Origin of the sequence: Novosphingobium sp. (assembly GCF_030696665.1) — a bacterium.
In the GTDB taxonomy this organism is placed as follows: domain Bacteria; phylum Pseudomonadota; class Alphaproteobacteria; order Sphingomonadales; family Sphingomonadaceae; genus Novosphingobium.
The window spans coordinates 1-56,295 of the sequence record NZ_JAUYRV010000053.1 but is presented as its reverse complement, the minus strand read 5'-3'; the positions used below and the strand labels follow the sequence as shown (position 1 = coordinate 56,295).

The following is a 56,295-nucleotide window of genomic DNA, read 5'->3' as shown; positions in this document are numbered from 1 at the left end:
ATGCGGAATGCGCGGCTGCCCCAGAATTTCAACCGCCTGGCTGGCCTCGGTCAACCCCAGCACCACCCTGAAAAGCAAGGCTTCGGCCGCGGGCAGGGCTGCGGGATCGAAAGTGTCCAGATAAGTGAACACCTCTTCCAGTCGCGGTGCCAGCGCGGCATGGAACGCTTCGAGTTTGGCCTGCGAAAGATCCTGTCGCTTGCGATAGCGTTCGTCCTGCGTCGCCAGACTCCCCCAATCGTCCACAAACGGCTCAAGAAACGCAAATTGCGGAGGAAGCTGAACGTGGTTCATCGCATAGATGTCCTGCCTTGTGCATTGGGTCTTGTCAGCAGTGTTCAGACCACTGGATCGCCATTTTGTGAGGGAACGGTGCGTAAGGCACGCAAGGTTGGCCGAATACCTCCACTGCCATCGCCGCTTCCGTCAGTCCCAGCGCCGTCCGATAGAGCAAAGCCTCGGCATCGGGCAAAGCATCCATCGGAAACTGTTCGAGGTGGCAGAAGATTTCATCGAGACGCGGTGCAGTCGCGTCATAGAAGTCCCTGATCTGGGTCATCGTGCTTTGCTGACGCTGAAGATAGCGTTCTTCCTGCGTGTGCAACTGGCCCCATACGGCTGCAAACGGCGCAAGGCCTTCAAAACCTTCGGGCAATGACTGCGGGTCGGCCATCCTTCATGCTCCCATTAGTAGACCGGCTGCACCGGTTCGTTGGACAGCCCCGCGTTGTCATTGCGGTCGTGCGGTTTGGCTGCACTGATTGCGCGCTGCTATTCCGCCGCTTCGGCCTCGACGGGTTCCGGGAACCGCGCCATGTCCCATGATTGAACCACCGGCAGCACCTTTTTGCCGAACAGGTCAAGCGAGGCACGCTGTTGATCGGGTGACCCCACGACAAAGGGCAGATCGCAGACGCCAACACCAATATCACGCAGCACCGCAAACTTTTCAATCAGGGTTTGCGGGCTGCCGACGAAATAAGGCTTTGCCACCAGATCCAGCACCGGCGGACCGCCCAGTGTGGCCGATTGCAACTTGCTTGATTCCTCAGCCTGCTGGCCGAAATAGGCGAACATATCGCTTGTCGCCTGCTCATCGGTGGGGGCGCAATAGGCGATGCCCCGGTAGATCACATGGGCTGGCGTCGGCTCCCAGCCTTCCTTTGCACATTCGGCGCGATAGAGTTCGATCCACCCCTTGACCGTTTCGGGTGCGGCAAACGAAAATGCGATGCCGATTCTGCGCTTGGCGGCAAACACCACCGAATCCGCGCTATTGCCCGATCCGAACACCGGCGGGTGCGGCAATTGCGTGATGTGCGGCCAGATCGAAATAGTGTTGAACTGATACTGTTCGCCTTCCCACGCAAACGGCTTTTCGCTGGTCCAGGCCTTGAGGATCAGGTCGATGCCTTCCTGCGTCATCTGCTTGGTCTGGTCGGCCTGGGTGTCATAGGTCTTGTGCTCGTTCGGTGTGCCGCGAAGAAACAGCACTTCCAGCCTGCCGCCACTCAGCGCGTCCAGCATGGCCACTTCTTCCGCCAGCCGGACCGGATTGTTGAGCGGCACCAGCGGCCCGAGAAGCGCCACCCGCACCTTGCTGGTACGCTGGATGATGGCCGATGCCATGATCATCGGGTTCGGCGTCATTTGATAGGGTGCATAGTGATGTTCCGAAACGCTCACCCAGTCAAAGCCCAGCGCTTCGGCGGTTTCAGCCATTTCAAGGTATCTGGCATAGGATCCTGTCGCCACCGCAGGCTTGCAGAATTCGGGCGATGCCGGCCAGATCTCGATGCCCGGAGCAGGGCCGTCGTAACCCGTCATGCAAAGGTAGGACACTTTCATGCTTCCGCTCCTCGATCATGCTTTTCCGGCAGAGTCACTGACCTGCACCAATCCTGAGTATCATGCACGATCACATTATCATGCACAATATGGTCTGAATCAGTGATAGTTGGACGATGCGTCCATCATCGTGCGGCTACCGCAAGGGAGCGGTTCACCCAAAAGCGCCGAAATTGCGGTTCCGCAGCGGGATTGCCTGACGCACCGTCAAGTGTAGTTGAATTCCATGCATGATCCGAGTAGCTTGTACTTCAGGCAGACGAAGCGGGCACAGGCGGGACGCGATATCACCCGTCATACAAGGACGCAGGATGAAGGCACGGTTCCCCAAGTTCGATTTTTCGAACCTGCGCGCGCATTGGGCACCCAATCTGGAATTCGCCCAGCGCGCCAACGCGGCCTCGCTGATCCCGGCCTATATCGAACCCTACCTGCTCAAAGTGATGATGCAGGCCAAAAAGCAGATCGACCCTGCGAAGACCGAACTGCATCGCGATCTCGACATTTTCATCAAGCAGGAAATGCAGCATTGCCGCCAGCACATCGCATTCAACCGGCGAATGCACGATCTGGGCTATGAACTGCTCAAACCTATCGAGCAGGAGTTCGAGGCGACATTTGCCCGGTTCCTCGCAAAGAAATCACTGCGCTTCAACCTTGCCTACAGCGAAGGGTTCGAATCGCTGAGTGCCACGGCCTGCGTGCTTTATTTCGAAGACTACAACGAACTGCTCGAACAGGCTGACCCGGAGCCGACCAACATGTGGCGCTGGCATCTCGCCGAAGAATTCGAGCATCGCACGGTCTGCTCTGACGTCTATCACGAGCTGAGCGGTCTAAATCCGGTTTTCGCCTATTTCTATCGGCTTTATGGCTATTTCTACGCAATTGCCCATTTGGGGCGTTTCCAGTTGATGGTTTCGCGCAAACTGCTCGAACATGATCGCGCTGCAATGACGGCAGCAGAAGTGCAGCAATCGCTCGCACGCGACAAAATCGCCCGTAAAATCATGGGGCGTCACTTCATCAGCAATTTCCTGAAGATTTGTTCGCCATTCTACAATCCGCTCAACCGCCGCGAACCAAGGGGCTATCGTGCCTACCTGGCCGAATTCGAAGCGCGTTATGATCGCGGACCGGTGGCTGATATCGCGGCCTGAACCTACAGGCTGAAGCCGCCGTCCACGATCAGCGTCTGCCCGGTGATATACCGCGCCCGGTCTGAAGCCAGAAACGCGGCAGCATCGGCAATTTCGTCTGCCGATCCGAAGCGGCGCAGCGCAATCCGCTGGCGCTGCACATTCCATACCTCCGGCGAATAGAGGTCGGCCAGAAACTGCGCGCCCAGCCCTGCATCGATGATGCCCGGTGCCACCGCATTTGCGCGGATCCCGGACCGGCCCTCTTCCTTGGCCACCGCGCGGCACAGCGATTCAATCGCCGCCTTCGGCACTGATGACAGTGCATCGCCCGGTGGATAGCTGTAATTGGCTACCGACGAGATCGCCGTGAACGAACCTCCGCCATTGGCGCGCAGCACAGGGATTGCTGCGGAAACAACGCGGGTGAAGCCGATCAGTTCGACGTCGATCACCTGCCGCCACTGTGCCTCGGCAATCTTGCTGACGAACGGCTGCTCAATCGCCACGCCGCCTGCAAACACAACCGAGCCCAGAGGCAGATCCACCGCATTCGCAGCTTCAATGGCCGAAGTGACGCTGGCCGCATCGCTCAGATCACAGTGAACTGCGATGCTTTGGCCACCCAACTCGGCCGCGAGGCTTTGTGCCGCGTCCAGCCCGGAGCGATAGCCAACCGCGACGCGGCCCCATTCGGGCGCCAGAGCGCGGCAGATGGCAGCGCCAAGTCCGCCCGAACCGCCAACCACCAGCGCGGTGCGCGATGACGCCGGGCCGCTCATGCCACAGGACTGCAATGCGCGAGGCAATCGAGCAGGGTTTCCGCAAACGCATCGTTGCGGTCCCCCGTCACCATATGGCCCACCCCTTTGGCAAGGACTACGTCCAACTGCGGTGTCAATTTGCGGAACAATGCCTCGCCCTCGTCGGTCACGATTGTCGAATGTTCGGCACGCACCAGCACCACCGGGTCCGTGATCCGGGCGGCAGCCCGCTCCAAAGCGAGGCCTTCGGATGGTGGATTGAGGAATTCGGGCGACACGGTCAGCGGATCCCATTGCCAGTACAGGCGCCCATCATCACCGTGCCGCATGGTCTTTGCAAGGCCCGAAACGTCACTTCTGCGGGGCAATCCAAGGTGGGCTGCAAGGACATCGGCCGCTTCGTCTATCGTGGCAAAACCTGCGCTGCTTGCGGCGAAGAAATCGCGAAAGTCATCTACGCCGGCATCACGCAGCAGCGGAGCGACATCGGCAAGCATCACCAGCGCGGCCTTGCCCGGGCGGCGTGATGCCCCAACCAGCGCTGATTGGCCGCCGCGCGATGCGCCGACCAGCGCGACCGGCCGGTCAAAGGAATCGAGCAGCGCCTCGACATCACGCCCGAACGCATCAAGCAGGTAATCGCCGTCTGCTGCCCAATCGCTTGCGCCGTGCCCGCGAAGATCAACAGAATAGGCACGGTAGCCCGCCGCAGCGATGTTGCGCGCAGCGCCGCTCCATGCCCGGCGGCTTTGCCCGCCGCCATGAAAGAACAGCACCGGCGGTCCATCGGGCGGACCATATGCGTCCGCCCGCAGCGTCAGGCCGTCGCCGGGAAGTTCGACTGCGGCCTGCGCCGGTGCGTTCATCGCAAGTGTCGCGTGCTTATTCGGCAGCGGTGGCAAGCGGCGGGGCGATCTCGTTGAAGATCGGATGTTCACCCGCACCGTTGTATGCGAACTTCTGCGGGGCATGGTGCCACTTGCCGTCGTTGCGGCTTTCGTAGGGGCTGGCAACTTCGATCAGGCAGCCATGCGTGCTCTTCGCGCCGACCCAGCTCCACTTCTGCCAGGTCATGTCGGGGTCGTTGTAGGTCACACCTTCACCGGGCAGATCAAGCCCTTCGGCGCGCAGCTTTTCCATCGCGCCGGGAACGTCATCGGTGGCAAAGCACAAGTGGTGGACATGCTCGCCCACCTTGTCGAGGCGGCGGCCCATCGGCGTGCCGGGTGCAGGCTGGATGAACTGGATTTCAGTGCCGTGATCGTTGACGAACGTCGCCCACTTCATGCCGGCATCGTCACCGCTCGAAAATTCGTCATACTTGACGATGCGCTGGTCAAGCTGCGCCGGGTCAAGCACGCGCAGGATCTTGGTCCAGTCCACGATGGCCTTGTCCAGATCGCGCACGACCATGCAAACATGGGCAAAAGGTCCGCTGGGCATTGTCTTCTCTCCTGTTAAGCGTTGAGTCTGATCGTCGCAGTCCCGGCATTCACGGTGCCGCGACCTTCGATATCCAGGCTGAATTCACATTCCACGCGGTTGCCATCAACCGCCGTGATCTTGCCGCTGGCAACGGCCTTGTCACCGCCATAAACGTTATCGAGAAAGCGGGAATCCATCGCCTCGATCGTGCCGTCCGGGAACGCTGCCATCAGCATGTTCATCATATAGGCCACGTTGATTGGGCCCTGATTGATCACCCGGTCGCCCAGCCCTTTGGCTTTCACCACTTCTACATCGAGGTGAATCGGGTTGGGATCGGCCAGGAACACGGCCCAATCCTTCATCGCATCCTCACTCACGGCGTTGATCGTGAACGGCGCGATCACATCGCCAACGGCGTAGCTCATGCCAGTTCCTTTCGCGGCAAAACCCAGACGTTGTCGGTTTCCAGAATGGCATCGCCGCCGTCAGCCGGATGCAGGCGCAAACGATAGGTCAGCACGTCCATCACGCCAAGCTTGCGGCTTTTCTTGCGCACAAGGCTGAGGATTTCGCCGCCAACCTTGTAGGGCTGACCGACCATGATCGGCCCGGAAAAGCGCACGCCGGATGATCCCATCATCGGGCCGTCCTCGACGTCGAATTCGCAGGTTTCGCACACGCCCGCCACGGTTTTGCCCATCGCCACCTGCGTGGCGACATAATACCACACCGGATGGGCTGTGCCATCGGCAGCGGGCGCAACGCCGACCGAGCGGCACAGGCGCGCGTTTTCCTCGGCCGAAACGGTGAAGATCCTGGTCCCGTCGAGCGACGTTCCGGCGACTTGCGGCGCGGGTGGAAATTCGGCTTCGTCACTCATCAGTACGACCTCGGCAGGCCGAAGCTTTCGGCGATGGAGTTGCGCACCATCTCATTGGAGATCGGCGTCATGCGCAGGATGCGGTGATCGCGCCAGTAGCGCTGCATGTCGGTTTCTGCCGAATAGCCCATGCCGCCAAGGATCTGGATGCCAAGGTCAGCCGCTTTCACCGCGTTTTCGGTGGCGACCATCTTGAGCATGTTGGCCTCGATGCCGCAGGGCTTGCCCTCTGACTGAAGCTGCGCAACATAATACAGCAGCAGTTCTGTGGTCTTCTGCCATGTGGCAATGTCGGCGATGTAGTGCTGCAGGATCTGGAAGCGTCCGATGATCCCGCCAAATGCCGTGCGCTGCTTCATGTAGACCAGCGCATCTTCCAGCACGCCGTCAATCGCGCCAAGACACTGCGCGCCAACCATGATGCGTTCGTTGTTTAGCGTGGGCAGCATCGCATACCAGGCCTGCCCCGGCGTGCCGAGCACATCCTCATCGGGCACGAACACGTCTTCGTAATGGACTTCGCACGATCCCATTGCGCGCATGCCAAGTTTGGGCAGCAGCGAAGAGGTGATGCCGGGCGTCTTGGCATCGACGAAGAACATGGTCAGGCCGTGGTGCTTCTTTTCCACGTTGGCGTCGGTCCGCGCCAGCACCAGCAGACGATCTGCTGCTTTGGCGGCAGTGGTCCACATCTTTGCGCCGTTCAGCTTCCACCCGCCGTCGACCTTTTCAGCGCGCGTCTTCATCGCGCCCAAGACGTCGGTGCCGCCGTCAGGTTCGGTCATGGACAGCGAAACACGCAAATCGCCTGCCGCCATCTTGGGCAACCAGCGCTGCTTCTGTTCATCGGTGCCGACCGCGCTGATCGTCTTTGCGCCGCCAAACGAGGTCAGCCCCCAGGTCCACAGCAAGCCGCCAGCGGTGCGGGCAAATTCGCGCGCGAAGATCATCTGCATGACCACATCGCCACCAAGGCCGCCCCATTCCTCGGGAATGCCGATGCCGAAAAAGCCCTGCTCCTTCAGCTTGTCCCACAAGGCATAAGGATAGTTTTCCTCGTCTGCCTCAAGCTTGCGCATCCAGTCTTTCGGGCACTCAGCCTCGACCCAACGATGCACGATGTCTTTGAACGCCTGCTGCTCTTCGGAAAGGGAAAAATCCATAGCCCTGCTTCTACTCCTGCTTGGTCTTCGCTGTACGCCCGGCAGGTAGGGTGCAACCTATCGTATGGCAGGGCGAGGAATCCCTTCAGGACGCCCTTCAGGACAGGGTGCACCCTTCTCCAACGCCTCAGCCGGCAGGCGTCCACACCAGCGGCAAAGCCACCGGTTGGATCATGCCCATGTGGCAGGTGACAGTATGGCCCGGCTCAAGCGTGAAAGCCGGAACCCGCGCAAGGAACTCCTCCATCGCGATCCGCAGTTCGCGCCGCGCAAGGTGCATGCCGACACATGTATGAATTCCGAAACCGAAGCCGACGTGGCGCGGGCGTCGGCTGAAATCGACCGTGCCGGGATTGTCGAACTCGGCAGGATCGCGGCCCGCCAGCGTGGTGGACATTGCCACCTTGTCGCCGGGCTTGATCGTCACGCCGCGGATCGTGGTTTCCTTCTTGCAGGTGCGGAACGTGGTGACCGCACCATAGGCACGCATCAATTCATCGATGGCGTGAGGGATTTCCGCAGGGTTGGCGCGAAGCGCCGCCTGATCTTCAGGGTGCGTCGCCAGATGCCAGAATTGCAGGCCCATGTTCGTCGAAACCGTATCCAGCCCCCCGATGAACAGGTTGAACATGAACCCGACCAGTTCGTCCTGCGTCAGCGGGCGGCCCTCGATCTGCCCAGCCACGCCAAAGCTGATCAGGTCATTGCGGGGATTGGCACGGCGGTCTTCAATCTCCGCGCTGAGATAGTCCACCACCTTGCGCGTGGCATCCGCGATCTTGGACAGATCGTGGTTGTGGAGCAGGTTCATTTCCCACTCCATGAATTCGGCCACGCGATCGTGCGGCAGGCCCATAAGTTCCATGAACACCTTGATCGGGAATTCAAACGCGAAGTCGCCCATGAATTCACACGATCCGCGCGCAGCGAAACCGTCGATATAGCCCACCGCATATTCGCGGATCTTGCCTTCCAGCGCGGCCATCGCCTTGGGCGTGAACGCGGGGTTGACCATCTGGCGGAACGGACCGTGCGCCGGGGGATCAAGCTCGACCGGCGAATTGATCCACGTGCCGCCCGTAAGCTTTGAAAACGGCGAAAAATCGTGCGTGGTGAAGTGGTCGGTATCCAGATAGATCGCGCGCATGTCCTCCATGCGGCGCGGAATCCACGCAGGCGAGCCGCCGGGATAGGCATGGGGCGCATAGATCAGTTAAGGCCCTTCATGCACCGATGCCGCCAGCACGTTGAACGGGTCCTGGTCCGTGGTCATGCCGAACACGAACGGAAACGGACGCACAAGATCGGCAGGAACGTGATCGGGGATTACCGCCTCCGGAAACGCAAATGCCATCTCGAATTCTCCCAATTTGCGCCAAAGGTGCAGAAGCTTTTCTGCGCGATTTCAATATGGTGTGAAGCGAACTTCACTTTGTTGCTGCAATGGATACGATGACGTTATAAGACCGGTTCTGCTGCGGATCGGCAGCAATGCGCGCCGCCAGGCATGCGGTCACCGCGTCCAGCACCAAGCTGTGGTCCCGCCCGGCATCCAGCGCGGCAGCAAAGCTCGGGCCATTTGCCGCGCGCATCATGTTCGCCCACATCTGCCCCAGTTGCGCCGCGTCGCCGTTTTGCAGGTATGCCTCCCAATAGGGGTCGGGCGTCGGCACTACGGCCACGTCGACCAGTTTCAGCCCGGCCACCCGGCCGTCGCGGAACGGAGCTTCGATCTGCTTGACAGAACGCCCCGCCGATGGCGCGCTGATCCGCGCGAGTTCGGCGTGGGTTACAAGGCCAGCATTGGCCACATCGACCCAGCTTTGCCAGAACGCGCCGGCCATCCATTCAAAGCCGTGGCTTTCCTCGCCGCGCCCCATGAACTGGCAGATCAGCCGTCCACCGGGCCGCATTTCGTGCGACCGCGCAATCAGAAAGTTCGCCCAGTCTGTGTCAAGCTGAGTGTCGACAGCATCGCGGACGGCGGCATCGGCGCTGAACACGCCCCAGCCATGATCAGGCACGGCGCAAGGATTGCGGCTCATCCAATGCAGCGCATTGGAACTCCACCCCAGATCTACACTGCCGCGCGGCAGCACCTGCCCGTAATGCGACCGGCCAATGGCCACGGGATAGACTTCGGCCCGCCCGGCAAGATAGCTGGACTGGTCTTCGTCAAGCAGCGTGAACAGCGATGCAAAATCGTTGGACGGCAGATCGATATGACTGACCACGATCGGGCGATCAGGCCCGATCCGTGGCCGCAAAGCATCAATCGCAGCGGCCATCGGCACCATCGAATTGCGCCCCTGCGACGCGCCATAATCCGCAATGCCAATCGTCGCTGCATCCACCGCGATGTCAGCCGCTGCCGCCGCCAGCAACGGCAGCGCCGAGCCAAGATTGGCCGCCTGCAAGCCCGAATTGCGGTTGTAGAACCCGCCGCCTTGCATCGCAGCGGTGGCAACAGGCGCTACACTGCTCAAGCGCTGGCACCCATCGGTCCGAACGCGCGCTCGGTCTCGTGCAGGTCGAGGTATTCGCGCACACCCACTACGCGGTCATCGCGCACGGTGAACAGGTGGTGGTAGTGGTTGCGATAAGTGCGACCATCTTCAAATTCAAAGTTGCCGCGCGATTCCACCGCCACCCGCTCGCCTTCGGCTGTGGTTGCAAGGATTGTGGTTTGCGCCACTTTCGCCACGCCCAGCATCGCCTGCATTTGCGCAAGCAGCGTTTCCAGATCGAGCGTGCCGACACCGGACACATACCAGTCCACATCGGGTGCCATGATCGACCGGATAGCGTCGAGATCGCACTTGTCGAGCGCACCCATCAGGCGGACGACAAGCGCACGGTTGCGATCAGCAAGAGCCTGTGCGTCAAAAGTTTCGGCGGTGGTGCTCACGGCAGTCTCTCCTGCTTACTTGGTGAGATACGTCGCGGTTGCTGCGGACAGCGCGGGAATATCAGCACCCGCCGTTTGGCCCGCATCGATCGCTGCGGCCACATCCTTGACCATGTAGCGGCGCGTGGTCTCAAGCATCGCGCTCCAGTCGTCGCCTGCGAACCAGGGCAGCACATCGCTTGCGCCGCTGCACTGAATCAATGCGGTCGCGGTGGACGCGCGCTCAAGCCCCAAGCTTTCAGCCAGTTTCATCGCATCGGAAGCCAGCTGCAGATGGCCTGCAAACAGGATGTTGTTGACCAGCTTGATCGCGCGGCCAGCACCACTTTCGCCAACGTGGAAGATCGCGCGTGCAAATGTATCGAACACCGGTCGCCCGCGTTCGATCGCGTCGGCATCACCGCCAACCAGCAAGGTCAGCTTGCCGGACGCCATTTCCGACTGCTTGCGGCTGAAGCAGGTGTCGAGAATGGCAATGCCTGCGGGCACGCTGGCAGCGATACCCTGGATCGATTCGATGCTGCCGGTGGTGAACACAGCCACAATCGCGCCGGGCTTCAACAGATCGATCACGCCTTCGGGACCGGTCAGAACATCGGCCACCTGATCGTCGGAAAACACGGCAAGGCACACCACATCGGCATCTTGCGCAGCTTCACGCGGGGAGCCGACCAGCGTGAGGCCCTGCGCGTTCTCGGCAGCGGGAGCCTGCACATCGAATGCGCGAACCTGATGGCCGCCAGCCGCAACCGCCTTCGCCGTCGGCAGGCCCATCTGGCCCAGCCCAATCCATGCAACCTTCATCATCGATCCTCTCACGCAGCCACTACAGCCCTTTGAATCGTGGATTGCGGCACCGTGCCGCGCACGGCCCCTATCGAACGTCAGGGTCCGGTGCGGACAGGTCGCTCAGGCAAATTCCGCCAGCCGGTCCAGCTCGCGCACCGGGTCGGTCACGCCGTCCCACGCCAGATGCGCGCGGTGCATGCGCGAAAGCGATTCCTCCATCGCGGGGGATATTTCCATCAGTTCGATAAATGCGCCATCGGAGCTTTGCGTATCGAACAGGCAGAACCGCTCGCCCGATGGCATTTGCCCGCTGAACGCCACGGCATGGCCTTTGGCTGAAAGCCGGGCGAAATTGGCATCGTAAGGCCCGCGCAGCATCACGTGATGATAGCCTTGACCCCCTGTCTCCAGCATTTCCCGGAACACCGAAGCGCCAGCGTTGGTTTGCTGCAAAAGTTCGATCAACAGCCCGCCCGAAAACCCGAACGCCACTTTCATCGACACTTCGGTGGGCGCGCCGCGATAGACCTGACCGGGCAGCACCGGCACATCGAACACGAAAAACGGCCCCGCACCAATGGTCCCGGTCCAGTGCACAAGCGCGGGTTCCAGATCGGCCACCACCTGACAGAGTTCGAGAACGGAGCCTGTAGGTTGCATCGGTTTAGATCCTTCTCACGGCAACCAGTCAGGCGCGCGCGTGCGGGTGCCGTGATCGCGTGCGCGCTTGATCAGCTGCGCGCGTCGCCCGGCAATATCGATGCGCGGCACAGCAGCGGGTACCACCGCGTCCACATCGGCAAGATCGAACTCCTGCACCGTGCGGATGAACGTCGCCGGGTCCGCCGTCGGCGGAACGCCCTGCCAGCGGATCATGACCCAGCCCTCGGCCAGATTGGTGGTATCAATCCAGTTGGCAATGCCGGGATCAACCGCGCTCAGCACATAGCTTTGCGTGCCGTCAGGGCTGGGGGTAACCTGCGTGCTGTTGAGGCTGACCAGACGCACCATCGGATCGGGCGAGATCGTCCAAGGATCGGCGATCTGAAAGCCGGAGTAATAACTGCCCGCTGGATCGATCGTCACCAGCAGCGCCCGGCCTTCGCCAAGGCGGAAGCGCCCGCCCGCCAGATAGCCCCAACCACCGTCCCGCCCATTGGGACCGACCAGCGTGTGCGGCTCGGGTAACCCAAGGAAATCATCCTTGAAATGGCTCCAGAAATGGACCCACGCAGGCATGTCGACGATAACTTTGGCGGCAATTTCATCTTCTGTGCGCGGGCGATGCCCGGCGGGCGGATCGATCCGGCGCACGGTCACTTCTGCGGGCAACTGGTTCCAGTCGCGCTGGCTATCGCGGGTGTAGACCTGATGCATCTTGCCCGGTTCGGTCCGCAAATGATGGCGGCCACCCTCGCCCGGCCCCACTGTCACCACCACCGGAGCGGTCGGCGCTGCCGGATCACGCAAGTCCTGCAACGTGAACGCGCCCAGATTGCGGCCAAGCCCCGCGTGATGTTCCGGTTCCACTTCCAGCACGATGCTCAACTGCGGCGGGTCTTCCGAAAACCGTATGGTGATTTCGTAGTTGCCGTCGCCGTGGATCGGGATTTCGCGGTTGAAGTTGTCGGGATTGTCAATCGCGACCGCGGCACCCTGATAGACATGGCCGAACCAGTCTCGCGGTGCGTTGCTGATGTTCCATACCACTTTGGGGTCTGCCGGATCGCCATTGGCCTCGCGCATGGCAAGGCCCAGCACCCATTGGTCGAGCGCCCGGTCCAGCCCGGCAATCCCGTCGACCGTCGCGGCCAGCGGGTGCGCGCGCATCGCAATGCGCTGCGCTTCACGCGCGGCGCGCACATCGGCCCGTTCAATCAGCCGCAGCGAAAGGCGCTCGGCCTCGGCCTGATCCTGTGTCCACAGGGGGTTCGCGCTCACGAGATCGTCCCCACGCGCCCGCCTTCGGTAAAGATCGTGCTGCCAGTGGTGTAGCTCGATGCATCGCTTGCCAGCAGTATTGCCGCGCCCACTGCCTCGTCAGCCGCGCCAAAGCGCTTGATCGCGTTGCGTTCGGCCAGCGCAAGCCCGCGATGGATTTCCGCCTCCTGCCCATCGGGACTCATCGATCCCACGCACAGGCAATTGATGCGCGTATGCGGGGCCTGCGTCTTGGCCAGTTCGCGCACCAGAAACAGCAGTGCGGCCTTGCTCACGCCATAGGCAACGGCAGGCGGGATCGGGGTAAATCCGCCGCAACTCTGCACCGAAATGACGCTGCCCTTGCAGTGGGCCTTCATATCGGCCTCGGTCATTTCCACCAATCGCCATGTCGCCATGACGTTCACGTCCATCGCGGTCTGCCACACTTCGTCGGTGTTTGCCCACAGCCCGCCCTGGGCGGCATAGACCACGCCGGCGGCGGCGTTGTTGAATACAATATGGATCGGTCCGAACGCATCGTGCGCCGTATCAACCAGCTTTTGCAGGTCTGCCTTGTTCGCCGCGTCCACGGCCACCGCACGCGCCCTGCCGCCGCCAAGTGCGTTGATTTCACTGGCAATACGATCAAGCCGGTCCTGGCTGCGCGCGGAAATCACCACGTTTGCGCCAAGTTCGGCATAAGCCTTGGCCACGTGTTCGCCCACGCCGGGCCCAACGCCGGTCAGGATTGCGGTGCGGCCATCAAGCCGGAAACGGTCGAGTACGCTCATCGGTAATTACCCTGCGTTCTTGGGAAGCGGTGCCAACAGGTGCCCGAACCGCGCGTAGTAAGGGGCAAGCCGTTCGCGCACTTCATCCGGATCGATGCCGAACTGCTGCGCGCTATGCTTGTGCTTCCCAAGCCGCTTGGCCGCCGAATTCTCCGTCAGAAACTGCGTAATGCGCGTTTCGTGCTCGGGCGTGAACGGCAGGCCGAAGCGGTCATAGATGCGGCGGATCGATCCCATCGGGTCGGCCACCACTTCGCTATGCCCAAGGTCGATGATGCGTTCGGCAATGTCGGGGCGTGCATCGCGCGCCTTGAGGCCGCGCTCCAGCCCTTCGCTCCACGTTTCGAACACGCTGCGGCCCACGGCCTTCATATCCTTGTCCGCGCCCACAGCGGCAAGGAACGCAGCGATCATGCTCGACAGCGACGAGAACGTCAGCACCGGATCGCGGTGCGTCCATACCAGCATCGCGTCGGGATAGGCCTCGACCAATCCCGGCAGATCGAACAGGTGCTGCGGCGATTTCAGCGTCCAGCGCCCTTGCGGTCCCTTCCACTGAAACTGCTGGAGCAGGCGCTTGTGCGTGGCATATTGCCCCTCGGCCACCGTGCTAAGCAACCACTTGGCAAAATCGGGCACGCCCAGTTCGGCGGGGAAGTTGGTGCTGGCAAAATGCATCATCATGCCGTGGTTGCATTCGCCCGGCTGCGTGCAGTCCATCCGCTGAATATCGGCAAGCTGCGGCGCATGCGCCAGCCAGTTTTCATAGATCGCCTGCACCTGCCCGATGCGCGGGTCTGTATCGAACGTAGCCTTTTCCGGCGCGGGCCACGGGATATACCATTCCCATTCGGTCGGCGCGCGGGCCGCTGGATCAAGACACAGCAGGTCATACGTGATTGTCGTGCCGGTGCGCGGCAATCCGCACACGATCAGCGGCGATCCCACGTCCTGCGCGGCAATTTCGGGATGGTTGCGGTCATCTTCGGCCATGCGAAGGCGCATCGACAGGATCTTGGTGATGTTGGCTTTGGCCGTGGCGCGCAATTGCGGCGGCGGGTCCATTGCCTCGACTGCTTTCACCAGTTCGCGAAAGCCGGTCATGAAGCTGAGGTCGGGTCCGAAATCGGTGTAGCCCGTCTGTGCCTGTGCATCGGCAATCAGCGCGTCTGCGTCCAACGGGGCGATTGCTTCGGATGCTTCGGCCAGCGCCATGCGTCATTCCCTATCCCGGGCACCGGTCCGCTGTCGGGACCGTGTGCCTATCAAAGCTGGTCCCGACAGGCCGCACCGCAACCTGCCGGGGGAAAGGGTGGGGTCAGAAGCCCTTGGCGGCCAGCGCGCGCTTCAGTTCGGTGGTCAGCGGCCCCATGTCCTTTGGCCCGGCACCGTGCAGCAGGATTTCGTCCGCGCCTGCATCAAGGTAGGCCATCAACTGGTCGGCGCACTGCGCTGCCGTGCCCACGGCCGCGCCTTCATCGATCCACTGCTGCGGCAGCAGTTCGCCCACATCGACCAGTTCCTGCCGGGTATAGGCCTGATCGGCGGGCTTGCCGTTCAGGCAGGCGATTTTGGGATGGGCGCGGATCTGGTCGAGCACCGACTTGTCCCATTCATTGATCTCGACGATCAGGTCGCCAAAGCCGGGCAATTCGAAATATGTGATCGCGCGGCCACGCACAACCGCGTCTTCCTCGTCCTTGGGCAGATCGGGGGCAACGATGATGTTGTGATAGATGCGCACGGACATCGGATCGCGCCCGGCCTTTTCGGCAGAATCCCGCACAATCTTCACGCTGTTGCGCACGCCCTGCGGCGATACGAACGGGTGCAGCAGCACGCCGTCGCAATGTGATCCTGCAAATTCGAGCGACTTCGGCCCGATAGCCGTAAAGATGATCGGGGGCAGCGGACCGTCGTACTTGTCGGTCAGCTTCAAATTGGGAAAGTTGCCCATGATCCCGTCATATTTCACCGTCTCACCGGCCCACAGGCTTTTCATGATCGCGATGGTATCGGCCAGCCGGTCCATTGTGATCGGCGCTGCGCCCATCATCTTCATGTAGGCAGGCACGGCGCGGGCAAACATCACGCGGAAACGGTCGCCCGACATCGCCTGCATCAGGTTCGCGGTGCTCGCGGTGACGATGGGGTGGCGCATCGTGGCATAAAAGGTGCCGGTAATGCGGATCTTCGATGTGGCCTGCGATACCGCGCCTGCCAGCACCGCCGGTTCCTTCAACGCAAAGCGTTCGGAAATCCACACGCAACCAAGGCCGATACGCTCGGCCTCAATGGCCTCTTCAATCCCCCGGCGCGGATCGCTGACCCGGCCCGGAAGGATATAGGTGCCGAACTTGTCAAAAAGTGCCTGTGCGCCGGGTTCGATCTGCGTCATTGTCTCTACCTTATTGAATTCATGCTGCCGTGCAGGATGGCTGGTGCAAAACCCCCTACCGCCAGACAGGGTTTGCCAGTCCCTGCCCTTCAAGGCATATCCCCCTGCCCTTCAAGACATATCAAGGTGCCGTGGCCAGCAACGAGGCGATGCGCCAAGCCCCGTCCACTCGGTTCAGGGTGATCGCATAGTCGGAAAACGTCATCGGCTTTCCCTCGTTGCCCCAGTCCGTGACCAGTCCATAGGCGGCCACCATTGCGGTGTCGGCATCGCCGCCTGCATCGACAACGATATTGGTGATCTGGTGCCGCCATTTGCCGCCGCCATGCTCTGCCACCACACCCGGCATCGCGCCGACCTGCTCATGCCCTTCAAGCCGCATCACACCGGCCACTTCGAACGTGCCGCCGGGTGTGAACAGGTCAAGCCAGCCCTGCCTGTCATCATGATCGACGCTGTGGCAGTAACGTGCAAACAGTTCGGCTATCGCGATCCGGTCGTCGCCGGTGATCGTGCCCATCGTCGCTCTCCGTTTTTGTGCAGTTCAAAACGGATCATCACCACCCTGCAATCGCCGCCGCCTTCCTTGCGGTAGGTCATAGCTGATAATCCGCCGATAGCGTGCAGGGCGATTGAGCAGGCCTGCCACGGCCTGCCTGCAAGGCCAGTGGCCTGCCGGGAGGGAATGTATGAGCAACGAGTGGGACGCGATCGTCATAGGATCTGGCGCAGCCGGCCTTACCGCAGCAGTCACCGCTGCGCGCAAGGGCCTGAGGGTTCTGGTCGTGGAAAAGACAGACGTGTTCGGCGGCACCACTGCAATTTCGGGCGGAGGCATATGGATTCCGGGCAACCACCACCAGATCGCGGCAGGCATCCCCGAACCGGCAGGTGCCGCGCGCAAATACATCGGCACGCTGGTTGGCGAAAAGCTGAACGCCCCGGCACTCGACGCTTATCTGCAGGCCGGCCCTGAAATGGTGCGCTTTCTGGAAGATCAGACCGAAGTCGTCTTTGCGCTCGCCGATCATTCGCCCGATTGGCACCCCGAAATCGAAGGCGCCAGCAAGGACGGTCGCCTGCTGCGCCCGCTTGAATACCGCACGCAGAAGCTGAATGGCTATGCCGATCAGTTGCGCCTGCCGCGCAGCGAATTCAATGCGCCAGTCGGGTTCATGGTCGATCTGCCCGATCTGCCGCACCTTGACGCGATGAAGTCTTCGCCCAAATCGATGTTCTACATGATGAAGATTGTCGGCCAGTACGCGCTGGACAAGATGATGGGGCGCAAGCGGGGATCACGCATCACGATGGGCAATGCGCTGGCCGCCCGTCTGCTGCGCTCGGCGCATGATGCCGGTGTCACGCTGTGGCGCAATACTGGCGTAACCGGTCTGATCGGCGGACCCGACGGTATCACCGGAATTCGGGTGGAACGCGATGGAAAGGCGCTGAACCTCAGCGCGAAAAAGGGCGTCATTCTGGCCACAGGCGGCTTTTCGGCCAACGAACAGCTGCGCCGCGCGTACATGCCCTTTCCCGATCAGCACATCTCGATCATGGCAGGGTGCAATACTGGCGACGGCATGAACATGGGCCTTGAAGCAGGCGGCACCATTGATGGTGAAAACGTCGCCAACGGAGTGTGGTCGGTCGTTTCCACCATGATCAAGCCCGATGGCACCAAGGCGATCTACGCCCACCTGATCGATATGGCCAAGCCCGGCTGCATCGCGGTCGACAAATCGGGCAAGCGCTTCGGCAACGAGGCGTCGAACACTTTTGTCGAATACATGCACAAGGCAGGCGCGGTGCCTGCATGGCTTGTCGCCGATGCCTCCTTCGTCAAGAAGTACGGCCTGGGCCTGTCGCTTCCCGGCGGCGGCGGGATCAAGAAGCTGGTGGCGGCGGGCTATCTTGTCGAAGGTGCAACACTGGCCGAACTCGCCGGAAAGATCGGCGTCGATGCCTCAGCTCTCGTAAAGACGGCATCGGCCATGAACACATATGGCAAGACCGGCGTGGACCCTGAATTCCAGAAGGGCGCCTCCGCCCTCGACCGGGATCTGGGCGATCCGCGCCACATGCCCAACGCCTGCCTCGGCCCGATCGAGACAGCGCCGTTCTATGCGGTGAAGATTTTCCCCGGAGATGGCTCCACCACGGTTGGCCTGCGCATCGATGGGCAGGCACGCGTTCTCGATGCCGCGGGCAAAGTCATTCCCGGCCTGCACGCGGCGGGTTTGGACGCCAACTCGCTCTGGCGCGGCCACGCTCCTGCGCATGGCTGCAATGTCGGCCCGGCGATGACGCTGGGCTATATCGCGGCGCGCAGCCTTGCCAGCTGACGCCCGATGAACACGCAGGCGATCAACGCCCGTGTCCTGCTGGTCAACCGGCCAGCGGGGGTCGCGCAAGCAAGCGACTTTGCAATCGTCGATGCACCGGTCCCGGACCCTGCGCCGGGTGAGATACTGGTGCGCAACCACTACCTGTCGGTCGACCCCGCCATGCGTGGCTGGATCGCCGATGTGGGCAACTATGCCGCGCCCGTCGCCATCGGCGATGTCATGCGCAGCCTGTGCTCGGGTAAAATCGTCGCCTCACGCAACCCCGATTACGCGGTCGGCGAATATGTCACAGGCTGGTTCGGCTGGCAGGACTACGCCGCCGTTGGCGCTGACCGCATCGTCCAGCGCACATCGCCGGCCGAAGCGAAAATGGCGCTCGGCATCCTCGGCCTGAATGGCATGACCGCGCTGCTGGCGCTGACCACCATTGGCGAACCCAAACCCGGCCAGACGGTAGTCGTCTCGACCGCCGCAGGTGCAGTCGGCTCGGCGGTTGGCCAGATTGCGCGCATCCACGGCTGCCGCACCATCGGGATTACGGGCGGACCCGCCAAAGTGCGCGATTGCGTGGAACTGTTCGGCTATGATGCCGCCATCGATTACCGCGCAGAGGATGTCGGCGCGCGCCTTGCCGCGCTATGCCCTGCAGGCATCGACATCTATTTCGACAACACCGCAGGCGCCATCTCCGACGCCGTGATGCCCCATCTGGCGCAAAAGGCGCGCGTCGTTGTCTGCGGCACCGCATCGTATGATCGCTGGGAGCCGTGGCCCGAAGGGCCGCGCGTGGAACGGCACCTGCTGGTCAAGCGCGCACGGATGGAAGGCTTCGTCCTGTTCGATCACATGGACCGGCTGGACGAGACCGTGGCCACCCTGCGCAGCTGGATCGCCGAAGGTCGCCTGACCTATCAGGAAGATGTGCTTTCGGGGATCGAGGCCTGCCCCGATGCTCTGGCCGGACTTTACCGGGGAGAGAACCGGGGCAAGCGCATCGTTCAACTGGTCTAGCCAGCGGCCTCCATGAACGCCTTGAGATCGGCATAGTGTGGCTGATGGATCAGCCCGCCACCCGAAATCGAGATGTTCTCACCCGTGATGTAGCGCGATTCATCCGACGCCAGAAACGCCACCAGCGCTGCAATATCATCCGGCGTGCCAAATTCCGGCGTCAGGATGTGGCGCTTGATGATGTCCTTCAGGCCGGGCACCGTCTTGTCCAGCGCTTCAGTCAGCACCACGCCCGGCGCAATGCTGTTGCAGCGGATATTCTGCGTGCCATGTTGCGTGGCAACATACTTGGTCAGCGTAATGATCGCGCCCTTGGTCGATCCATAGGCGATGCGCGCCAGATCGCCCGCCGTGCCCGAATTGGACGCGGTATTGACGATCGACCCGCCGCCGTTGGCAATCATGTGCGGGATCGCATAACGGCACCCCAGCAGATAGCCGGTCAGGTTGACGTCAAGGATTTCCTGCCAGATTTCCATAGGGATATCGATGGCGGTGGTGTCCTGCGCCGATTTGACCGGATCGGTCATCGCGGCATTGTTGTGCAGGATATCCAGCTTGCCGAAATGGCTGACCGTCTGTTCCACCAGCGCCTTGACCGAATCCGCACTGGCAGCGTCAAATGCCACCGCAATCGCCGCATCGCCCAGAGAATGCGCGACGCGCTCGGCCGATTCTGCAAAAATATCGGCAACGGCAACGCGTGCGCCTTCGGACACCAGCCGCCGCGCAACGGCTGAACCGATGCCGCCACCGCCGCCGGTGACAATTGCCACTTTACCTTCAAGCCTGCTCATATCATCTTGTTCCTGATACCAAAAATGGGTTCGGGGTGCGTTGCCTACTGCAACATCCCCGGGCGCAGCTTGTAATCGCGCGGGGTCATGCCGGTCGCAGCGCGGAACGCCGCCGAAAACGCTGAAGAGCTGCGGAAACCACACCGCCAGCTTATTTCCTTGATGCGGAAGTTGTCCGATTCCAGCAGTTCCTTGGCCAGATCGATCCGGCACCGTGCGATGAAATCGCCGATGCTGCCGCCGGTCGCCTGCTTGAACACGCGCGCCACGTTGCGCGTGCTCATCCCGCAGGCGCGGCCTATGTCCGAAATGCTCAACGCGCTGGACAGGTTGCCCCGGATAAATTCTTCAATCCGTTTGGCCTGATGTGGCAGGACAAAGCCGCCACCCGGATCGGACACCAGTTGAGACCAGCGCGCCAGTTCGACCGTGGCGCCAACCGCCAGCGATTCCAGCAAGGTGCCCGCAGCAAAGCCCGGCGCAGACAGTTCACTCGCCATTGCCAGCAGATAGCGGCGCAACGCCACGTTCTGAATGTCAGCATGGGGGATGGCCGCAGTCAGCGGATTCTCGCCATCGAAGACATTGGCCAGGAACGCATCGCCGAACGACAGGCACAGCAGGTTGCGCTTTTCCAGTGCAGGCTGGCCCCAATATCGCACGTTGGGCGGCAGGTAGAGCACACCGCCCGAATACTGCGGCTCCGTCCAGCGTTCTGATTGTAGCAGGCTGCGGCGCAAACTGCCGTCCAGCGAAATGTCGAGGTAGTGCTTCTGTGGCATCAAATGCCCGGCAGACGGCCTGACCCATTCGTACTGCCGAATATCCATCGTCAGATCATGTGATGCAAACCGGGCGACGATTTCAAAATCATGCACGAACTCACGGTTCTGCAGCGACCAGTCGCTTTCCGGCCGGATCAGTTTGGCGTTGGATTCCGACAATGCCAAATGCTGCATCATTATCCGCCATCAGCCGATTTGGCCGCCTGAACCTTGGCTTTTGCCGCTTCAATCCCCCGAAACAGCGCCGAGGCATTGCCTGCGCCTGCATAGAACAGCAGGAAATGCGGGATGAATTCGAGCTGCTCGTCGGTGAACTCGTCGTTCAGCAGCCCGCCTGTGATCTGCGTTTCGATCAGGTCTGGCCGCCCCAGCATGGTGGTAAGCCCCAGCACCATCAACCGCTTTTCGCGGATGGTCAGCGCCGGGTCGGCCCACAGGTTGCCGAACTGGTTGTTCACGATCTCCTGATTGAAGCGATGCTCCTTGTACGGCTGCATCATGTCGGAATAGCCCGGGCCATACACGGCATCGACCGTTTCACAGCCCTGCTTCCAGGCGTCCTGATTGGTGCTCAAGCTGGTTTCTCCTGCAAGGTCGGCTGGATCAGGCCGCAATCTGCGTATCCATCAACTGGCGCATATCTTCGCCGGAAATGCCGATCTGGCCGGCAATATCCAGCATATCCCAGTACTCCCGCCAGAACACGATCTTGTCGTCATCATTGACCGTGAATATGCCTGCCACATTCGTGATGACATCCCGGTCGCCTTCGATCAGGCGGACGCGATCAACCCGTTCGGTAAAAACGGTGTCCCCCGCACTGGCGATGTTCAGCAGTTCACAGTCGCAATCCTTGTAGATGCGGTACTGGCGCTCTGCTTCTGCACAGATGGCATCAGCGCCATAGACTACGTTCGCCAGCGGCACGACGGCCTGCCAGCGGGCGTCCGGCGCCAGCGCAGCGCGGATGCTCGGCAGGTCAAGTTTGGCTGTGTGAAACAGCTTGAGAAATTCCTTCACCGCCGTTTCCTTGCTGTTCGACATCGCTCACTCCATCCATCAACCGGTCTGCTCGCCGATGAACGGATTTGCCCAGCGCGGGCGGCACTCCACACCTTCCTATTGGCAGGGTGCAATTGCAGCGGCGCGTTCAGAAGTCACTGCAGACAGGCAGGGCTTCAGGCGTTCATCAGAAATGCCGGCCCGCCCCCCACCATTCCTGAGTTTTTGCGACCTTTGAGAGAGGAACCCGATATATGACGCAAGAATCTGTAAAAGAGCGGCGGATAGTGGACCAGAATCCCGTCCCCCGCCCCTACCCTGCCCGCACCGAACTGCTCCCGACCGGTCGCTTCACGCCCGATGCGCAGTGGCTTGGCACGATCATGTCCTACAAGTACCCCGGCGTCGTCGCGGAAAAGCTGGAAGTGGTGCAGTTGTTCGACAGCCACACCACCAAGCTGCGAGTCGTGGTTGACTGGAACGCCGCTGGTATTGCTGCAGGCCTGCCGCGCAACTTGTGCATCAAATCCAACTGGTCGGGCATGTTCGACGATGTCGATATCCACGCCCTCGAAGCACGGTTCTATTACTTCCTCACCGACAAGCTCACCTGCCAGACAGCCACATGCTACTATGCCGATTGGGACGATGATGGTTCGGGGCGCGGCGTGGTCGTGTTGGAAGACCTGATCGACCGGGGTGGGAAATTCGGCCACAGCACGCAGCACAGCGGCATCGATGTGATCGCCAGCAATCTTGCCGATCTTGCCAAACTTCACGGTGGGTTGTGGAACAGCCCCCTGATCACGCCCGAAGCCGCGCCGTGGCTGCCTACGTCCATGCAGGTTCCGGTCGACTACGATCAGGTCCGCATCATGTGGCACTGGATCGGGGAAAACCTGAAAGACCCCAATTTCCGCGCTATCGCCCCGCAGCATTATCTCGATGATCCCGAGCGGGTGATGCGGGCTTACGACAAGCTCACCGAATACGAACGCGCGTTCGATGCTCCCTATTGCGTGATTCTGGGCGATTGCCACCAGGGCAACACCTACATCATGCCTTCGGGTGAACGGATGTGGCTCGATTGGCAGCTTGGCCGCCGTGGTCGCCCGTGGCGCGATCTGACGTATTTCACCGTTGGGTCGCTCACGGTCGACGAACGCCGCCACCACCACAAGGATCTGGTTGCGCACTATCGCGATTGCCTGATCAAGGAAGGCGCAACCGACGTGATCGACCTTGAAACGATCTGGACCGAACAGATCCCGCGCTGGGTCATGTATGGCATTCAGGCGTGGGTGGCCAACATGGATTATTGGGGCCAGAACGGCCTGCCAATGAACGAGCGCTTCTTTGCCGCAGGTGAAGACCTCAATACGTGGAAGATCCTGTTAGGCGAATGATCGAACGGGCGCCATGCCCGCCCCACTGCGACTAACGCCTCCGTCGGAGACGTAAGTCTCGCTCCCGTCCCGCTTGCGGGAGGGGTTGGGGTGGGGCTTTTACGCCGCCCAAGCTACCTGCCGCACACCAAAAAGGGCGCGCTCCCCCCGGAACGCGCCCTTCTTGCTGCGCAGCAATCGCTGCAGCAAAAGCCCTACTTGTAAGGATCGACCGGCTGCGGCACTTCGATGACTTCAAGATCCTTGAGCATCGTCAGCACGTCCGAGATCGAATAGATGTGGTCGATCTTGTCGCCACGGAAGCGCAGCCACGAGAACCACAGCACGTTCAGGTCGTTGCCGGTTGGCTGGACGCCCATGTAGGGTCCGCCGGTATGCTTGCCGTGGTGATGGCAAAGCACGCAGATCTCGTCTTCGCCGCGACCCCAGGCCTTCAGCGTGCGATAGATGCTGGGCGGGAAAGTCTTGTAAAGGCCCTGCGGCGATGTCTTCCACACGAAGTACGTGCCCAGATCAGGACGGTTGGGGTTGTCATACGTCATGGTATCGGTGTTGAAGTATTCATCCATGCCGTCCCAATCGCCGCGATTGATAACTTCGTGGAGGTTCATCCAATGTTCGGTCATGAACTTCTGGCGTGGGGTCAGGCCCTCGGTGATTTCGTCACGCTTGTCCTGCGACAGGACGAAATCGGCTTCGGTAAAAGGGGCAAGGCCCATGTCATTCTCCTAAGGTAATCCGCGCGCAGCGGGGGTGTGTTCGGGCATGGCCGGAACAACATCCCGGCAGGCGACCCTTTCTTTGGCGAGCGTACCGCGCCCTTCAACCTACCTTTGGAGAGGCGGTTATACGTCCGCGCGCATGCCACCCTCAAAATGCAAAAAAATGCAGATCGAGGGAGAGCGGGATGGCATTGAGTGTCCAGGAGATGTCCGACAGGTTCGAAATTCAGGATCTGCTGGTCGGCTATTGCTATGCAGTGGATGCGCGCGATTTCGACAAGCTGGACGACTATTTCACCGCCGATGCCTTTATCGATTATTCCGAAATGGCGCTGTTCAAAGGCACGCTGGCCGAAACCAAGGCGTTCCTGACAGCCAGCTTCCAGCAGGTTCTGGCCGCACAGCATGTTGTTTCCACCACGCGGTACGAATTTGCTGCAGACCGGCAGAGCGCAAAGACCAAGACCGTATGCTACAATCCGATGACCGTCACCAACGGCGCGGACACTGATACGATGATCTGCGGCTTGTGGTACATCCACGATCTGGTGCGCACCCCCGATGGCTGGCGGATTGCCAAACTCTATGAAGAGAAAAGCTACCTGATCGGCGTGCCGGAATGGCTGAAAGACCAGATGGGCTGACCCGGCCACCCTTTCGTCCTGATTCAAAGCCAGACCGGAAAACCGATGCAGCGCCTCCTTAACACCCTGTTTCTCATCATCATGCTGGCAACAGGTGCGGCGCTGACTGCACTGGGCGCACAGCTCGCCATGCTTGGCGGTTCGCCGTGGTATGTGGTGAGCGGCTTGGTCATGCTGGTCACTGCCGTTCTCGGCTTCCGTCGCAACGCGCTGTCGATCCGCCTCTTCTGGGCATTCCTTGCCGCCAACCTCGTTTGGGCGCTGTGGGAATCAGGGCTGGATGGCTGGGCGTTGGCACCGCGCCTTGCCATGCCGCTGTGCCTGGGGCTGTGGATGCTGTCGCGCTCCTACCGCAATCACGTTGGGATCACCGCAGCCCTCCCCGCCGCGCGCGTGTTGTGGCGCGGGCTTGGCCTTGGCGCCATCGGTTCGGTCGCTGCGTTGTTCTGGATCGACGCCACACCATCTGCCACCGCCGACGCCTATGGCCCCGCGCCCACCTCGGTTCAGGAAGGCGAATGGACGGCCTATGGCAACGATCGCGGCGGTTCGCGCTTCTCTCCGCTGGCGCAAATCACGCCCGCCAACGTCGGCAATCTTGAACGCGTGTGGAGCTTCCACACTGGCCCGGCACCTGCGGGCAGCAAATCTTCGTTTCAGGCCAACCCGCTGAAAATCGGCGACAAGGTCTATATCTGCACAGGTGCCAACGATGTGATCGCGCTTGATGCTGAATCGGGCAAGCAGGTCTGGCGCAACCGCACCCGTACCGATCCGCACGGCGTTTATGGTCTTACCTGTCGCGGCGTGACGTATTACCAGGTGCCCGGCGCCACCGGCCATTGTGCGCAGCGCATCTACACCGCCACAATCGACGCACGCCTGCTGGCGATGGACGCCGGGGACGGGCGCAGTTGTGCCGGGTTCGGACAAGGCGGCGCGGTCAGCCTGCTGGAAGGCATGACTCCGGTTGAAAAGGGCTACTATTTCGTCACCTCGCCGCCTGCCATTGCACGCGGCAAGCTGGTGCTCGGGGGCTGGGTAACCGATGGCCAGCACACCGGCGAGCCTTCGGGCGTGGTCCGCGCGTTCGATGCCGTCACTGGAAAATTCGCTTGGGCGTTCGATGCAGGCAAGCCCGATTTCCACGGCATGCCACCCGCAGGCCAAAGCTTCACGCGCGGCACGCCCAACAGCTGGGCACCGATGAGTTCGGACGATGCGCTGGGCATGGTCTATGTTCCTACCGGCAACGCCACGCCCGATTACTTCGGCGGCCACCGTACCGCGAACGACGACAGGTTCTCCAGTTCGGTCGTCGCGCTCGATGCAGAAACCGGTGCGGTGCGCTGGTCATTCCAGACCACGCACCACGATCTGTGGGACTATGACGTGCCCGCGCAGCCGACGCTGGTTGATCTGCCCGGCGGGATCAAGGGCCTGCTGCAGCCTACCAAGCGCGGCCAGATATTCTTCCTTGATCGCGCCACCGGCAAGCCGATCCTGCCGGTGCAGGAAAAACCGGTGCCGACAGATGGCGTGCCGGGGGAGCGTGTTTCCCCCACCCAACCATATTCGGTGAACATCCCTGCATTCGGAGGCCCGCGCCCGACTGAAAAGGGTATGTGGGGCCTGACGCCGATCGATCAGGCGATGTGCCGCGTGCGCTTTCGGCAGGCGCGGTTCGCCGGTGACATGACTCCGCTTTCAACCAAGCAGCCGACGCTGACATGGCCCGGCTATCTCGGCGGGGTGGATTGGGGCGGCGTTTCGGTCGATCCGGTGCGTCAACTGATGATCGTCAACAACAATCAGGTCGCCAACTACAACCGCCTGATCCCGCGCGCCGAAGCGGACCGGCAGGGCGTAAAGCCGATGACCGCCGCGCATATGACGGACGTGGGCGGGCCGGTGGCGCAAAAGGGCGTGCCCTATGCCGCGCACATCACCCCGTTCCTGTCCCCGCTGGCAATCCCCTGTCAGCAGCCGCCCTATGGCCGCATCAACGCGGTCGATCTGCGCACCGGCAAGATGGTGTGGACCCGCCTCTTCGGAACGTCGCGCGACAGCGGGCCGCTGACCCTGCCGACATTCCTGCCCATCCCGATGGGTGTGCCCAACATCGGCGGTTCCGTCACCACGCGCAGCGGGCTGGTGTTCATCGGTGCAACGCAGGAACACGCCTTCCGCGCCTATGATGCCACCTCGGGCCGCGAATTGTGGCGCGCGCGCCTGCCCGCTGGCGGCAACGCATCGCCATCTACCTACTGGTCAGCCAAAAGCGGGCGGCAGTTCGTGGTGATCGCGGCGGGCGGTCATGGGGGAATGCTTTCTGGCGAAAGCGACGAGATCATCGCCTATGCCCTGCCACAAAGGCAGTCGCGATAACCGATCTGGAATGTTTCCCCGGGGAAACATTCCAACACGGCTTTAGCTAAATGCCAGTTCAAGGCCCGCAACGTCCCAATCGAGCAATGCAACCCGGCCGGTGCTGCCCATTGTCACATAGGCGGTGCGTCGGTCGGGTCCGCCGAATGCAATGTTCGTCGTCAGAAAATCGGGAATCGCCATCGCTTCAGGCGCGCCGCCCGTGGGCGGGAACACCAGCACCGCGCCGGTCCCGGGCGAAGCGCAGCAGATCCGCCCTGTGCTGTCCACGGCAAGGCTGTCGAGATACATTCCCGGCCCTGCACGCCCCACGATGGTGCTGCCGTTGGGCATGGGCGACGCTGCGGTATCGATCACTCCCGGCGCACCAAGGCGAAAGCTGATCAGGTGCCCCTCAAACGTCAAGGCGACATACAAGGTGGTGCCATCGGGCGAGAGGCCGACGCCATTGGGACCATCAAGCGCGGTCACCACCTCACGGATCTCCGACCCATCGGCCTTTGCATAGTACAGCCCGCCGCGCATTCGCACGCGGCCCCGGTCGCGCCCGAAGTCGGTAAACCAGAACCCGCCCGCACTATCGAAAACAATGTCGTTCGGCCCCCAGAACGGCGTTGCTTCGCAGTGCGCATACAGCGTTTCGAACGCACCGGTCTTCAGATCAACCACCTGAATCGACCCCGGCGGCGTATCGAGCGGCGCTTCGATTGGCAGCAATCCGCCATCGGGCAGGGTCATATGCGAAAAGCCGCCATTGTTGCACACGTAACACCGCCCGTCCGGGCCGATCGCCGCGCCGTTCGGCCCACCGCCCAGTTCAGCAATCGTGGATTTCGTGCCATCCGGGGCAATGCGCGTCAGCCTGCCACCCAGCACTTCGACCACGACCAGACTGCCATCGGGCATCGCGATCGGGCCTTCTGGCAACATCAGGCCGTCCGTTAGATAGCCCCTGATCCGTGTGCTCATGCCGCTCTCCGTGTGGATTTCAGCAACACTAACCATCGGTTGCCCAAATGCACCCCGCCGCACGGCAGGTGAGCGCGCGGCCATTGCCCGGCTTCGTTCACACAACGCCCCCCAGATTCCAAGCGTCACGAGGACACCATGACCGAAGCTCTTTCGAAGCTCAATTTTCGCGATATTGGTGGCTTGCCCACATCCGGTGGCGGCATTGTGCGCCCCGGAATCATCTACCGTTCGGAAGGTCCAGCCAGCTTCGAGCCGATCCACCGCGAGGAATTGGGCGCGCTGAACATCAAGCTGGTCTGCGATTTGCGATCCGAAGGGGAACGCGACAAGGATCCCAACGACTGGGCCGCTGCCGCACGCCTGCTCAACCTGGATGTGACCGCCGATTTGCGGGTCAAGACCAACAATGGTTGGGAAGCCCTGCGCGAAGACCAGTCACCCGAGACCGTGCGCCGCGCGCTGACCGACAATTATGCGTCGATCCCGGGCGCGCTGCTCCCGCATCTGGCGCATCTGGTGGAATCAATCGTCGGCGGTGAAACGCCGATGCTGGTTCACTGCACCGCGGGCAAGGATCGCACTGGTGTGATGGTCGCGCTGCTGCTGCGCGCTGTTGGCGTGCCGGATGATGTGGTGATCGCTGATTACAAGCGCTCGGACGTGTTCGCCAAGAACCTGCGCCTGCGCGGCGGGATCGAGGAGCAGTTCATGGAGGCGTTCGGGTTTGTCCCCACACAAGGGCTGATCGACGCGATGATCGGTGTCGATGTGGCATTTCTCGAAGCTGCGTTCGCGGTGATTGCGGCGGAGTACGGCAGTCTCGATGGCTATTTCGCTGCGGCCGGCGTTGACGCTGCGATGCTCGCGCGCTTTGGCGAAACGATGGTCGCCAACGGCTGAACAACCGGGGCAGACCGCGTGGTTGCGTCCTGCCCCGGTCTATCAGGTCCAGCGGCCCAAGGCAGTTTCGATGGCCAGCGTTTCAGGCGCGCCGATTTCGCCCGGCGTTGCGGAAAAACGCGGTGCCGGTGCGGGCTGGCTGATGCCGGCGTGCCCAACAAAGCTGCCCCGCGTCACATTGTGCGGATGGAGCGGGGCTTCGGCCATCGACAGGACTGGCGTTACGCAGGCGTCCGTCTGCGCGAACAGCGCTGCCCATTCGTCGCGCGGGCGGGCGGCAAAACAGGCGCGGAAATCGGCTTCCATGCGTGGCCAGTCCGCCCGATCGTTCTGGTTGTAACCGCGATCTTCCAGTCCTAGCCCCTTGATCATCTGGGCAAAGAACTGCGGTTCAAGGCACCCTACCGCCACATCGCGCCCATCGGCGCAGCGATAGCAGCGATAGAACGGCGCGCCGCCATCAAGCAGGTTCGATGCAGGCGCGTCGGCCCAAAGCCCCTTGGGTTCCCACGCGTAGAACAAGCTCATCAACGAGGGCACGCCATCGGTGATGCAGGCATCCACGACCTGTCCCTTGCCGGTGGTCTTGGCCGAAAGGATCGCTGCCAACAGCCCGGCGATCAGGAACATGGCGCCGCCGCCATAATCACCAACCAGATTGAGCGGCACCGGCGGCGGCCCGGAACCGTCACCCATCGCGTGAAGCGCGCCGGTGATCGACAGGTAGTTGATGTCATGCCCGGCCCGCAGTGCCAGCGGCCCGGTTTGGCCCCAACCGGTCATTCGGCCAAAAACCAGCGCCGGATTGCGCGCAAGGCAGGCGTCAGGCCCAAGGCCAAGCCGTTCCATCACGCCCGGGCGATAGCCCTCGATCAGCGCGTCAGCTTTGCCGATCAACGCGAGCAACTGTTCGCGGTCACCTTCGTCCTTGAGGTTGAGGTAGGTCACCGCGCGGCTGCGATGAAGGATGTCGCCCCCGACATCGTCCCACGCGCCCGCACCGGCACTGGGAGGGCGCGCAACACGCACGATGTCGGCACCCATGTCTGCCAGCAGCATGGCCGCCAGCGGCACCGGGCCGATAGCGTCGATCTCGATAATGCGGATGCCGGTGAGCGGCCCTGTGTTGCCAGCCATCAGATGTTGGTCCGGTCCGCGCCCTTGAGATCGAGGATCGCGCGCGCTTCATCCGGCGTGGCCACTTCAAGGCCCATGCCCTCGATGATCTGGCGGGCGATGGTCACCTGTTCGGCATTGGTCTGCGCCAGCCTGCCTTTGCCCGCCCACAGCGAATCTTCGAGGCCTACGCGCACGTTGCCGCCCATCGACGCTGCCATCGCCACAATGCTCATCTGCCGTGCGCCAGCGCCCAGCACTGACCATTCGTACTGATCGCCAAACAGGCGGTCGGCGGTGCGCTTCATGTGCATCACATCGTCCGGATGGCTGCCGATGCCGCCCAGAATGCCAAAGCAGGTCTGGATGAACAGCGGGGCCTTCACCAGCCCGCGATCAAGGAAATATTTCAGGTTGTAGAGGTGGCTGGTGTCATAGCATTCGAATTCGAACCGCGTGCCCAGCGGGGTGAGGATGCCCAACAGCTTTTCGATATCGGCATAAGTATTCTTGAACACCAGATCGCGCGAAGCCTCAAGCGCGGCGGGTTCCCATTCATGCTTGAACGTCTTGAACCGGTCGAGCATCGGGAACAGGCCAAAGCCCATCGTGCCCATGTTGAGCGAGGCGACTTCGGGCGCGAACTTGCTCGCCGGGCGGATGCGTTCATCCACCGTCATCGACGGGTGCCCGCCGGTCGTCAGGTTCAGCACCGCATCTGAGCGCTGCTTGATCACCTTGAGAAAAGGCTCGAACAGATCGGGGTTCTGGTCGGGCCGACCATCAACCGGGTTGCGCGCGTGCAGATGGATGATCGCTGCGCCAGCTTCGGCAGCGCCAACTGCCGATTCCGCGATTTCGTCTGCCGTAACCGGCAGGAATTCGGACATCGAGGGGGTATGGATTGCGCCCGTGATGGCGCAACTGATGATGACCTTGCCTTTTGCCATGTTATCCTCGTGTAATTGCCGGAGGGGCGATGCCCCGCATCTTCGCCGCCCGACAAACGCGGTGAATGCCCCGCGCGCGCCTATCTTACGTCAGGATGCCAAACTGGCGTGCGCGCAGCACGGCTTGCGGACGGCGGCGCACGCCCAGCTTGTCGTAGATCTGCTGCATGTACCATTTGACGGTGCCTTCCGTCAGGCCAAGCCGTTCGCCAATCTCGCGGTTGCGCAAACCGCCGCTGACCATGACCAGAATGTCGATTTCCCGGCTGGCAAGACGCCCGGTCAGTCCGAAGGCTTTCTCGCTTTCGTCAATGTCCATTTGCGGGCCGTTGTCGACCAGCGAAACCAGCATCGCTGCGAATTTGTCGGCGCGGGTATCAAGTGTCGGGCCATTGGCATAGGCCTCGCTCAACAGTGCCGAAATGACCTCGCCTTCATCAAGGAACACCCGCGTCCAGCCAGCAGGTTCGGCCAGTTCCACCGCAGACCGCACCGCGCGGCGCGCCTTGGACCGGTTGCCCTGCAGGACGAAGATTTCGGCCAGCAGCAGTTCGAACGCCACGGCGGAGCGGATGTCGCCGCTGCGCCGGACGAATTCCAGCCAGCGCGTTGCAACCTTGCAGGCGCGCACCAGCCGATGGCGATGCATCTCAATCCTGATCCACGCGATTGCGAGGCTTTCGCGGCGGCGCGATGGGTTCAGCGTCGGCACGGGTTCTTCGTCGATCTGCTTGCTGACCGCGCGCAGGGCGTCTTCGGCTTCATCGATCCGCCCGGATTTGACCAGAATACGGACCTGTTCGGCTGCAAGGTGGGCGCGCAACCGGTCCAGTCCGCATTCGATCGCCACCAGATGCGCCTCATCCAGCCCCGCCAGAGCTGCGACGCTATCACCCTTGGCAAAGGCAAGGCGTGCGCGAACGAGATAGCCCGAGGCGAGTTGATCGACCAAGCCCCAGTGCCGGATGCCCGGCAGATAGCGTTCGACCAGATCGTTGGCCCGATCAAGTTCGCCCATTTCATACAGCAGTTCGGCGTAAGGCAACGCGGGCAATGCTGCCAGACCGGGGATCTCTTCCTCGCGCGCTTCGGCTGAAGCCAGCGCCTCTTCGCTGAAGCGCCGCGAAATGGCGGTCTTTCCCTGTGTCATCAGCGTGGGCACGATGGAACACTTCAAAGCGATTGACGCAAATTCCGACCCGGGCCGGTCCAGCGCGCGGCGAACCTCGGCTTCGAGCTTGAGCGTGTCATGGAAGTGATAGAATTCGCGCCGGGCCGCGATGACCTGCGCCAGCAGCGTGCAACTGAGGTAGGCGTCATCGTCGCCGATTTCCGCGATCAGCAGCTCGGCATCCCGTTCCACCCGGACCATATCGTCCTGCGCGGCAGCCAGCATGATCTGGCGGTGCCGGATATGATGATCGAGAAACGTTGCGGCATACGTGTCGAGCTTGCCTTCGGCAACAAGCGTATCGCGCAAGGCGCAGGCGGTGTCGATCAACCGGCCTGCCGACGAATAGGACAGCCTGCGAATACGGCGCCACGCCATTGCCAGGACAAGCATGGGCCGTTTGGCGCTGACGGACAGCGGCAATTCGGATGCAATCTGGTCAAGCCGATTGAGATGCCCGGTGGTTGTCAGGTCATTGGCCAGCAGGTCCAGCTGGTCTGCCAGAAATTCCTGATCGCCGCTTGCCGATGCGTGTTCGAGCGCTTTGAGCAGCTCTCCCTGCGCGGCGAAGAACCGGCTGGCGCGGCGGTGCAGTTCGGCAGCGCGGGCAAATGCCCGTTCGTAAAGCCGGCCCAGCGCCATTGCGCGGAACAGCGGGTGGTACGCATAACAGCTGCGTTCTTCGTCGATCGCGTCGATGAACAGGCCTGCGCGATAGGCGTCATCAAGCATGGCACGGGCGTTGTCGTCCCCCGTGACGGCCGCGCACGAAGGCCCGGTCAGTTCATCGAGAATGCAGGTGTTGATCAGGAAATCACGCACTTCCGGGGTCTGGAGAGCGAGCACCTCTTCCGAAAAGTAGCTGGTGAATTCGCGCCGCAGATAATCGGCCAGCGGTTGCCAGACCTTTCCGCGCGCCTGCTCGCGCCGGTACAATTCTCCGCCGATAACCAGACCGGCAGCCCAACCGTGCGCATCGCGGAGGATCTGCTGCATGACCCCGGCATCAACAGGGACACCGGCAGCGCGCGTGATAAGCTCTGTTGCCTCGTCATCGTCGAACGCAAGTTCGGATACGCCCACTTCCACTAGGAAACCAAGCGACCGCGCGCGGGCCACCGGCACGGTCAGCGCCCCGCGTGAGATCAGGATAATGGTCATCGCATCGCGCACGCTGGAAATCGCCTGACTGACGAAATCAAGCACGCCCGAAGTTAGCAACTGCGCATCGTCAATAACCAGAACCGGCGGTTTTTCATGCACTTGTGCGAGTGCCGCAAGCCAAAGCTCTTCCGGACTGTCGCGGTCCAGATAGTCCCAATCCAGCCCTGCTGCGACACCTGCCGCTTTAAGAGCGCCGAAAAACGATGGAAAATCGCGAATGCCGGCCCGGACCGATAGCCACAGGGCCGGACGGCCCTGCTGCTTCATCTGGTTGAGGCAATAGAGCGCAGCCGTGGTCTTTCCGCTACCGGCAGGGGCGCAGAACGTGACCAACCGTGCCCGGCAGATGGCGTCAACGAGGTTCAGCAGTGCCTTGCGCGGCACGATGACGGACGACGTGCGCGGCGGGATGATTGTCGTCGGGACAAGACCCATGATGTTGCTCTCTCCAAGGAAGCGACTCTACTGGTCGCTTTCGCAGGCCTTCGTCCATCATAGTCAGCCGCAATGCAAGGCTGTTCTCCTATCCATCGATAGGGTGGGGTATCAAATCGCCAGCACCGGGACTGGCTTTACGCAGACCGGAATGGCCCCCATCCGGGGCTGGCCGAACACCGGGTCGAAAGCCGCGTTCGCATCGATCAGGCGTGATGTGCACCCACCTTGCCCCAGCGGATCATCCGCCTCATCGGGATTGGTGCCAAAGCAATGTGACATCGACACAGTGCCGGAACGCAGACGTGGGTCAGGCTCGGCCACACCCGTGATCTGGCCGTGGGCCGAACGGATGCTGATGACGTCGCCGGTGGCAATGCCCATGCGTTCAAGGTCGGCAGGGCTGATATACGCAGGGTTGTGCGTGCGCCTTGCAGTAAGCTTCGGATTGTTCCGGCCAATCGAATTCATCATGTCGTTGGCGCGGCGGGGGATCAGAAGGAGCGGAAATTCAGCACTGGGAGCGGTAGTATCGCCCCGCCGCGCGAACACTTCTGCCAGTTCGGCCATCATCGTCGGATCGCCCAGTTGCAGCATCGCCGAACAATCCTCGGCGCGCGGCAGCACTGTCAGGTCCAGTTCGGAAAAGACCTTGCCGTGGACGTGATCCTTTACCTCGGCCAGCGGCACGCGTGAACCGGCGCACATCGCATCGAACATTTCCTCGGTTGTGGGCCGCCTATCAAGCGGCAGGACAAAGGGCACAGGTGGCTTGTCCCAGTGCTGTCCCGTGCCTGCAGCGTTGCCGAAATAGGTAATCTGCTTGCCCAGACGCTTGGCCAGTTCGTAGAAAAACTCCCAGCTTTCGATGGTTTCAGACCCTGCGGGCGGTTCGACCACTGCCGCTGCATATTGGGCATAGGGAACTTCGTATCCGCCGGTCCAGATGCCGTAGTACTTCATGGATTCCGAAAACTGCGAGCAGGCGGGCGTTTCCAGCGCCATCCTGTCCGGAATCACGTAGTCGGCCATGCGCGCCGTATTCGACATTTCGACATCAATGGAAACCAGCAGATCCAGCGAGCCAAGCGCGCGGCCGGCCCGGTTCTGATCGGGCAATGACACCGCAGGATTGCTGCCCGAACAGATCAGCGCCCGCACTTGACCGGGACCGGGTGTCAGGATCTCGTCGGGCAAGGTGCCGGTTGGCGCGCCCACCACGGTTTGTGGCAGGGCGTTGATCCGGCTCGGCTTTGTATAGTCCCACGGCTGATAGGGCGCGTGGGGTTGGGCGCGGATCGCCACTTCGGGAAGGAGCACATGCGGTTGGGCGTGCACCTCGCCTTCACGCACCCATCGCGCGCAGACCGTGTTGAGACACAGCGCGAGATATTCGCACAACGTGCCGTGCAGCGGGAAGTGCGCGCCCGTGGCGGTGACGACACAGCCGCTTTCCGCTGCGGCAAATGTGCGCGCCGCCAGCACTACGTCATCGGCGGAAATACCGGCAACGGACGCGACGTGTTCAGGCGTGAACGGTTCGACCGCGGCCTTTAACGCAGCGATGCCAATGGCATTGGCGGCCACGAAATTGGCGTCATAAAGCCGTTCCGACAGGATCACGCGAAGGATGCCCGCCAGAATGCTGGCATCCTGCCCCGGTTGCGGCGCAATGTGCAGGAAAGCGTGAGTGGCGGACTCTGTGGCGCGCGGATCAATCACGATCAGCTTCATGCCGTCTTTCACCGCCTGCTTCACGGTCTGGCCCGGATTGACCATCACACCCTGCTTGGAAATGACCGGATTGGTCCCGACCATGATCCATGTCTTTGCGGTGCTGAACGGCTGCGGACCGGGAATCCAGCGCCCGTGCAGCGCCTGCGCAATCACCTTGCCGGCCTGATCGATGGTCTGGACGGAAAAGAAGCGATCGGGAAACGTGCCCATCGCCATGATGAACATGGCCCCGATCACGGGATTGATCGGGTTGGTCAGGTTGCCATTGCCGGGATAGACCGCGACGGCTTCAGGCCCGTGTTCGGCCACGATGGCTTCGATGCGCTGGGCGATTTCTTCCACCGCCTGCGCCATCGGGATTTCGGTGTAGCTGCCATCGGGCATCCGTTTGCGAGGATGGAGCACGCGCGTCGGCGAATAGTGCGCATCGGGCATGGCGCGGCCCTTTGGGCAGGTATAGCCGCCATAGATGGGCGATTGCCGATCACCGACGACCTTGGTGGCACGGCCGTTTTCCACCGTCACTTCGACAGGGCAGCCCGCCCAGCAGACCTTGCAGATGCCGAAGCGCGTGTCGCCCGTCTGGATAGGTTCCGCAGCCATGCCGTTAAGACCCCCGATCAAGTGCCTGTTCTGGCCACCTTCATGGCGACCGACATGCGTTGAACGGCGTTGCGATACCGGGCGAACCTGTCACCCGGAAGGGGTGGCGGGCGGATTGGCAAAACGGTCTACCGTGGCCGTCCCGCCATCGATCACCACAACGCCGCGCTCTATGGCAATCGACTGGAAAACGATGCGGTCTGCATCCTGCCAGCTTTGCGTTCGGATCGTGTCCCCAGGCACGACCGGCGCGGTAAATCTGGCGGCAATCGATGACAGCCGCATCGGATCACCACCGCAATGCATGTGGACCAAGGCACGCGCGGCAAGACCAAGCGAAGAAAGCCCGTGCAGGATGGGTTGATCGAAGCCGCCGACCCGCGCTGTTTCGGCCTCCACATGCAAAGGGTTGCGGTCTCCTGACAGCCGATAGATCAGCGCTTGTTGCAGACTGGTTGGCAGATCGACACTGTGCGTTGGCGGTGTTTCGGGAACGATCACCGGCGGGGGGCCAGCCAGCGCTCGTTCTCCGCCAAAACCGCCAGCTTCGCGCAACACCCAAACTTCGGTAATATCCGCCACTTTCGCGCCGGATTCGTCGGTCAGCGTGCGATAAATGCGCAGCAGTGCCGGTTTTCCCGGTCCCTTGTCGGCCAGTTCGCCAACCCGCGTGCTGCCGATGATCTCGCCCTGCGCCTGAAGCGGGCGATAGAGCACAAGCGACTGTTCGCCATGCAGGATGCGCGGCCAGTCGAGACCCACAGCAGGATCCATCGCCCAGAAGCCCGGCGTTCCAAGCACGAAAGCGATGGTTGGCAGAGCCTTCAGGTCACGCTCGAACACGAGGTTGAGTTCATCGACGTGCGGCGCAAGGCCAGCGCCGGTGCCCAGGGCATAGAGGATCGTGTCGCGCGGATCATAGACGTCATGCGCCCCGGGAACCTTGTAGCGCAGCAGGCGCTCGGCATCGAGGACCGGCATCAGAGGGCCAGTGCCCGGCGCAGTGCCGCCCGCTTGTCGGCCAGCGCACGCTGTGAAACCGGCGCATCGGCGGCAATCACATAACCGTGCGGGCACCCCGGATAGATGTGCAGTTCCACCGCCACTCCTGCAGAAATCAATCGCATTGCATAATCCACGTTTTCATCCAGAAACAGGTCGAGTGCGCCGGTGGCGATCAGCGTTGGCGGCAGGCCTTCCAGCTGTGTGGCACGTGCCGCTGCGGCATAGGGCGAGACATCCGGCCCGCCGGGTTCGGCATCGAGCAGGCAGCTCCAGCCGAAATGATTGTCCGCAGGCGCGAAGATGAATTCGCCGGTCACCGGATTGCGCGGGCGCGCGCAAGTGCGATCGTCGATCATCGGCGCATCAAGCAGCTGAAACGCAAGCGGATAATCGCCACGATCACGTGCCAGCAACGCCAATGATGCCGCCAACCCGCCGCCCGCGCTTTCGCCCATCACGGCGATCCGCGATGCGTCTACGCCCAGTGTGGCGGCGCTATCGTGCAAGTACGCCAGCGCCGTGTAGCAGTCCTCGATCCCGGCAGGGAAGGGATGCTCGGGCGCAAGGCGGTAGTCGACCGACAGGATCACGATACCAAGCTGGTGCGCGGTGGCGGTCAGTTCGGGCACGCTCATTTCTGGTACGCCGATAATGTAGGCACCGCCATGAATGTGCAGCAGCGCTGGAACCGCGCCGTCCAGCCCTTCGGGACGCAGCAGTATGGCACGCACCTGATGGCCTTCGGGGGATGGGATATGAATTTCGCTTGTCTCTACCGGCAGATCCGGCACCGGCGCGCCCTTCAGCAAGGGATCCATCGCCGCGCGCATCGCTGGCAAGGTTTCACGCGTCGCGCGCAATGAAGGAAATGCCTCAAGCGCGGGCAGCACTGCAGGATCGACAAGGTGCCGGGTGGTCATGGATTTTCTCTCCGCTTTCGGAAACGCTATAGCGAAAACGCGTTGCGCAGTGCTGCGATATTATCGGCCTGCGCGCGCTGTGCTGGCGCGCTGTCGCGCGCCATGCCGAAGCCGTGCATGCAGCCGGGATAGACGTGCAGTTCGGTCGGCACTCCGGCGCGGATCAGCCGGTGGGCATATTCCAGGCATTCGTCAACGAACAGGTCAAGCGCGCCCACCGCGATGAATGTGCGGGGCAGGCCGGAAAGGTCAGTCGCCCGCGCCGGGGCCGCATAAGGTGAGGTATCATCGCCGCCCGGCTCTTTGCCAAGCTGCGCAATCCAGCAGAAATGGCTGCTTGCGCGCGTCCACACGAATTCGCCGGTATGGGGATTGGGCGTGGGCGATGTCGCTGTTCGGTCATCCAGCCGAGGTTGCTCAAGATGCTGGAAGGCAATCGCATATTCGCCCCGATCGCGCGCCAGCAGGGCCAGCCCGGCAGCAAGCGCGCCGCCTGCGCTTTCACCGCTGACGGCGATATGGGTGCGGTCTATGCCAAGCGCCCCGGCTTCTTCGTGCAACCACTGCAGCGCCGCGTAACAATCCTCGATAGCGCCGGGGAAGCGCGTCTCGGGCGAGAGGCGGTAGTCCACCGACAGGATCAGGCAGCCAAGTGCATCGGCCCAGTGCATCAGCGTTCCGGCGTTCATTTCGGGCATGCCCAGCACATGCCCGCCGCCATGCATATGCAGAATGGCCGGTGCGTTGTCTGCCATCGCATCGGGGCGCAGCATCATGCAGCGCACCATGCGGTCAGCTTCGCCCGAAGGCACCATCACATCCCCGATGGTAACCGGCAGGTCTGGCAACGGAACTGCCTTGACCATAGCAGGCAGCGCTGCACGGATCATTGGCAGGCTGGCATCCGACAAAACCATCGGCGGCATGGCATCGATAAGCGGCAGCAGTGCCGGATCGACCAGATGGCGCGTGCTCATGGCGGTCAGGACATTTTGCGTTCGTCGAGGCCCAGCCCCCGGCCGATGATCTCGCGCATGATTTCCGATGTTCCCGCAAAAATTCGGCTGATGCGCGCGTCGGTATACATGCGGCTGATGCGGTATTCCTCCATGTAGCCTGCGCCACCGTGGAACTGGACGCATTCGTCCATCACCCGGCCTTCAAGTTCCGACGACAGCAGCTTTGCGCCGGAGGCATCCTCTGCGGTAAGTTCGCCCGCGTTGAGCAGCAGTACCAGCTGGTCGATATAGGTCTGCGCGGCATCGAGCTCGGTGCGCATCGATGCCATCTTGAACCGGGTGTTCTGGAACGCGCCGATGGGTTTGCCGAAAGCCTTGCGCTCTTTCACATAGTCGAGTGTGATGTCGAACGCGGTCTGCGCGGTCGCCATGAAGCCGATGGCCGCGACCAGACGTTCCTGCGCCAGAAACCGCGCAAGATAGCGGAAGCCCTGCCCCGGATCGCCGAGCATGTTGGCCTTGGGCACTTTGACGTCGTTGAAGAACAGTTCGGCGGTGTCCTGCGCGTGAAGGCCCATCTTGGCCAGCTTGCGCCCGCGTTCAAAGCCTTCCATCCCGCGTTCGACCACCAGCAGGCTGAGGCCATGGCGGCTTTCCGGATCGGTGCGCGCGGCAACCACGATCAGATCGGACAGGATGCCGTTCGAGATGTAGGTCTTTGCGCCGTTCAGCAGCCAGTGATCGCCCTTGTCCTCGGCGCGGGTCTTCATGCCCGCAAGGTCGGACCCGGTTGAAGGTTCGGTCATCGCCACCGCAAGGATCTTCTCGCCCGAGACGATGCCCGGCATCCAGCGATCCTTCTGCTCGTCATTGCCCAGCTTGGCGATATAGGGCGCGACCAGATCGTTGTGCAGGTTGATGTAGAAGCCGATGTCGCCGTGGCGCATGTTCTCTTCGATGATGATTTGTTCGAAGCGAAAATCGTCGATGCCCGCCCCGCCGTATTTCTCATCGGCCCATGTGCACAGCAGGCCCTGTTCGCCCGCCTTGCGGTACAGTTCGCGCGGGACCATGCCTTCCTCGCGCCACTTTTCGGCGTGAGGGCCAACTTCGGCCTGCATGAACTTGATCACGCTGTCGCGGAACTGTTCGTGTTCCGATTCGAAGATCACGCGCTTCATGCTGAGGTCAACTCCTTGGCAGCGGGCTGGTTGGCGGCGGGATAGAAACCTTCACCCTTTGCCGCCTTGGCGCGCAACCATGCAGATGGGGCAAAGCGCGGGCCATACAGTTGTGCGAGCCGGTCCGACTCTGCCACGAATGCGGCAATACCGACCGTGTCGATGTAGCTCAGCGTGCCGCCGGTCCAGGCCGGGAAGCCCCAGCCATAGATCGCGCCAAGATCGGCGTCCTCGGGCGTTTCGAGCACGCCTTCTTCGAAGGTCTGCGCGGTTTCGTTGGCCTGCGAATAGAGGAAGCGCTTCTTGAGTTCTTCCTGATCCGGCTGGGTTTCGGACACGGGGAATTCCTGTGCCAGCCCTGCCCACAGATGCTTGCCGCCGGTTGCGGGATATTCGTAGAAACCGCCGCCTGCCTTGCGGCTGCCCCGGCCCAGTTCGATCATCCGGCCGAGCACCTTCATGCCGCGTTCGATGGTGTACTTGTTCTCGGTGTCGGCGGAATCGCGCGCGGCTTCGTCCACGATCTTGACCGGCAATTCCATTGTCACTTCATCAAGCAGCGCGAGCGGCCCGATCGGGAAGCCTGCGGCCTTGGCGGCATTTTCGATACGGGCGGGTTCGACGCCATCCTCCAGCATCGCCACGCCTTCGAAGATGAACATGCGGAACACGCGGCTGGTGTAGAACCCGCGTGAATCGTTGACCACGATCGGCGTCTTGCGCAGTTGTGCGATGAAATCGAGCGACTTGGCCAGGGTTTCCTTCGATGTCTGCTTGCCCACGATCACTTCGACCAGACCCATGCGGTCAACCGGCGAAAAGAAGTGGATGCCGATGAACTGGTCGGGCCGCGACGAAGCCGTGGCCAGCGCCGAGATCGGCAGCGACGAGGTGTTGGATGCGAACACGGCAGTCGTCGGGATCACCGCTTCGGCCTTGCGCGTGGTTTCGGCCTTGATCGCGGTGTCCTCGAACACGGCTTCGACGATCATGTCGCAACCTTCGAGCAGCGCATAATCGTCGGTCGGCGTGATCCGCGCCAGCACTGCGTCGGCCTTGTCTTGGCTAAGCTTGCCCTTCTCGATCAGCTTGGCCTGTGCCTTGGCGGTATAGGCCTTGCCCTTTTCAGCCGACGGCACGTCGCGGTCCAGCAGCACAACTTCGATCCCGGCGGTGGCCGAGACGAAGGCGATGCCGGCGCCCATCATGCCCGCGCCCAACACGCCCAGCTTTTTCACTTCGGACTTGGGCACGCCTGCCGGACGGCGCGCGCCCTTTTCGGCGGCCAGCTTCGAAATGAAGGTGGTGCGGATGATGTTGCGCGCGACAGGATCGGTCAGCAGCTTGGCGAAATACTTGCCTTCCACTGCCAGCGCCTTGTCGAACGGCAGTTGCTGCCCTTCGAACACCGCCGACAGGATCGCCTGCGGTGCGGGCGTGTTGTAACCCTTCTGCGCAATCGCGCCTGCGGCCATCATATAGCCAACGGAATCTTCTGGAACCGTCAGGCCCTTTTTCTGCGGCGGCACCCAACCCTTGACGTCCCACGGACGCACTGGATCGGGTCCGGTGGCAAGCCATGCGCGCGCTGTATCGATCAGCTTGTCTGCGGGCACGACTTCATCGACAATCCCTAGCTTCAAAGCTTCGGCAGGGCCAACGTTGCGGCCCGACAGCAGCAGGTCCAGTGCCTTTTTGTAGCCAACCAGCAGCGCCAGACGCACCGTGCCGCCTGAACCCGGCAGCAGCCCGACGTTGACTTCGGGCAGCCCGACCAGCGCCTTGGGATTATCCACCAGCACGCGGCGATGGCACGCCAGCGCAAGTTCGAAGCCGCCGCCAAGCGCCAGTCCATTGAGCGCGGCCACCCACGGCTTGCCCGATTGCTCGATCGCGCGGTGCATGCGCGTGGCGCGCTGCGAGAAGGCGAAGGCGTCCTGTTTGGTCAGCGTGCCGAAGCCTTGCACCAATTGCGTGAGGTCGGCCCCGGCCATGAACGCGGGCTTGCCCGAGGTCAGGATCACACCCTTGATGCTGTCATCGGCAGCGATCTGGGCGATGGCCGCTTCCATATCGGCAAGGAAGGCGTCGTTGACGACGTTCATGGTCTGCCCGGCGGCATCCAGCGTCAGGATCGCGAAGCCGTCGGCGTTCGTTTCGAGTTTGAGGTTCTGCATGGGTTTTCCGCTTAAAAAGACGTTGAGTGCGCGTCAGACGCGTTCGATGATCGATGCCGTGCCCAGCCCGTTGGCGGCGCACAGCGTGATAAGCCCGGTCTGCAAATCGCGCCGTTCCAATTCATCGAGCACGGTGCCAAGGATCATCGCGCCAGTGGCTCCCAGCGGATGGCCCATCGCAATCGCGCCGCCGTTTACGTTGATCTTGTCATCGGGGATGCCCATTTCGCGCTGATAGCGCATGACGACGCTGGCAAAGGCCTCGTTCAGTTCCCACAGGTCGATGTCGCTGCGGCTCATGCCCGCATTCTTCAGCGCCTTGTCCGAACACGCGCCTGGCGCGGTCAGCATGATCGTGGGTTCGGAACCGATGTTGGCATAGGCCCGGATGCGGCCACGCGGTTTGAGACCAGCGCGTTCGCCGAATTCCTTCGACCCGACCAGCACGATGCCTGCGCCATCGACGATTCCCGAGCTGTTGCCGCCGTGGTGGACGTAGCTGAGTTCCTCGATCTGGGGATACTTGGCCTTGGCAACGGCTTCGAACCCGCCCTTGCCGTAGCCTGCGAACGCAGGCTTGAGCTTGGCGAGGCTTTCAACAGTCGTGCCGGGGCGCATATGCTCGTCATGGTCGAGCAGGACTTCGCCAAGGATGTCCTTCACCGGAACGACCGAGTTCTTGAAGTAACCGTTTTCCCACGCGTGCGCAGCCTTGCGCTGGCTTTCGACCGCAAAGCCATCGACGTCTTCGCGGCTGAAGCCATCAAGCGTTGCGATGATGTCTGCACCGATGCCTTGCGGCGCGTAGTAGTTGTGGAAAGCGACCGCCGGATCGGATGTCCATGCGCCCGAGTCATAGCCCATCACCGTGCGGCTCATCGATTCAACGCCGCCGCCGATCCCGGCCTGAATCATGCCCGAATGGACCTGCGCTGCGATCAGGCTGACGGCATCAAGGCCCGATGCGCAGAAGCGGTGGACCTGCTGGCCTGCCACGGTCTGCGCATAACCTGCCTGCAGCACGGCGGCACGGGCGAGCACGCCGCCCTGTTCGCCAACCGGCTGCGCCATGCCCAGGATCACATCATCAAGCAGCGAGGTATCAAGATCGTTGCGGTCGCGCAGCGCCTGCAGCAGCTGGGTGGCCATTTCGACCGAGGTTACCTCATGCAACGCACCATCGGGGCGGCCCTTGCCGCGCGGGGTACGAACATGATCGTAGATGTAGGCTTCCATGAATACTGCCCTGCAAAAATGGATGAGACCAAATGATGTAGAGGGTGCAACTGTGCGGGAGCCGACCGCTTCACACCTATCTTACGAAAGGCCGCCGGGAAGGCGAAAATTGCGTGCAGCATCGTGACCCCTCATGATCACGATGCTGCACCGGATCAGACCGCGAGGCCGATCCGTCTTCCGTCCTTGATCGCCTCGTCAGTGGCAAACACGCTCCAGCGGGCCTCGCGCGCATCGCCGATAATGTGCACACCGGGCAGGTCGGCGATCAGCGCGTGGTAGAGGCTCTCCTCCGGGGGTTTCGAAGTGACCAGAATGGTGTTGTCGATGCCTTTGAGAACCGTGGTTTCCCCCGACAGGGAGCCGCGCAGATGGACGTCGGATTCATCGATTCGCGTGATTGCAGTGGTGGGCAGGAACGTGACCTTGGGCAAGAGACGGCGCGCGATCACCTTGTTCAGGCCGAGTTCTGTGACCGACATTGCCATCGCGGAATCGATGGTGACAAGAAACACGTCCTTGCCCAGATCCGCGAGGTGTTCGGCCACGCCGGGGCCGACTTCGTAGGAGGTGTTATCATAAACCACGATGCGCTGGCCCAGCCGCGCATGGTCGAGCAGCACGTCCTCAGGCGTCAGCACATGGGGCAGATGTGCGCCGGGCACACCGGTCAATTGCGCCTTGCTTGCCCCGGTTGTGGAATAGCGCGCGCCGGTGGCGATGATCACCGCATCGGCGGACAGCGCCTTGATTGACGCTGCCGTGGCTTCAGTTCCGGTCTGGATCGTCACCCCGGCCTTGTCCAGTTGCAGCTTGAGCCAGCGGATCAGTTCCGCCCGGTCTTCAAGGCCTGGCAGCATCGCCTGCATGGTCACATGGCCGCCGATCCGGTCTGACTTTTCAAGCAGCGTGACCTTGTGGCCGCGCTGCGATGCGGTCAGCGCCGCCTGCATTCCAGCAGGCCCCGCGCCGACGATGACCACGTTCTTTGCGGTTTCGGCACGTGGCACCGGCCCTTCATGCTCAAAACCGATGTCGGGATTGACCGTGCAGCCGACGGCCTGCCCGAAGCAGGAGCGCAGGAAGCAGCCCTCCAGATCGCCGATGCAGGCGCGGATTTCGGCGGTCTGGTCATCGCGGCACTTGTTGGGCCATTCGGGGTCGGCAATCACCGACCGCGCCACGAAAACCATGTCGCAGCGGCCATCGACAATGGCTTGATCGGCGAAAGCTGGCGTGAGGATGCGCCCGCCGCTGACCACGGGCAGCTTGACCGCCTTCTTTACCGCTTCGGCAGCGTCAAGGTGCGTGCCCTCTTGGCCCATATACGACGACGGGTAGTGATACTGCGTCATCTGCGGCTTCTGCCCGCGCGCGGTGATGCGCAGCCAATCAACCATGCCGGTGTCTTCAAGGATCTTGCACTGGGCAATTCCGTCATCGATCCCGGCCGCACCCAGCGTGGACTCATCGGCGTTGACCGCGATGCCGATGGCAAAATCGGGCCGCACGCGGCGGCGGATCGCCTCGACGATTTCAACGATAGCGCGCATCCGGTTTGCCAGACTGCCGCCATATTTGTCAGTGCGCTGGTTGTACAATTCGGAAGTGAAGGAACCAAGGCCGGCACCGCCGCTGATCGGAAATTCGAAGCCATCGGCGCCAGCTTCCTGAGCGTGGAAGGCGGCAACGGCATGAGCCTCGATCAGTTGTTCGACCTCAGCCGTCGTCATCGTGCGAGGCTGCGTATCGGACAGCACGGTATGCGGCGCGATGCCCGAAGGCTGGGCGGTGGCGGGATCGGCCATCATCCACACGCCCTGCACCGCGATCTTCGCGCCATGCTTGTGCGCGGCATCGACGATCCGGCGGATCGCGGGGATGTGTTCGGGGTTGTAGGCCTCGATGAACCAGCCCGGCGGGACCAGAGGTGCAGGCACTACCTGGCAGCTGGCAATGACCATCATGCCCGCGCCGCCCTTGGCGCGTGCTTCGAAATAGCCGACCTGCCGGTCAGTGCCGATGCCGAGTCCGACCATGCCGTGCGGCGACATGAAAACGCGGTTCTTGATTTCCAGCCGACCGAGCTTGATCGGGCTGAACATTGTTGGATACTTGGTCATGGAAATCCCCTCCAGCGTGCCCGCTTTGCGCGAGCTACGCGTCATTGATTGTCGGTGAAGTGCACCGCAAAGATCGTTTCGGCAGCGGCGTGACGCAGCGGGATCGCCTTTTGATAGGCTTCGGATTGGTACCAGGCCATTGCCGCTTCATTGGTGGGGAACTTCATCACGACGACGCTGGTGCCGGGCGCGTCGCCCTCCAGAACGTCGAGATTTTCACCCACGATCACCTCGAACGGTAAGCCCTGAAGCGAAACGAACCCTTGTGCCGAATATTCGCCATATTTGGCGAGGTCGTGCTTGTTCATCATGCTCATCACATACGATGCCATCGGTTCAACCCCTCAGATCACGCGGTTTCGTTCATCGCCATCACGTCGGCGTAGTAGGGCGAATGGTGGACGATCCCGCCATCGGCACTGAATACCTGCGCTGTGACAAAGCTTCCCGCGTCGGACGCAAGGAACAGCACCGGGCCTGCAATATCCTCGGGCGTGCTCTGGCGGGGCAGCAGTACGTGGCGCTGGATGAAATCGATCTCTCCCGCCGTCATGATCTCGCGTGCGCCCTTGCTCAGGACCAATCCCGGCAGCACCGCGTTGCAGCGGATATTATGACGGCCCAGCTGCGCCGCAACGTTGCGCGTAAGTGTGTGCAGCGCGCCCTTCGAGGTTGAATAGGCGGGGTGGAACACATCGCCCAGAATGGCTGAGCCGGACCCGGTGTTGATGATCGAACCCCCGCCGCCTGTGATCATGTGCGGGGCAACATGCTTGATCATCAACATTGGTCCGCGCGTGTTGATCGCAAAAGTCCGGTCCCAGACTTCGGTTGTCATTTCGGGAATCGACTTGTCCTGCGCCATGAAATCGGGCCGCGTATCGGCGGCGTTGTTGTGCAGAATATCGATGCGGCCGTATTTGGCGACGGTGGCGGATACCAGATCGATGATGCTCTGTTCTTCGGCCAGATCAAGGTAGTGCGCCATTGCGCTGCCGCCTGATGCCACGATCGCGGCGGCAACGGTTTCTGCCGCGCCAAGGTTAATGTCGGCGACGACAACATGTGCGCCGGCCCCGGCCAGCGCCTTGGCACAAGCCTCACCGATGTTGGCGCCCGATCCGGTGACGATCGCCACGCGTTCGTTCAGATTTCCAAACAACATCTGCATCCTCTCAAGGTTTTTTATCGTTATGTCGGAAGATCGGCGCGGCGCAGAAGCCGGAGCGCTGCGGCGCAGGCGTTGTGTTTAGGTCGCGCTGGCGTTATCGCATAAGGCAATAATTCAACGCTTGGTCAGGGCGTGGATGCCCGGTCGGGAGAGGGTGAGAAATGCCAACCAGCGGCCAGTGCCACTCTGCTGAAGCGCCTTCGGTGCGAGGTCGGCGCACGTCGAACGCCACCACGATTGCCGACATCGTGGACGCAGCAAAGGAAGAGTTTGCCGCCCACGGCTTCGACGGCTCGACCGTGGATTCGATCTGCCGCCGCGCCAAAGTGTCCAAGCAGCTGTTGTATTACTACTTCGGCAGCAAGTCCGATCTCTACACGATCATCCTGAGAGAGGCCGCCGAAAATACCGCCGTATTCATCGGACGCGACGAGTATGCCGCGCTTGCCCCCGAAGACGCGCTGACACAATTCATGCAGAATATGTTCCGCGAATTTGTCGAACGCCCGCAGATCGCGCGGATGACCATTGATGAGGCGCAGCATGCCTTCGTTCACGTTGGCAAGGCAAGCCCGCTGGCGGCAGTGTTGCGAACGCTGATCGACGAAGTGCTGCGTCCGATCGTGGAGCGCGGCATCGCCGAGGGTGTGTTTCGGCCCGATTGCGATGCAGACCAGTTGTTCTGGGCAATCTACAGCTTTGTCACCACATGGTTTGCAACTTCGCCGATGGTCACCCTAGTCGCCCGGACCCGTGCCGGTGCCGACATGGACAGCGCCGCATGGCGGGCGAACAGTATTGCATTCGTGCTCGCTGCGGTCCGCAACCCGGCCTAGCGGTCAAGGATTGGCTGCAGATCCACGCCCGAAATGAACGCCGCAGGGCCGCAGCCGCGCAGCATGAAAGACTGACGCTGCAACCAGCGATGGAAATGCTGCACCAACGCCGCGTCCGTTTCTGGCCCGGCATTGGCAACCCACGCCGAAAGCGCCGCCTGCGCCTGTTCCCACGTGTCATGCTGAACCCCGGTCAGCGCCGCGACATCGGCCAGATCGGCCGCCTGCACCGATAGACCATACGTGTTCAGCCGCCCCATGTAGAACGCCTGATGAGCGGCGGAATCGCGGGCATAGTTCTCCGCAGCGGTGCCATCGGCGAACGCCTCGATATGGCGCACCAGATGGCGGGATGCCTGTTCGAAGCCCAGTGGCCGAACAACGGGTTCCGGCGGATCGACCAGCGCGAGGCCCATGTGATCGGCGATGGCGCGGATCATCCAGCGGCTCGTGCCCACGCAATAGTTGAGGTAGGCGATGAAGTCCTGTTCGGGCGCGCTATCGAACATCAGCGGCCACATCAGGAAGCCGTTTACCGCGCAGAACCCCGCGGTGTGAAATTCGATCAGCTGGCGCGAAATGCGGTCGCCGGTCAGTTCCTCATAGCGCGCGACCAGCGCGGTAAGGTTACCCAGCGGTTCGGAGGAATCGCGCAGCCGCATGCCCGAAAGCTCTGCCGCCGGATCGCCGAGGGACGACACCTCGAAATCGATCAGCCCGGTAACCGCGCCGTCATCGTCAAACAGGAACTGCCCGCCGTCGTAATTCACGAACGTGGCGCGGGTTCGGTCCTGCGGCACGTTGCGGTTGAGCCAGCCCCACGCGAATTCCATCAGCGGCCAAGGTCGGCCCGCAATGCGGTCGCGGAAAATCGCGTGCGAGGGCGTGTAGAGATTGAGCGCGATTTCCGCGGGGGTTTGCGGCACCGGCAATTTTGCGGCGGCGAACGCCTCAACCGGCAATCGGTGGACGTCGGCCACGATCCCGATGAATTGCTTGCGCACTTTTGCCTGAACATCAGGATCGGCGATGGCCCCGCTGTTGATCCGACCGGGCAGCATTTCCATGACGATGCACAGCGGATCGGGGATCATCCCGAAAACGCGCGGCGCGGGAATTCCGTGGCGTTCGAACACGTGATGGATTTCCGCCTCCTGGTACATATCGACCGGCGAGGCATAGGTATCGCCGCGCGGCCCGCGCACATAGAGCGGTGCGCCACCCGCGACCACGTTCCAGCCCGGCCGCCAGCGCGGCTGCCGCTCGAACGCGGTGACCGGGCCGATGTTGGCGATCAACCAGTCATGGACCTTGGCATCGGTGGGGTCGGTGGGAGGCTGTACTGCTTGCGAGACCATTCTTGCTGCCCCTCCACCGACCGTGCCGGTTTTCTGTTCAGACGGTTATCGGCTCAGTTGCCGAAACGGTAACGCAGTTCGACGCCCACAGTGCGAGGCGCACCGATGAAGCCGCTCTGCACGCCCAGCAGGTTTGATCCGACGTTGCTGGACGCAAGGTATTCCTTGTTGAACACGTTGCGCACAAACACACTGGCATCGACATTCGATCCACCGATTTCGCCAATATCGAGGCGAGCGTTGACGATGCTGTAGGCCGGCAGGATCGCGTCAGACGACTGCACGCTGCTGGAATGGTAGAAGTCGCCGCTGAACACGGTCTTGCCGATGCTTTCCGGCACTGGCAGCGTCCAGCGAACGCCTGCGGTGATCGTCTGCTTGGCAACAAGGTTGAACGGCACTTCCAACACGCGAAGGTAGGACTGGAGGTCACCCGGCACCGTCAGCGAGCGCGTCTTGAGATCAAGGAAAGTAGCGCCTGCCTCGAACGCCAATGTCGATGTGGGCGCGATCCGGGCGGAAAGATCGATCCCGGCAACGCGGGTTGAACCGGCGTTGACGAGCAGCGTGCCGCCGCTTGGATCATTGTTGGCATTGCAATCGCCATCGGGTGATCTCGGTGCGTCGGTGCCACCGGGGGTCACCGTGCTGCACGTGGCCTGCGTGTTCAGGCCCGAAACCGGCACCTGCACATTGCTGTACCAGCCCACAAAAGGCGATGCATTGAAACGGATGGCCACGTCGCCCGCACGCAAGTCTGAACGGATACCCACTTCGATATCGTCGACCTTTTCAGGCCGGAACGACTGGAATTTGGCAAGCCGCCCGCTCAGCGTCGGGCTGTTGATGCCGCCTGCGCGATAGCCGTGGCGGGTGACGGCATAGAGGAACACCTCGTCCGATGCCTGCCAATCAAGCCCCACCGTCCACGTCGGTGCCTTGGACGAGGTCTTGTTGATGCTGCTGTTCCTGATCGCGGGCACGGCGTTGTTGCAATCGGCAGGCGAAAGCACCGGATCAGGCGAAGTTCCACCGCCGACGCAGGCGGTGATTTCGTCCCAAGTATGGCGGAAACCTGCGCTGAAGCGCAAACCGTCGGCAATGCCATCGAGCTTGTAAGTGACGTTACCGAACAGCGCCTTGCTGGTTTCGGTAAAGAAGCCATAATTGAACGGTGCGTTGGTGAAGCCGGGCAGAATGAAGATCGGAATATAGGTTCCGGTCGGACCCTTGGGCTTGCTCTTCAGGTAAAAGCCGCCGACCAGCCATTCCAGTTTTCCATCGGCCGCATTGCCGCGAAACTGCAACTCCTCGGTGAACTGTTCAACGTCGGACGTCTGGCGCCCACCCACGACCATGACCGGCAATCCCCGGGGGATCGCGCCGGTGCCGTCGGAAATCAAAGTGGGCAAGCCATCAACGCTGGAAAAATAGTCAACCTTCGTATGGCGATAGCCGAAAATGTTGACCAACTGGATCGCGTCGGAAAGTGTGGCTTCGGTGCGGTTGGTCACGCCGAAACGCTCAGCATGTTCGAACGCATCGATATCCGAATTGATCACGCGCACGCCGCGTGCGCGCTGCAGTGCAAGCTGCGCCTGCGCGGCGGCAAGCGTTCCGGTGGCGGTCAGCGCGTTCGGCCCTGCGAAGACATTGACCAGCACCGACGCCCCGCCGGTTGACCGATTGCGGTAATAATCGACGATTGTGGTGTTCTTCAGGCCATCGACCGGCTCGATCAGCAGCGAACCCCGGATCGCGCGCGAATTGAGATCGTCTGCATCGTTGCCAATGCCGATGTTCTTCGTCCACCCATCGCGCTTCTGGTACTGGCCCGAAATGCGCAGCGCGACCTTCTGGTCCACCAGCGGCAGGTTGATCGCCGCTTCAGCGATCTTGGCGTCATAGCTGCCATAGGAAGCCTGCACATAACCACCGAGCTCATAGTTGGGGGCGGTGGGGTAATAGAGAATCGCGCCGCCGGTGGTGTTGCGGCCGAACAAGGTTCCCTGCGGGCCTTTCAGCACCTGCACCGATCCAAGATCATAGGTGGGAATGCTGGACCCGAGCGTTGGCGCAGGCACATCGGCGAAATAGCTGATCACGCCCGGCGCGCTGTTCCCGGCAAGCGCCTTTGACTGCCCACGGATCGAGAAGTTGGAATTTTCACGTCCGCCACTGCCCGCCAGGAACACGCCCGGCGTCTTGAACAGCAGATCCTGCGTATCGCGGACTTGCGCCTGGCGCAGCGATTCCGTGCCGAACGCGGTCACCGAAACCGGGGTGGACTGGATGTTCTCTGCCGTGCGGCGGGCTGTGACGATGATATCGCCATCGCTTTGGCCTGCGTCCTGATCGGTGCCGGTCGCCGTGTCGGCGGTGGACTGCGCAGCGGTCTGCTGGGCAAGCGCCGGAGTGGCCGTGCTGACCAGCAGCAGTGCGACAAGGCTCTTCGTGCGGACATTCGAAATCATCGGTTTACCTCCCAGGTGAATCGGACGTTTTCGTCCTTTGCCGTTTCAATTGCGCCGTTCGGTGTGGTCAGGACGGTTTCAGATAACCTGCCGCCGGGAAGGGTGGGAAAGCCGACGCAGGCACCGGCATGGGGAAATTCATCCACGACCGAGCGCATTGGCACCAACACAAAGTCGCAACGCCGCCAACCTTTCGGCAGGTAACCTCAGCGCCAAAATCGCGCCTCTGTGCCCGGCAAGCGCCAGCAAGGCGAAGAGGAGCACTGAAACATGGCTAGGCTGGCGGACAAGGTCTGCATCATCACCGGCAGCGGTAGCGGAATCGGTCGCGCCAGCGCGCAGATGTTTGCCCGCGAAGGCGCAACCGTGATCGTTGCAGACATTCGCGCAGAACCCGCCGAGGCGGTGGCCCAAGCTGTTGTCGATGCAGGCGGCAAGGCCCGCGCCATCACGGTAGACGTTGGCAGCGAGGCCGATCTGGCCCGGATGATCGACACGACCATCGCCGATTTCGGGCAGATCGACGTGCTGTTCAACAACGCGCTGTATACCAATACCGAACACGCCATGCGCGATATGGATTTCCTCGCGTTCGACCCTGAAATCTTCTTCGCCAACTTGCGCGTCAACGTGCTTGGCGCCGTGATCGCCAGCAAACTGGCAATCCCGCACATGCTCGAACGCGGGCGCGGTTCGATCATCGCAACTTCATCAGGCAGTTCGATGGGCGGAGACATCACCGCCTACAGTTATGGCTCGTCCAAGGCCGCGCTCAACTGGTTCGTTCAGGCGATTGCCGCGACCTATGGCAAACACGGCATCCGCAGCAACGCGATCCTGCCCGGCCCGACGCAGACCCCAGCCAAGATCCAGTGGACCACGCCCGAAATGGACCGCCTGTTCCTCGACGTGCTGAATACTCCCTTCATCGGCGAGCCGGAAGACATTGCGGCAATGGCACTGTTCCTGGCGTCGGACGAATCGCGCTACGTCAATGGCATGCTCTATCCGGTGGATGGCGGGCAAAGCTGCACTGTGCCGTTCATCAGCGTAACCCGCGCGCTTTCTGCAGGCAACTGATCTCCAAGGAAAATATCATGGGTATCGCACTGGAAAACAAGGTCCGCACGATGCACGACGCCTGGGGCGACGGCAGCGACGAGGTGCGGCCCGATGTCGAGAAAATCCTGTCGTTCTTTGCCGAAGATGCAGAATGGCAATTGTGGGTGCCGGGCGGCCCGGTGATCAGGGGCAAAGACGCGCTGCGCGCCGAAATCCTGAACCAAATGACCTTTGCCACCAACAACAAATGCAACGAAGTCAACATCGTATCGAACGACCGCATGGTGATGCAGGAACGATCAGACACCGCCATCATCATGGGCCGCCCTTGCCCGCACCAGATGGTCGCGATCTATGAATTCGATGATGACGGACTGATCGTCAAATGGCGCGAGTATCTCGACATGGACGATCTGAACCGCAAAATGGGTGTGACCGGCGAAAACAACCCGGCCGGGAACCCGGACGCCGTAGCGCCATGACGCTGGCAGCGGCCATCGCGCCGGGCAAATGGGCATTCGTAACCGGTGGGTCGGACGGCCTCGGCCTTGCTTTTGCAACGGAGCTTGCGGGGCATGGCATGAACTGCCTGCTGATCGCGCGGCAGGAGGATAAGCTGGCCGCCGCCGCTGCCGCCGTGCGCGCGCTGGGCGTCGAAGCGCGCACGCTCTCGCTTGATCTGGGCGCTCCTGATGCTGTCGCGCAGATCGAAGCGGCCACCGCCGACCTGCCGCTCACGCTCGCGGTGTTCAACGCCGGCGCGGAAGCATCGGGCACGCAGTTCGTCGATCTGCCCTATGCGGCCTGGGCCGCCACGATCCAGCGCAACGTCCTTTTTCTGACCGAAGCATTGCATCATTTCGGCGAGCGTCTGGTGCAAGGCGGTGGAGGCGGGCTGATCGTCGTCGGCTCGGAAGCGGCTTTCGGCGGCGCGGCGCTATCGGGCATCTACACCGCAACCAAAGGCTTTGCGCTGAACCTGTGCGAAGCGCTGTGGGCCGAACTTACCCCGCGCGGGGTGGACGTGATTACGCTGCTGTTCAAAATCGCCGACACCCCGATGCTGCGCGAAACGCTGGCAAGACGGGGCATTCCGGTGGAAGCGACCGGCGCATCGGACACTGCGATGCTGGCGCGCGGCACGCTTGCGGCGCTCGGCTCTGGCCCGATCTACAATCCCGATGAAGTCTCACCCGATGATCCGGTGACGTCCAACGCCGCCCGCCGCGAGCGCGTTGTCACCAAGAGCGAGTTGCTCAAATTTTTCTACGGATGAGCCGATCATAACGTGTGGAGAGAGCATCGATGAAAATTGGCATCAGCAGGCCGTTCGCCGATCCGGGCGCGCCGATCAATGACGTCGACATGGGTGAGATCGGGCGCATGGCCGAAAAGATCGGCTTCGATTGGCTGACATCGGGCCATCACACTGTCCGTCCGCTGCGCGAAGAGATCAAGGGTCCGCACACCCACGGCGTGCCGTTCTACCAAGACCCGCTGATCGGTGCGGCGCGCGCCACGGCCATGACCACCCGACTGGAAGTTTCAACCGGCGTGCTGATCATGCCGATGAAGCACCCGGTCGATGTGGCCAAGCAGGTGGCCTGCATCGATGCCTACAGCAACGGCCGCTTCATGCTGGGTCTTGGCACAGGCGGCGCAAGCCGCATCGAGATTGAGGCGAGCGGCGGCAGTTTCGAGCGGCGCTGGGCCTATACGATGGAAAGCATCGCGGTGATGAAAGGCCTGTGGACACAGGATGCATTCGCCTTTGACGGCGAATTCTTCCAGTTTCCCGAGGTGCAGATGTATCCGCGTTCTGCGCGCAAGCCACACACGCCGATCCTGCTTGGCGGGTACAGCGATGCTGTACTGGAACGCGTGGGCAAGCACTGTCAGGGCTGGCTGCCCGCATACGCCGGCACCCGGCTGCTTTCGCTGACCGAAACCGACATGACCGGGCCGGACCACGTCCGTCAGGGCCGCGCCAAGATCATGGCCCACGCGCAGGAAGCCGGTCGCGACATCGCGCACTTCGAAATCGGCGTGATCCTTGCGCCCGGTGACGACGCGCTGGACTTGCGCAATGTTTATGAAGACGCAGGCGCAGACCGTCTGGCCTTCAGCCTGCCCCATATCGCCAGCGTCGAAGACGCGCGGATCGCGCTGGAAAAGATCGCCGCCAACGTCCTTTAAGGGCATCAAGCAGCCACGGAGAACAAGATGAGAGCCGTCCAGATCACCGCATATGGCGGCCCCGAAGTTGTTGCGATCAATGATGTTTCAAAGCCCGAACTTGGCGCAGGACAATTGCGCGTTTGCGTGGCTGCAACCGGGGTCAACCCGGTCGACTGGAAGATCCGCGAGGGACACATGGCCGGTCTTGATGTCCCGTTCCCGTTCACTCTTGGCAACGAATTTGCCGGAACAGTGACCGAACTGGGCGATGGCGTCAGCGGCTTTGCCGTAGGCGATGTGGTCTATGGTTCGGTCGGCCCGATCGGCGTGTTCGCCGATGAATTGGCGGTACCTGCCAATGCGGTTGCCAAAGCGCCCACCAGCCTGTCACTGATCGAATCCGCTGCACTGCCGGTTGGCATCGTCACTGCACAAGCAGCATTCGATGCCGAACCGGTCGGCCCGGGGACACGCCTGTTGGTCCATGCCGCAGCAGGTGGCGTGGGCAGTATCGCAATACAGCTTGCCAAGGCGCTAGGCGCAGAAGTCACCGCGCTGACCTCGCCTGCAACGATGGACTTCGTCCGCGGGTTGGGTGCCGACCACGCGATCGACCGGACCACGGATTACGAACAGGCCATCGGCGATTTCGACATCGTGCTTGATGCGTTCGGCCCTGCAGCACAGGCCCGTTCGTGGGGCCTGCTCAAACCCGGCGGCATCCTGATTTCGCTCGTCGCCCCGCCCGATCAGGATGAGGCCGCCCGCCACGGCGTGCGCGCCACCATGGCCATCGCTCAGCCCGATGCCGCAGCCTTAGTCCGTGGTGCTGCCCTTGCCGATGCAGGGCGGCTCAAACCGACGATCCAGCGCACCTACCCGGTGGAACAGGCAGTGGCGGCAATGGCGGATGTCGAAGGCGGCAACGTGCGCGGCAAAATCGTGCTGACGTATTGAACGATGGCACAGACCCAACCACACAGCCTTGACCTCGTCGGCGGCTGCAATTTCCGTGACCTTGGCGGCTATGCCACTGCTGACGGCAAAACCGTGCAACGCGGGCTGATCTACCGCTCGGGCGTGCTAACCTATCTGACCGATGCCGACCACGCCGCCCTTGCCCCGCTCGGCATCCGCACCATCGTCGATCTGCGCCGCGATGACGAGATTGCGGCCGAGCCGACCCACTGGTCGGGGCCGGTGCAGAACCTGTCATGGCAGCTCGATGAATCGCTGGCTTCGGCCCAGCGCGGCGCAGCGTGGGAACAGGTGGCGACCGGTCCGGAACTGGCCCCTGTGCATTATCAGGACACGGATTCACGGTAGCGGTTTGATGAGCAGCGGCATGAGGCCGTTGGCGTCGAGATCGAGGTGATCGGACCAGACATAATCGCCGGTGAGATTGATGCGATCCCAACCCAACGGCGAGA

The 56,295-nt window shown here is 62.0% G+C and carries 56 protein-coding genes (1 of these 56 only partly in view); 14 read left to right on the top strand and 42 right to left on the bottom strand.

What is annotated here, in order from left to right; all coding sequences use genetic code 11:
- The 3 genes from Q8R81_RS17815 to Q8R81_RS17805 all read right to left on the bottom strand — a co-directional run.
- On the bottom strand, positions 1-294 hold the 5' portion of the coding sequence (locus Q8R81_RS17815; protein WP_305619874.1) for a hypothetical protein. 54 nt of this gene lie to the left of the window's left edge; the window shows 294 of its 348 coding nt (coding positions 1-294); its start codon is at positions 292-294; the stop codon falls past the left edge of the window.
- 34 nt (positions 295-328) lie between these two features.
- Positions 329-673 (bottom strand): hypothetical protein, encoded by a 345-nt coding sequence (locus tag Q8R81_RS17810; RefSeq protein WP_305619873.1) that lies wholly within the window; start codon positions 671-673, stop codon positions 329-331.
- A gap of 98 nt (positions 674-771) precedes the next feature.
- The gene (locus Q8R81_RS17805) at positions 772-1,848 is read right to left on the bottom strand and encodes an LLM class flavin-dependent oxidoreductase (protein WP_305619872.1); all 1,077 of its coding nucleotides are present in this window, start codon (positions 1,846-1,848) and stop codon (positions 772-774) included.
- A gap of 311 nt (positions 1,849-2,159) precedes the next feature.
- On the opposite strand from Q8R81_RS17805, the gene Q8R81_RS17800 reads away from it, so the two are divergent.
- The gene (locus Q8R81_RS17800) at positions 2,160-3,008 is read left to right on the top strand and encodes a metal-dependent hydrolase (protein WP_305619871.1); all 849 of its coding nucleotides are present in this window, start codon (positions 2,160-2,162) and stop codon (positions 3,006-3,008) included.
- 2 nt (positions 3,009-3,010) lie between these two features.
- On the opposite strand, the gene Q8R81_RS17795 is transcribed toward Q8R81_RS17800, so the two are convergent.
- The 17 genes from Q8R81_RS17795 to Q8R81_RS17715 all read right to left on the bottom strand — a co-directional run bounded on the left by Q8R81_RS17795 (position 3,011) and on the right by Q8R81_RS17715 (position 16,551).
- Complete coding sequence (locus Q8R81_RS17795) at positions 3,011-3,769, bottom strand: SDR family NAD(P)-dependent oxidoreductase (RefSeq protein WP_305619870.1); 759 nt, start codon at positions 3,767-3,769, stop codon at positions 3,011-3,013.
- Positions 3,766-4,617, bottom strand: coding sequence for an alpha/beta fold hydrolase (locus tag Q8R81_RS17790; protein WP_305619869.1), 852 nt, complete (start codon positions 4,615-4,617; stop codon positions 3,766-3,768). Before Q8R81_RS17790 ends, Q8R81_RS17795 begins: the two co-directional genes overlap by 4 nt.
- Before the next feature lie 16 nt (positions 4,618-4,633).
- A complete protein-coding gene (locus tag Q8R81_RS17785; protein WP_305619868.1) occupies positions 4,634-5,194 on the bottom strand; it encodes a VOC family protein in 561 nt (186 codons plus the stop codon).
- 14 nt (positions 5,195-5,208) lie between these two features.
- On the bottom strand, positions 5,209-5,604 hold the full coding sequence (locus Q8R81_RS17780; RefSeq protein WP_305619867.1) for a MaoC/PaaZ C-terminal domain-containing protein: 396 nt from the start codon (positions 5,602-5,604) through the stop codon (positions 5,209-5,211).
- On the bottom strand, positions 5,601-6,059 hold the full coding sequence (locus Q8R81_RS17775; RefSeq protein ID WP_305619866.1) for a hypothetical protein: 459 nt from the start codon (positions 6,057-6,059) through the stop codon (positions 5,601-5,603). The genes Q8R81_RS17780 and Q8R81_RS17775 overlap by 4 nt, the downstream gene beginning before the upstream one ends.
- Entirely contained in the window at positions 6,059-7,222 is a 1,164-nt protein-coding gene (locus tag Q8R81_RS17770; protein ID WP_305619865.1) for an acyl-CoA dehydrogenase family protein, read from the bottom strand. Before Q8R81_RS17770 ends, Q8R81_RS17775 begins: the two co-directional genes overlap by 1 nt.
- A 127-nt stretch (positions 7,223-7,349) precedes the next feature.
- A complete protein-coding gene (locus tag Q8R81_RS17765) occupies positions 7,350-8,378 on the bottom strand; it encodes a cytochrome P450 (protein ID WP_305619864.1) in 1,029 nt (342 codons plus the stop codon).
- Between the two features lie 57 nt (positions 8,379-8,435).
- The gene (locus Q8R81_RS17760; RefSeq protein ID WP_305619863.1) at positions 8,436-8,576 is read right to left on the bottom strand and encodes a hypothetical protein; all 141 of its coding nucleotides are present in this window, start codon (positions 8,574-8,576) and stop codon (positions 8,436-8,438) included.
- A 73-nt stretch (positions 8,577-8,649) separates the two neighbouring features.
- A complete protein-coding gene (locus Q8R81_RS17755; RefSeq protein ID WP_305619862.1) occupies positions 8,650-9,708 on the bottom strand; it encodes a hypothetical protein in 1,059 nt (352 codons plus the stop codon).
- Positions 9,705-10,130: a nuclear transport factor 2 family protein gene (locus Q8R81_RS17750; protein ID WP_305619861.1), complete on the bottom strand. Its 426-nt coding sequence runs from the start codon at positions 10,128-10,130 to the stop codon at positions 9,705-9,707. Before Q8R81_RS17750 ends, Q8R81_RS17755 begins: the two co-directional genes overlap by 4 nt.
- Before the next feature lie 15 nt (positions 10,131-10,145).
- Positions 10,146-10,934: an NAD(P)-dependent oxidoreductase gene (locus Q8R81_RS17745; protein WP_305619860.1), complete on the bottom strand. Its 789-nt coding sequence runs from the start codon at positions 10,932-10,934 to the stop codon at positions 10,146-10,148.
- A 105-nt stretch (positions 10,935-11,039) separates the two neighbouring features.
- Positions 11,040-11,579, bottom strand: a complete 540-nt coding sequence (locus Q8R81_RS17740) for a VOC family protein (RefSeq protein ID WP_305619859.1) — start codon at positions 11,577-11,579, stop codon at positions 11,040-11,042.
- Between the two features lie 15 nt (positions 11,580-11,594).
- Entirely contained in the window at positions 11,595-12,860 is a 1,266-nt protein-coding gene (locus tag Q8R81_RS17735) for a hypothetical protein (RefSeq protein WP_305619858.1), read from the bottom strand.
- Complete coding sequence (locus Q8R81_RS17730) at positions 12,857-13,633, bottom strand: SDR family NAD(P)-dependent oxidoreductase (RefSeq protein ID WP_305619857.1); 777 nt, start codon at positions 13,631-13,633, stop codon at positions 12,857-12,859. Before Q8R81_RS17730 ends, Q8R81_RS17735 begins: the two co-directional genes overlap by 4 nt.
- A gap of 6 nt (positions 13,634-13,639) precedes the next feature.
- Positions 13,640-14,848, bottom strand: coding sequence for a sulfotransferase (locus tag Q8R81_RS17725; RefSeq protein WP_305619856.1), 1,209 nt, complete (start codon positions 14,846-14,848; stop codon positions 13,640-13,642).
- 103 nt (positions 14,849-14,951) lie between these two features.
- A complete protein-coding gene (locus Q8R81_RS17720; protein ID WP_305619855.1) occupies positions 14,952-16,031 on the bottom strand; it encodes a TIGR03857 family LLM class F420-dependent oxidoreductase in 1,080 nt (359 codons plus the stop codon).
- A 121-nt stretch (positions 16,032-16,152) separates the two neighbouring features.
- Positions 16,153-16,551, bottom strand: coding sequence for a nuclear transport factor 2 family protein (locus Q8R81_RS17715; RefSeq protein WP_305619854.1), 399 nt, complete (start codon positions 16,549-16,551; stop codon positions 16,153-16,155).
- A gap of 169 nt (positions 16,552-16,720) precedes the next feature.
- On the opposite strand from Q8R81_RS17715, the gene Q8R81_RS17710 reads away from it, so the two are divergent.
- Both Q8R81_RS17710 and Q8R81_RS17705 read left to right on the top strand, forming a co-directional pair.
- The gene (locus Q8R81_RS17710) at positions 16,721-18,379 is read left to right on the top strand and encodes an FAD-dependent oxidoreductase (RefSeq protein ID WP_305619853.1); all 1,659 of its coding nucleotides are present in this window, start codon (positions 16,721-16,723) and stop codon (positions 18,377-18,379) included.
- A 6-nt stretch (positions 18,380-18,385) separates the two neighbouring features.
- Positions 18,386-19,393: an NADP-dependent oxidoreductase gene (locus Q8R81_RS17705; RefSeq protein WP_305619852.1), complete on the top strand. Its 1,008-nt coding sequence runs from the start codon at positions 18,386-18,388 to the stop codon at positions 19,391-19,393.
- On the opposite strand, the gene Q8R81_RS17700 is transcribed toward Q8R81_RS17705, so the two are convergent.
- From Q8R81_RS17700 to Q8R81_RS17685, 4 genes are read right to left on the bottom strand one after another with little or no spacing between them, the layout of a single operon-like run.
- Complete coding sequence (locus tag Q8R81_RS17700; protein WP_305619851.1) at positions 19,390-20,190, bottom strand: SDR family NAD(P)-dependent oxidoreductase; 801 nt, start codon at positions 20,188-20,190, stop codon at positions 19,390-19,392. The genes Q8R81_RS17705 and Q8R81_RS17700 overlap by 4 nt on opposite strands.
- 44 nt (positions 20,191-20,234) lie before the next feature.
- Complete coding sequence (locus Q8R81_RS17695) at positions 20,235-21,149, bottom strand: helix-turn-helix domain-containing protein (RefSeq protein ID WP_305619850.1); 915 nt, start codon at positions 21,147-21,149, stop codon at positions 20,235-20,237.
- Between the two features lie 2 nt (positions 21,150-21,151).
- Positions 21,152-21,550: a carboxymuconolactone decarboxylase family protein gene (locus Q8R81_RS17690; RefSeq protein WP_305619849.1), complete on the bottom strand. Its 399-nt coding sequence runs from the start codon at positions 21,548-21,550 to the stop codon at positions 21,152-21,154.
- 28 nt (positions 21,551-21,578) lie between these two features.
- Positions 21,579-22,019, bottom strand: coding sequence for a limonene-1,2-epoxide hydrolase family protein (locus Q8R81_RS17685; protein WP_305619848.1), 441 nt, complete (start codon positions 22,017-22,019; stop codon positions 21,579-21,581).
- A gap of 212 nt (positions 22,020-22,231) precedes the next feature.
- Here Q8R81_RS17685 and Q8R81_RS17680 point away from each other — a divergent pair, with 212 nt between their 5' ends.
- The gene (locus tag Q8R81_RS17680) at positions 22,232-23,383 is read left to right on the top strand and encodes a DUF1679 domain-containing protein (RefSeq protein ID WP_305619847.1); all 1,152 of its coding nucleotides are present in this window, start codon (positions 22,232-22,234) and stop codon (positions 23,381-23,383) included.
- 194 nt (positions 23,384-23,577) lie between these two features.
- Here Q8R81_RS17680 and Q8R81_RS17675 read toward each other — a convergent pair whose 3' ends face one another.
- Positions 23,578-24,102, bottom strand: a complete 525-nt coding sequence (locus Q8R81_RS17675) for an ester cyclase (RefSeq protein WP_305619846.1) — start codon at positions 24,100-24,102, stop codon at positions 23,578-23,580.
- Between the two features lie 188 nt (positions 24,103-24,290).
- Here Q8R81_RS17675 and Q8R81_RS17670 point away from each other — a divergent pair, with 188 nt between their 5' ends.
- Together Q8R81_RS17670 and Q8R81_RS17665 are read left to right on the top strand one after the other, a co-directional pair.
- On the top strand, positions 24,291-24,749 hold the full coding sequence (locus Q8R81_RS17670) for a nuclear transport factor 2 family protein (protein ID WP_305619845.1): 459 nt from the start codon (positions 24,291-24,293) through the stop codon (positions 24,747-24,749).
- Positions 24,750-24,794: 45 nt separating this feature from the next.
- The gene (locus Q8R81_RS17665; RefSeq protein WP_305619844.1) at positions 24,795-27,137 is read left to right on the top strand and encodes a membrane-bound PQQ-dependent dehydrogenase, glucose/quinate/shikimate family; all 2,343 of its coding nucleotides are present in this window, start codon (positions 24,795-24,797) and stop codon (positions 27,135-27,137) included.
- 42 nt (positions 27,138-27,179) lie between these two features.
- On the opposite strand, the gene Q8R81_RS17660 is transcribed toward Q8R81_RS17665, so the two are convergent.
- Entirely contained in the window at positions 27,180-28,106 is a 927-nt protein-coding gene (locus Q8R81_RS17660; protein ID WP_305619843.1) for an SMP-30/gluconolactonase/LRE family protein, read from the bottom strand.
- A 138-nt stretch (positions 28,107-28,244) separates the two neighbouring features.
- Here Q8R81_RS17660 and Q8R81_RS17655 point away from each other — a divergent pair, with 138 nt between their 5' ends.
- On the top strand, positions 28,245-29,009 hold the full coding sequence (locus Q8R81_RS17655) for a tyrosine-protein phosphatase (RefSeq protein ID WP_305619842.1): 765 nt from the start codon (positions 28,245-28,247) through the stop codon (positions 29,007-29,009).
- 42 nt (positions 29,010-29,051) lie between these two features.
- Here Q8R81_RS17655 and Q8R81_RS17650 read toward each other — a convergent pair whose 3' ends face one another.
- From Q8R81_RS17650 to Q8R81_RS17590, 13 genes are all read right to left on the bottom strand, one after another.
- The gene (locus Q8R81_RS17650; RefSeq protein WP_305619841.1) at positions 29,052-30,146 is read right to left on the bottom strand and encodes a CaiB/BaiF CoA-transferase family protein; all 1,095 of its coding nucleotides are present in this window, start codon (positions 30,144-30,146) and stop codon (positions 29,052-29,054) included.
- Entirely contained in the window at positions 30,146-31,075 is a 930-nt protein-coding gene (locus tag Q8R81_RS17645) for a 3-keto-5-aminohexanoate cleavage protein (protein ID WP_305619840.1), read from the bottom strand. The genes Q8R81_RS17650 and Q8R81_RS17645 overlap by 1 nt, the downstream gene beginning before the upstream one ends.
- Before the next feature lie 85 nt (positions 31,076-31,160).
- On the bottom strand, positions 31,161-33,845 hold the full coding sequence (locus Q8R81_RS17640; RefSeq protein ID WP_305619839.1) for a LuxR C-terminal-related transcriptional regulator: 2,685 nt from the start codon (positions 33,843-33,845) through the stop codon (positions 31,161-31,163).
- A 111-nt stretch (positions 33,846-33,956) separates the two neighbouring features.
- A complete protein-coding gene (locus Q8R81_RS17635) occupies positions 33,957-36,185 on the bottom strand; it encodes a molybdopterin-dependent oxidoreductase (RefSeq protein ID WP_305619838.1) in 2,229 nt (742 codons plus the stop codon).
- 90 nt (positions 36,186-36,275) lie between these two features.
- Positions 36,276-37,166, bottom strand: a complete 891-nt coding sequence (locus Q8R81_RS17630; protein WP_305619837.1) for a MaoC/PaaZ C-terminal domain-containing protein — start codon at positions 37,164-37,166, stop codon at positions 36,276-36,278.
- Positions 37,166-38,110 carry an alpha/beta hydrolase gene (locus Q8R81_RS17625; protein ID WP_305619836.1) on the bottom strand — a complete coding sequence of 315 codons (945 nt, stop codon included), beginning with the start codon at positions 38,108-38,110 and terminating at the stop codon, positions 37,166-37,168. The genes Q8R81_RS17630 and Q8R81_RS17625 overlap by 1 nt, the downstream gene beginning before the upstream one ends.
- A gap of 26 nt (positions 38,111-38,136) precedes the next feature.
- Complete coding sequence (locus Q8R81_RS17620) at positions 38,137-39,087, bottom strand: alpha/beta hydrolase (protein WP_305619835.1); 951 nt, start codon at positions 39,085-39,087, stop codon at positions 38,137-38,139.
- Positions 39,088-39,092: 5 nt separating this feature from the next.
- The gene (locus tag Q8R81_RS17615; protein ID WP_305619834.1) at positions 39,093-40,250 is read right to left on the bottom strand and encodes an acyl-CoA dehydrogenase family protein; all 1,158 of its coding nucleotides are present in this window, start codon (positions 40,248-40,250) and stop codon (positions 39,093-39,095) included.
- A complete protein-coding gene (locus Q8R81_RS17610) occupies positions 40,247-42,427 on the bottom strand; it encodes a 3-hydroxyacyl-CoA dehydrogenase NAD-binding domain-containing protein (RefSeq protein ID WP_305619833.1) in 2,181 nt (726 codons plus the stop codon). The genes Q8R81_RS17615 and Q8R81_RS17610 overlap by 4 nt, the downstream gene beginning before the upstream one ends.
- 33 nt (positions 42,428-42,460) lie before the next feature.
- Positions 42,461-43,663 carry an acetyl-CoA C-acetyltransferase gene (locus tag Q8R81_RS17605; protein ID WP_305619832.1) on the bottom strand — a complete coding sequence of 401 codons (1,203 nt, stop codon included), beginning with the start codon at positions 43,661-43,663 and terminating at the stop codon, positions 42,461-42,463.
- A gap of 155 nt (positions 43,664-43,818) precedes the next feature.
- Entirely contained in the window at positions 43,819-45,786 is a 1,968-nt protein-coding gene (locus tag Q8R81_RS17600) for an FAD-dependent oxidoreductase (protein ID WP_305619831.1), read from the bottom strand.
- Positions 45,787-45,827: 41 nt separating this feature from the next.
- Positions 45,828-46,118, bottom strand: a complete 291-nt coding sequence (locus Q8R81_RS17595) for a DUF1330 domain-containing protein (RefSeq protein WP_305619830.1) — start codon at positions 46,116-46,118, stop codon at positions 45,828-45,830.
- A 17-nt stretch (positions 46,119-46,135) separates the two neighbouring features.
- Positions 46,136-46,951: an SDR family NAD(P)-dependent oxidoreductase gene (locus Q8R81_RS17590; RefSeq protein ID WP_305619829.1), complete on the bottom strand. Its 816-nt coding sequence runs from the start codon at positions 46,949-46,951 to the stop codon at positions 46,136-46,138.
- Positions 46,952-47,118: 167 nt separating this feature from the next.
- On the opposite strand from Q8R81_RS17590, the gene Q8R81_RS17585 reads away from it, so the two are divergent.
- Positions 47,119-47,793: a TetR/AcrR family transcriptional regulator gene (locus Q8R81_RS17585; RefSeq protein ID WP_305619828.1), complete on the top strand. Its 675-nt coding sequence runs from the start codon at positions 47,119-47,121 to the stop codon at positions 47,791-47,793.
- On the opposite strand, the gene Q8R81_RS17580 is transcribed toward Q8R81_RS17585, so the two are convergent.
- The 3 genes from Q8R81_RS17580 to Q8R81_RS17570 are packed head-to-tail and all read right to left on the bottom strand — an operon-like array spanning position 47,790 to position 51,771.
- Entirely contained in the window at positions 47,790-49,151 is a 1,362-nt protein-coding gene (locus tag Q8R81_RS17580) for a phosphotransferase (protein ID WP_305619827.1), read from the bottom strand. The genes Q8R81_RS17585 and Q8R81_RS17580 overlap by 4 nt on opposite strands.
- 53 nt (positions 49,152-49,204) lie before the next feature.
- Positions 49,205-51,625, bottom strand: a complete 2,421-nt coding sequence (locus Q8R81_RS17575; protein ID WP_305619826.1) for a TonB-dependent receptor — start codon at positions 51,623-51,625, stop codon at positions 49,205-49,207.
- Positions 51,622-51,771 carry a hypothetical protein gene (locus Q8R81_RS17570; protein ID WP_305619825.1) on the bottom strand — a complete coding sequence of 50 codons (150 nt, stop codon included), beginning with the start codon at positions 51,769-51,771 and terminating at the stop codon, positions 51,622-51,624. The genes Q8R81_RS17575 and Q8R81_RS17570 overlap by 4 nt, the downstream gene beginning before the upstream one ends.
- Before the next feature lie 124 nt (positions 51,772-51,895).
- Here Q8R81_RS17570 and Q8R81_RS17565 point away from each other — a divergent pair, with 124 nt between their 5' ends.
- The 6 genes from Q8R81_RS17565 to Q8R81_RS17540 are packed head-to-tail and all read left to right on the top strand — an operon-like array spanning position 51,896 to position 56,191.
- Positions 51,896-52,705: an SDR family NAD(P)-dependent oxidoreductase gene (locus Q8R81_RS17565; RefSeq protein ID WP_305619824.1), complete on the top strand. Its 810-nt coding sequence runs from the start codon at positions 51,896-51,898 to the stop codon at positions 52,703-52,705.
- Positions 52,706-52,722: 17 nt separating this feature from the next.
- Positions 52,723-53,169: a nuclear transport factor 2 family protein gene (locus Q8R81_RS17560; protein ID WP_305619823.1), complete on the top strand. Its 447-nt coding sequence runs from the start codon at positions 52,723-52,725 to the stop codon at positions 53,167-53,169.
- On the top strand, positions 53,166-53,963 hold the full coding sequence (locus Q8R81_RS17555; RefSeq protein WP_305619822.1) for an SDR family oxidoreductase: 798 nt from the start codon (positions 53,166-53,168) through the stop codon (positions 53,961-53,963). Before Q8R81_RS17560 ends, Q8R81_RS17555 begins: the two co-directional genes overlap by 4 nt.
- A gap of 29 nt (positions 53,964-53,992) precedes the next feature.
- Positions 53,993-54,883, top strand: a complete 891-nt coding sequence (locus Q8R81_RS17550) for a TIGR03619 family F420-dependent LLM class oxidoreductase (protein WP_305619821.1) — start codon at positions 53,993-53,995, stop codon at positions 54,881-54,883.
- A 27-nt stretch (positions 54,884-54,910) separates the two neighbouring features.
- Positions 54,911-55,822, top strand: a complete 912-nt coding sequence (locus Q8R81_RS17545; protein ID WP_305619820.1) for an NADP-dependent oxidoreductase — start codon at positions 54,911-54,913, stop codon at positions 55,820-55,822.
- A gap of 3 nt (positions 55,823-55,825) precedes the next feature.
- Positions 55,826-56,191: a tyrosine-protein phosphatase gene (locus tag Q8R81_RS17540; protein WP_305619819.1), complete on the top strand. Its 366-nt coding sequence runs from the start codon at positions 55,826-55,828 to the stop codon at positions 56,189-56,191.
- The last annotated feature ends 104 nt before the right edge of the window (positions 56,192-56,295 follow it).

Coding starts and splice junctions, on each gene's coding strand:
- Q8R81_RS17575 (WP_305619826.1), bottom strand. CDS start 51,625: ATGATTTCGAATGTCCGCACGAAGAGCCTTGTCGCACTGCTGCTGGTC.
- Q8R81_RS17590 (WP_305619829.1), bottom strand. CDS start 46,951: ATGTTGTTTGGAAATCTGAACGAACGCGTGGCGATCGTCACCGGATCG.
- Q8R81_RS17660 (WP_305619843.1), bottom strand. CDS start 28,106: ATGAGCACACGGATCAGGGGCTATCTAACGGACGGCCTGATGTTGCCA.
- Q8R81_RS17540 (WP_305619819.1), top strand. CDS start 55,826: ATGGCACAGACCCAACCACACAGCCTTGACCTCGTCGGCGGCTGCAAT.
- Q8R81_RS17585 (WP_305619828.1), top strand. CDS start 47,119: ATGCCAACCAGCGGCCAGTGCCACTCTGCTGAAGCGCCTTCGGTGCGA.
- Q8R81_RS17695 (WP_305619850.1), bottom strand. CDS start 21,149: ATGCAGCATTTGGCATTGTCGGAATCCAACGCCAAACTGATCCGGCCG.
- Q8R81_RS17800 (WP_305619871.1), top strand. CDS start 2,160: ATGAAGGCACGGTTCCCCAAGTTCGATTTTTCGAACCTGCGCGCGCAT.
- Q8R81_RS17665 (WP_305619844.1), top strand. CDS start 24,795: ATGCAGCGCCTCCTTAACACCCTGTTTCTCATCATCATGCTGGCAACA.
- Q8R81_RS17595 (WP_305619830.1), bottom strand. CDS start 46,118: ATGGCATCGTATGTGATGAGCATGATGAACAAGCACGACCTCGCCAAA.
- Q8R81_RS17565 (WP_305619824.1), top strand. CDS start 51,896: ATGGCTAGGCTGGCGGACAAGGTCTGCATCATCACCGGCAGCGGTAGC.
- Q8R81_RS17645 (WP_305619840.1), bottom strand. CDS start 31,075: ATGGCAAAAGGCAAGGTCATCATCAGTTGCGCCATCACGGGCGCAATC.
- Q8R81_RS17785 (WP_305619868.1), bottom strand. CDS start 5,194: ATGCCCAGCGGACCTTTTGCCCATGTTTGCATGGTCGTGCGCGATCTG.
- Q8R81_RS17580 (WP_305619827.1), bottom strand. CDS start 49,151: ATGGTCTCGCAAGCAGTACAGCCTCCCACCGACCCCACCGATGCCAAG.
- Q8R81_RS17795 (WP_305619870.1), bottom strand. CDS start 3,769: ATGAGCGGCCCGGCGTCATCGCGCACCGCGCTGGTGGTTGGCGGTTCG.
- Q8R81_RS17615 (WP_305619834.1), bottom strand. CDS start 40,250: ATGAAGCGCGTGATCTTCGAATCGGAACACGAACAGTTCCGCGACAGC.
- Q8R81_RS17560 (WP_305619823.1), top strand. CDS start 52,723: ATGGGTATCGCACTGGAAAACAAGGTCCGCACGATGCACGACGCCTGG.
- Q8R81_RS17670 (WP_305619845.1), top strand. CDS start 24,291: ATGGCATTGAGTGTCCAGGAGATGTCCGACAGGTTCGAAATTCAGGAT.
- Q8R81_RS17725 (WP_305619856.1), bottom strand. CDS start 14,848: ATGGCGCTGGCCGAAGCATCCGAAGCAATCGCCCCGTTGGACGCAGAC.
- Q8R81_RS17760 (WP_305619863.1), bottom strand. CDS start 8,576: ATGGCATTTGCGTTTCCGGAGGCGGTAATCCCCGATCACGTTCCTGCC.
- Q8R81_RS17765 (WP_305619864.1), bottom strand. CDS start 8,378: ATGGAGGACATGCGCGCGATCTATCTGGATACCGACCACTTCACCACG.
- Q8R81_RS17600 (WP_305619831.1), bottom strand. CDS start 45,786: ATGACCAAGTATCCAACAATGTTCAGCCCGATCAAGCTCGGTCGGCTG.
- Q8R81_RS17555 (WP_305619822.1), top strand. CDS start 53,166: ATGACGCTGGCAGCGGCCATCGCGCCGGGCAAATGGGCATTCGTAACC.
- Q8R81_RS17550 (WP_305619821.1), top strand. CDS start 53,993: ATGAAAATTGGCATCAGCAGGCCGTTCGCCGATCCGGGCGCGCCGATC.
- Q8R81_RS17705 (WP_305619852.1), top strand. CDS start 18,386: ATGAACACGCAGGCGATCAACGCCCGTGTCCTGCTGGTCAACCGGCCA.
- Q8R81_RS17680 (WP_305619847.1), top strand. CDS start 22,232: ATGACGCAAGAATCTGTAAAAGAGCGGCGGATAGTGGACCAGAATCCC.
- Q8R81_RS17715 (WP_305619854.1), bottom strand. CDS start 16,551: ATGGGCACGATCACCGGCGACGACCGGATCGCGATAGCCGAACTGTTT.
- Q8R81_RS17770 (WP_305619865.1), bottom strand. CDS start 7,222: ATGGATTTTTCCCTTTCCGAAGAGCAGCAGGCGTTCAAAGACATCGTG.
- Q8R81_RS17620 (WP_305619835.1), bottom strand. CDS start 39,087: ATGAGCACGCGCCATCTGGTCGATCCGGCACTGCTGCCGCTTATCGAT.
- Q8R81_RS17655 (WP_305619842.1), top strand. CDS start 28,245: ATGACCGAAGCTCTTTCGAAGCTCAATTTTCGCGATATTGGTGGCTTG.
- Q8R81_RS17675 (WP_305619846.1), bottom strand. CDS start 24,102: ATGGGCCTTGCCCCTTTTACCGAAGCCGATTTCGTCCTGTCGCAGGAC.
- Q8R81_RS17545 (WP_305619820.1), top strand. CDS start 54,911: ATGAGAGCCGTCCAGATCACCGCATATGGCGGCCCCGAAGTTGTTGCG.
- Q8R81_RS17745 (WP_305619860.1), bottom strand. CDS start 10,934: ATGAAGGTTGCATGGATTGGGCTGGGCCAGATGGGCCTGCCGACGGCG.
- Q8R81_RS17710 (WP_305619853.1), top strand. CDS start 16,721: ATGAGCAACGAGTGGGACGCGATCGTCATAGGATCTGGCGCAGCCGGC.
- Q8R81_RS17805 (WP_305619872.1), bottom strand. CDS start 1,848: ATGAAAGTGTCCTACCTTTGCATGACGGGTTACGACGGCCCTGCTCCG.
- Q8R81_RS17625 (WP_305619836.1), bottom strand. CDS start 38,110: ATGACCACCCGGCACCTTGTCGATCCTGCAGTGCTGCCCGCGCTTGAG.
- Q8R81_RS17650 (WP_305619841.1), bottom strand. CDS start 30,146: ATGGCTGGCAACACAGGGCCGCTCACCGGCATCCGCATTATCGAGATC.
- Q8R81_RS17740 (WP_305619859.1), bottom strand. CDS start 11,579: ATGCAACCTACAGGCTCCGTTCTCGAACTCTGTCAGGTGGTGGCCGAT.
- Q8R81_RS17810 (WP_305619873.1), bottom strand. CDS start 673: ATGGCCGACCCGCAGTCATTGCCCGAAGGTTTTGAAGGCCTTGCGCCG.
- Q8R81_RS17640 (WP_305619839.1), bottom strand. CDS start 33,845: ATGGGTCTTGTCCCGACGACAATCATCCCGCCGCGCACGTCGTCCGTC.
- Q8R81_RS17775 (WP_305619866.1), bottom strand. CDS start 6,059: ATGAGTGACGAAGCCGAATTTCCACCCGCGCCGCAAGTCGCCGGAACG.
- Q8R81_RS17730 (WP_305619857.1), bottom strand. CDS start 13,633: ATGAGCGTACTCGACCGTTTCCGGCTTGATGGCCGCACCGCAATCCTG.
- Q8R81_RS17700 (WP_305619851.1), bottom strand. CDS start 20,190: ATGAGCAGGCTTGAAGGTAAAGTGGCAATTGTCACCGGCGGCGGTGGC.
- Q8R81_RS17780 (WP_305619867.1), bottom strand. CDS start 5,604: ATGAGCTACGCCGTTGGCGATGTGATCGCGCCGTTCACGATCAACGCC.
- Q8R81_RS17605 (WP_305619832.1), bottom strand. CDS start 43,663: ATGGAAGCCTACATCTACGATCATGTTCGTACCCCGCGCGGCAAGGGC.
- Q8R81_RS17630 (WP_305619837.1), bottom strand. CDS start 37,166: ATGCCGGTCCTCGATGCCGAGCGCCTGCTGCGCTACAAGGTTCCCGGG.
- Q8R81_RS17685 (WP_305619848.1), bottom strand. CDS start 22,019: ATGTCGAACAGCAAGGAAACGGCGGTGAAGGAATTTCTCAAGCTGTTT.
- Q8R81_RS17610 (WP_305619833.1), bottom strand. CDS start 42,427: ATGCAGAACCTCAAACTCGAAACGAACGCCGACGGCTTCGCGATCCTG.
- Q8R81_RS17720 (WP_305619855.1), bottom strand. CDS start 16,031: ATGACGCAGATCGAACCCGGCGCACAGGCACTTTTTGACAAGTTCGGC.
- Q8R81_RS17635 (WP_305619838.1), bottom strand. CDS start 36,185: ATGGCTGCGGAACCTATCCAGACGGGCGACACGCGCTTCGGCATCTGC.
- Q8R81_RS17790 (WP_305619869.1), bottom strand. CDS start 4,617: ATGAACGCACCGGCGCAGGCCGCAGTCGAACTTCCCGGCGACGGCCTG.